General features: G+C 39.8%; 53 protein-coding genes and 4 pseudogenes (1 of these 57 running past the window's edge). 45 read left to right on the forward strand and 12 right to left on the reverse strand.

Annotation, left to right across the window (positions count from 1 at the left end):
• The first annotated feature begins 1,288 nt into the window (after positions 1–1,288).
• Together nhaA and N824_RS01345 are read left to right on the forward strand one after the other, a co-directional pair.
• Positions 1,289–2,617 (forward strand): Na+/H+ antiporter NhaA, encoded by a 1,329-nt coding sequence (nhaA, locus tag N824_RS01340; protein ID WP_048903356.1) that lies wholly within the window; start codon positions 1,289–1,291, stop codon positions 2,615–2,617.
• Positions 2,618–2,695: 78 nt separating this feature from the next.
• Positions 2,696–3,109, forward strand: a complete 414-nt coding sequence (locus tag N824_RS01345; RefSeq protein WP_048903357.1) for a hypothetical protein — start codon at positions 2,696–2,698, stop codon at positions 3,107–3,109.
• 553 nt (positions 3,110–3,662) lie between these two features.
• Here the strand turns inward: N824_RS01345 and N824_RS01350 are convergent.
• Both N824_RS01350 and N824_RS01355 read right to left on the reverse strand, forming a co-directional pair.
• On the reverse strand, positions 3,663–4,331 hold the full coding sequence (locus N824_RS01350) for a bifunctional 2-polyprenyl-6-hydroxyphenol methylase/3-demethylubiquinol 3-O-methyltransferase UbiG (protein ID WP_048903358.1): 669 nt from the start codon (positions 4,329–4,331) through the stop codon (positions 3,663–3,665).
• Positions 4,332–4,747: 416 nt separating this feature from the next.
• The gene (locus N824_RS01355) at positions 4,748–5,197 is read right to left on the reverse strand and encodes a hypothetical protein (RefSeq protein WP_048903359.1); all 450 of its coding nucleotides are present in this window, start codon (positions 5,195–5,197) and stop codon (positions 4,748–4,750) included.
• A 476-nt stretch (positions 5,198–5,673) separates the two neighbouring features.
• Between N824_RS01355 and N824_RS01360 the strand changes: the two genes are divergently transcribed.
• Positions 5,674–7,089 carry a sodium:alanine symporter family protein gene (locus N824_RS01360; RefSeq protein ID WP_048903360.1) on the forward strand — a complete coding sequence of 472 codons (1,416 nt, stop codon included), beginning with the start codon at positions 5,674–5,676 and terminating at the stop codon, positions 7,087–7,089.
• An 18-nt stretch (positions 7,090–7,107) separates the two neighbouring features.
• Here N824_RS01360 and N824_RS01365 read toward each other — a convergent pair whose 3' ends face one another.
• Entirely contained in the window at positions 7,108–8,064 is a 957-nt protein-coding gene (locus N824_RS01365; protein WP_048903361.1) for an SPFH domain-containing protein, read from the reverse strand.
• Positions 8,061–8,510, reverse strand: a complete 450-nt coding sequence (locus tag N824_RS01370; protein ID WP_161662246.1) for an NfeD family protein — start codon at positions 8,508–8,510, stop codon at positions 8,061–8,063. Before N824_RS01370 ends, N824_RS01365 begins: the two co-directional genes overlap by 4 nt.
• 127 nt (positions 8,511–8,637) lie before the next feature.
• Between N824_RS01370 and N824_RS01375 the strand changes: the two genes are divergently transcribed.
• The 5 genes from N824_RS01375 to N824_RS01390 all read left to right on the forward strand — a co-directional run bounded on the left by N824_RS01375 (position 8,638) and on the right by N824_RS01390 (position 10,770).
• Entirely contained in the window at positions 8,638–9,069 is a 432-nt protein-coding gene (locus tag N824_RS01375) for a hypothetical protein (protein ID WP_048903363.1), read from the forward strand.
• A 46-nt stretch (positions 9,070–9,115) separates the two neighbouring features.
• A complete protein-coding gene (locus N824_RS31125) occupies positions 9,116–9,268 on the forward strand; it encodes a hypothetical protein (protein ID WP_161662247.1) in 153 nt (50 codons plus the stop codon).
• A gap of 121 nt (positions 9,269–9,389) precedes the next feature.
• Positions 9,390–9,755 carry a hypothetical protein gene (locus N824_RS01380; RefSeq protein ID WP_048903364.1) on the forward strand — a complete coding sequence of 122 codons (366 nt, stop codon included), beginning with the start codon at positions 9,390–9,392 and terminating at the stop codon, positions 9,753–9,755.
• Between the two features lie 133 nt (positions 9,756–9,888).
• Complete coding sequence (locus N824_RS01385; protein WP_048903365.1) at positions 9,889–10,254, forward strand: response regulator transcription factor; 366 nt, start codon at positions 9,889–9,891, stop codon at positions 10,252–10,254.
• Between the two features lie 144 nt (positions 10,255–10,398).
• Entirely contained in the window at positions 10,399–10,770 is a 372-nt protein-coding gene (locus N824_RS01390; protein ID WP_152541960.1) for a hypothetical protein, read from the forward strand.
• 213 nt (positions 10,771–10,983) lie between these two features.
• On the opposite strand, the gene N824_RS01395 is transcribed toward N824_RS01390, so the two are convergent.
• On the reverse strand, positions 10,984–11,223 hold the full coding sequence (locus tag N824_RS01395) for a TfoX/Sxy family protein (protein WP_048903367.1): 240 nt from the start codon (positions 11,221–11,223) through the stop codon (positions 10,984–10,986).
• A gap of 127 nt (positions 11,224–11,350) precedes the next feature.
• Here N824_RS01395 and N824_RS01400 point away from each other — a divergent pair, with 127 nt between their 5' ends.
• The 7 genes from N824_RS01400 (at position 11,351) to N824_RS01430 (ending at position 15,429) form a co-directional block, all read left to right on the forward strand.
• The gene (locus N824_RS01400) at positions 11,351–11,737 is read left to right on the forward strand and encodes a VOC family protein (protein WP_048903368.1); all 387 of its coding nucleotides are present in this window, start codon (positions 11,351–11,353) and stop codon (positions 11,735–11,737) included.
• A gap of 337 nt (positions 11,738–12,074) precedes the next feature.
• Positions 12,075–12,263 (forward strand): cold-shock protein, encoded by a 189-nt coding sequence (locus N824_RS01405; protein WP_048903369.1) that lies wholly within the window; start codon positions 12,075–12,077, stop codon positions 12,261–12,263.
• Between the two features lie 393 nt (positions 12,264–12,656).
• The gene (locus tag N824_RS01410) at positions 12,657–12,872 is read left to right on the forward strand and encodes a hypothetical protein (RefSeq protein ID WP_048903370.1); all 216 of its coding nucleotides are present in this window, start codon (positions 12,657–12,659) and stop codon (positions 12,870–12,872) included.
• Positions 12,866–13,237 (forward strand): type II toxin-antitoxin system VapC family toxin, encoded by a 372-nt coding sequence (locus tag N824_RS01415; protein WP_048903371.1) that lies wholly within the window; start codon positions 12,866–12,868, stop codon positions 13,235–13,237. Before N824_RS01410 ends, N824_RS01415 begins: the two co-directional genes overlap by 7 nt.
• Positions 13,238–13,437: 200 nt before the next feature.
• Positions 13,438–13,779, forward strand: coding sequence for a hypothetical protein (locus N824_RS01420; RefSeq protein ID WP_048903372.1), 342 nt, complete (start codon positions 13,438–13,440; stop codon positions 13,777–13,779).
• 241 nt (positions 13,780–14,020) lie between these two features.
• Positions 14,021–14,428 carry a hypothetical protein gene (locus tag N824_RS01425; RefSeq protein ID WP_152541961.1) on the forward strand — a complete coding sequence of 136 codons (408 nt, stop codon included), beginning with the start codon at positions 14,021–14,023 and terminating at the stop codon, positions 14,426–14,428.
• A 476-nt stretch (positions 14,429–14,904) separates the two neighbouring features.
• Complete coding sequence (locus tag N824_RS01430; RefSeq protein WP_048903374.1) at positions 14,905–15,429, forward strand: biopolymer transporter ExbD; 525 nt, start codon at positions 14,905–14,907, stop codon at positions 15,427–15,429.
• 50 nt (positions 15,430–15,479) lie between these two features.
• Here N824_RS01430 and N824_RS01435 read toward each other — a convergent pair whose 3' ends face one another.
• On the reverse strand, positions 15,480–16,373 hold the full coding sequence (locus N824_RS01435) for an AraC family transcriptional regulator (protein WP_048903375.1): 894 nt from the start codon (positions 16,371–16,373) through the stop codon (positions 15,480–15,482).
• A 328-nt stretch (positions 16,374–16,701) separates the two neighbouring features.
• On the opposite strand from N824_RS01435, the gene N824_RS01440 reads away from it, so the two are divergent.
• From N824_RS01440 to N824_RS01470, 7 genes are all read left to right on the forward strand, one after another.
• Positions 16,702–19,887, forward strand: a complete 3,186-nt coding sequence (locus N824_RS01440) for a SusC/RagA family TonB-linked outer membrane protein (RefSeq protein ID WP_084498151.1) — start codon at positions 16,702–16,704, stop codon at positions 19,885–19,887.
• Positions 19,888–19,907: 20 nt separating this feature from the next.
• On the forward strand, positions 19,908–21,839 hold the full coding sequence (locus N824_RS01445) for a RagB/SusD family nutrient uptake outer membrane protein (protein WP_048903376.1): 1,932 nt from the start codon (positions 19,908–19,910) through the stop codon (positions 21,837–21,839).
• 24 nt (positions 21,840–21,863) lie between these two features.
• Entirely contained in the window at positions 21,864–22,562 is a 699-nt protein-coding gene (locus N824_RS01450) for a DUF3823 domain-containing protein (protein WP_048903377.1), read from the forward strand.
• Between the two features lie 112 nt (positions 22,563–22,674).
• A complete protein-coding gene (locus N824_RS01455) occupies positions 22,675–26,232 on the forward strand; it encodes a PVC-type heme-binding CxxCH protein (protein ID WP_048903378.1) in 3,558 nt (1,185 codons plus the stop codon).
• Between the two features lie 20 nt (positions 26,233–26,252).
• Positions 26,253–27,023: a ThuA domain-containing protein gene (locus N824_RS01460; RefSeq protein ID WP_084498152.1), complete on the forward strand. Its 771-nt coding sequence runs from the start codon at positions 26,253–26,255 to the stop codon at positions 27,021–27,023.
• A 48-nt stretch (positions 27,024–27,071) separates the two neighbouring features.
• Entirely contained in the window at positions 27,072–28,190 is a 1,119-nt protein-coding gene (locus tag N824_RS01465) for a Gfo/Idh/MocA family protein (RefSeq protein ID WP_048903379.1), read from the forward strand.
• Between the two features lie 22 nt (positions 28,191–28,212).
• Positions 28,213–29,061, forward strand: coding sequence for a sugar phosphate isomerase/epimerase (locus N824_RS01470; protein WP_048903380.1), 849 nt, complete (start codon positions 28,213–28,215; stop codon positions 29,059–29,061).
• A gap of 154 nt (positions 29,062–29,215) precedes the next feature.
• On the opposite strand, the gene N824_RS01475 is transcribed toward N824_RS01470, so the two are convergent.
• From N824_RS01475 to metK, 6 genes are all read right to left on the reverse strand, one after another.
• On the reverse strand, positions 29,216–30,718 hold the full coding sequence (locus N824_RS01475) for a RagB/SusD family nutrient uptake outer membrane protein (protein ID WP_048903381.1): 1,503 nt from the start codon (positions 30,716–30,718) through the stop codon (positions 29,216–29,218).
• A 29-nt stretch (positions 30,719–30,747) separates the two neighbouring features.
• Positions 30,748–32,193: a SusC/RagA family TonB-linked outer membrane protein gene (locus N824_RS32915; RefSeq protein ID WP_200869790.1), complete on the reverse strand. Its 1,446-nt coding sequence runs from the start codon at positions 32,191–32,193 to the stop codon at positions 30,748–30,750.
• 719 nt (positions 32,194–32,912) lie between these two features.
• Positions 32,913–33,812 (reverse strand): TonB-dependent receptor plug domain-containing protein, encoded by a 900-nt coding sequence (locus N824_RS32925; RefSeq protein ID WP_200869792.1) that lies wholly within the window; start codon positions 33,810–33,812, stop codon positions 32,913–32,915.
• A gap of 366 nt (positions 33,813–34,178) precedes the next feature.
• Positions 34,179–37,517 (reverse strand): VCBS repeat-containing protein, encoded by a 3,339-nt coding sequence (locus N824_RS01485; RefSeq protein WP_048903382.1) that lies wholly within the window; start codon positions 37,515–37,517, stop codon positions 34,179–34,181.
• Positions 37,518–37,699: 182 nt separating this feature from the next.
• Positions 37,700–38,047, reverse strand: coding sequence for a hypothetical protein (locus tag N824_RS01490; RefSeq protein WP_048903383.1), 348 nt, complete (start codon positions 38,045–38,047; stop codon positions 37,700–37,702).
• A gap of 144 nt (positions 38,048–38,191) precedes the next feature.
• Positions 38,192–39,442 carry a methionine adenosyltransferase gene (gene metK, locus N824_RS01495; RefSeq protein ID WP_048903384.1) on the reverse strand — a complete coding sequence of 417 codons (1,251 nt, stop codon included), beginning with the start codon at positions 39,440–39,442 and terminating at the stop codon, positions 38,192–38,194.
• 233 nt (positions 39,443–39,675) lie between these two features.
• On the opposite strand from metK, the gene N824_RS01500 reads away from it, so the two are divergent.
• From N824_RS01500 to nuoL, 23 genes and pseudogenes are all read left to right on the forward strand, one after another.
• Positions 39,676–40,566: a diacylglycerol kinase family protein gene (locus N824_RS01500; RefSeq protein ID WP_048903385.1), complete on the forward strand. Its 891-nt coding sequence runs from the start codon at positions 39,676–39,678 to the stop codon at positions 40,564–40,566.
• The gene (locus tag N824_RS01505) at positions 40,556–40,909 is read left to right on the forward strand and encodes a translation initiation factor (RefSeq protein ID WP_048903386.1); all 354 of its coding nucleotides are present in this window, start codon (positions 40,556–40,558) and stop codon (positions 40,907–40,909) included. The genes N824_RS01500 and N824_RS01505 overlap by 11 nt, the downstream gene beginning before the upstream one ends.
• A gap of 134 nt (positions 40,910–41,043) precedes the next feature.
• Positions 41,044–42,648 (forward strand): annotated as a pseudogene (gene pckA / locus N824_RS01510) (phosphoenolpyruvate carboxykinase (ATP)).
• Between the two features lie 306 nt (positions 42,649–42,954).
• Entirely contained in the window at positions 42,955–43,797 is an 843-nt protein-coding gene (locus N824_RS01515; protein ID WP_048903388.1) for a MotA/TolQ/ExbB proton channel family protein, read from the forward strand.
• 87 nt (positions 43,798–43,884) lie between these two features.
• Positions 43,885–44,502, forward strand: a complete 618-nt coding sequence (locus N824_RS01520; RefSeq protein WP_048903389.1) for a biopolymer transporter ExbD — start codon at positions 43,885–43,887, stop codon at positions 44,500–44,502.
• Positions 44,503–44,511: 9 nt separating this feature from the next.
• A pseudogene (locus N824_RS33965) lies at positions 44,512–44,793 on the forward strand (ExbD/TolR family protein).
• A 16-nt stretch (positions 44,794–44,809) separates the two neighbouring features.
• Positions 44,810–45,046 (forward strand): hypothetical protein, encoded by a 237-nt coding sequence (locus N824_RS33970; protein WP_235206960.1) that lies wholly within the window; start codon positions 44,810–44,812, stop codon positions 45,044–45,046.
• 28 nt (positions 45,047–45,074) lie between these two features.
• Positions 45,075–45,896, forward strand: a complete 822-nt coding sequence (locus N824_RS01530) for an energy transducer TonB (protein ID WP_048903390.1) — start codon at positions 45,075–45,077, stop codon at positions 45,894–45,896.
• 27 nt (positions 45,897–45,923) lie between these two features.
• Complete coding sequence (locus tag N824_RS01535; RefSeq protein ID WP_235206961.1) at positions 45,924–46,127, forward strand: hypothetical protein; 204 nt, start codon at positions 45,924–45,926, stop codon at positions 46,125–46,127.
• A 3-nt stretch (positions 46,128–46,130) separates the two neighbouring features.
• Positions 46,131–47,036 (forward strand): substrate-binding domain-containing protein, encoded by a 906-nt coding sequence (locus N824_RS01540; protein WP_048903392.1) that lies wholly within the window; start codon positions 46,131–46,133, stop codon positions 47,034–47,036.
• Positions 47,037–47,186: 150 nt separating this feature from the next.
• On the forward strand, positions 47,187–48,923 hold the full coding sequence (locus N824_RS01545) for a hypothetical protein (RefSeq protein WP_048903393.1): 1,737 nt from the start codon (positions 47,187–47,189) through the stop codon (positions 48,921–48,923).
• A gap of 78 nt (positions 48,924–49,001) precedes the next feature.
• The gene (locus N824_RS01550; RefSeq protein ID WP_048903394.1) at positions 49,002–49,373 is read left to right on the forward strand and encodes an NADH-quinone oxidoreductase subunit A; all 372 of its coding nucleotides are present in this window, start codon (positions 49,002–49,004) and stop codon (positions 49,371–49,373) included.
• Between the two features lie 107 nt (positions 49,374–49,480).
• Positions 49,481–50,023: an NADH-quinone oxidoreductase subunit B gene (locus N824_RS01555; RefSeq protein ID WP_048903395.1), complete on the forward strand. Its 543-nt coding sequence runs from the start codon at positions 49,481–49,483 to the stop codon at positions 50,021–50,023.
• Positions 50,023–50,526, forward strand: a pseudogene (locus tag N824_RS01560) (NADH-quinone oxidoreductase subunit C). Before N824_RS01555 ends, N824_RS01560 begins: the two are co-directional and overlap by 1 nt.
• A 6-nt stretch (positions 50,527–50,532) precedes the next feature.
• Entirely contained in the window at positions 50,533–51,741 is a 1,209-nt protein-coding gene (locus N824_RS01565; protein ID WP_048903397.1) for an NADH-quinone oxidoreductase subunit D, read from the forward strand.
• A complete protein-coding gene (nuoE, locus tag N824_RS01570; RefSeq protein WP_048903398.1) occupies positions 51,734–52,246 on the forward strand; it encodes an NAD(P)H-dependent oxidoreductase subunit E in 513 nt (170 codons plus the stop codon). The genes N824_RS01565 and nuoE overlap by 8 nt, the downstream gene beginning before the upstream one ends.
• Positions 52,246–53,614 (forward strand): annotated as a pseudogene (gene nuoF, locus N824_RS01575) (NADH-quinone oxidoreductase subunit NuoF). The gene nuoE and the pseudogene nuoF overlap by 1 nt, the downstream one beginning before the upstream one ends.
• A 5-nt stretch (positions 53,615–53,619) precedes the next feature.
• On the forward strand, positions 53,620–54,624 hold the full coding sequence (locus tag N824_RS01580) for a 2Fe-2S iron-sulfur cluster-binding protein (protein WP_048903399.1): 1,005 nt from the start codon (positions 53,620–53,622) through the stop codon (positions 54,622–54,624).
• Positions 54,624–55,661 carry an NADH-quinone oxidoreductase subunit NuoH gene (gene nuoH / locus N824_RS01585; RefSeq protein ID WP_048903400.1) on the forward strand — a complete coding sequence of 346 codons (1,038 nt, stop codon included), beginning with the start codon at positions 54,624–54,626 and terminating at the stop codon, positions 55,659–55,661. The genes N824_RS01580 and nuoH overlap by 1 nt, the downstream gene beginning before the upstream one ends.
• A gap of 36 nt (positions 55,662–55,697) precedes the next feature.
• Positions 55,698–56,195 carry an NADH-quinone oxidoreductase subunit I gene (locus N824_RS01590; protein ID WP_048903401.1) on the forward strand — a complete coding sequence of 166 codons (498 nt, stop codon included), beginning with the start codon at positions 55,698–55,700 and terminating at the stop codon, positions 56,193–56,195.
• A 27-nt stretch (positions 56,196–56,222) separates the two neighbouring features.
• The gene (locus tag N824_RS01595; RefSeq protein ID WP_048903402.1) at positions 56,223–56,720 is read left to right on the forward strand and encodes an NADH-quinone oxidoreductase subunit J; all 498 of its coding nucleotides are present in this window, start codon (positions 56,223–56,225) and stop codon (positions 56,718–56,720) included.
• An 8-nt stretch (positions 56,721–56,728) separates the two neighbouring features.
• The gene (nuoK, locus tag N824_RS01600; protein WP_216854440.1) at positions 56,729–57,049 is read left to right on the forward strand and encodes an NADH-quinone oxidoreductase subunit NuoK; all 321 of its coding nucleotides are present in this window, start codon (positions 56,729–56,731) and stop codon (positions 57,047–57,049) included.
• 22 nt (positions 57,050–57,071) lie between these two features.
• On the forward strand, positions 57,072–57,671 hold the 5' end (the start) of the coding sequence (gene nuoL, locus N824_RS01605) for an NADH-quinone oxidoreductase subunit L (protein ID WP_048903600.1). The gene runs 1,293 nt beyond the window's last position; 600 of the gene's 1,893 nt are visible here — the first part of the coding sequence; its start codon is at positions 57,072–57,074; its stop codon lies beyond the right edge, outside the window.

A 57,671-nucleotide genomic window follows, 5' to 3' on the forward strand; every position in this document is an offset into this window, starting at 1 on the left:
TCCCTACACGACGCTCTTCCGATCTTAGCTKGGAATGACGGCAATGACCTTACCGGGGCGGATTTTAAACATGGCAACATCGTGGCTAAAGGTTCTAAAGGCGTGTGGCTGGAGCCGCTGGGTCCCGGAAAGTATCCCATCAACAAATATGTGATGAAAGTGGAGCCCGTACCGACTACCAATCTGGTTTTAAACTGGGCATCTGCCCGGAGTGAGGCACATAACCTGGATAAGAACTTGTGTACGATCACGGTAAGGTCTAAAGACGGTTTCCCTTTCAACCTGGACGTCTCGCAGATCATTCACGTGCCGACAACCGAGGCGCCAAAGGTTATCGCCAGATTTGGCAACATGGTAAACCTTGTCTCGCAGGTATTGGAGCCTACCATAGGCAACTATTTTCGCAACTCGGCACAGGATAGTGACGTCATTGCATTTCTGAGTACACGCAAGGAACGCCAGGAGTCTGCAAAAGAACATATCCGCAAGGTGCTTGATGAGTATAACGTGAATGCGGTGGATACCCTGATTGGAGATATTGTTCCGCCGGAATCGCTCATGAAAACTTTAACCGACCGTAAGATCGCTGAGGAGCAGAAGGTAACTTACAATACGCAAAAGCAGGCGCAGGAAACCCGTCAGGGTATGGAGAAAGAAACGGCCATCGCCGACATGCAAAAGGACATGGTTAAAGCACAGCAAAGTGTAGAGATTGCTGAACGCACAGCGAGCGCAACGGTAAAAAAATCTGAGGGTGATGCGGCTGGTGTGAAACTTGCGGTAGGAGCGGAAGCGGAAGCGACTAAAATGAGGGCTCATGCAGAGGCTGAAGCCACAAAGGCAAGGGCACATGCAGACTCCGAGGCGATTAAATTGAGGGCATCCGCAGAGGCCGAAATGATTTCGCTAACGGGCAGCGCTGAGGCGGGTAAGATTTTGGCGGTCGGTAAATCAACAGCCGAGGCATACGAGCTGGCGGTTAAGGCCTTGGGAGGAGAGAACTTTACCAGGTATAAAATTACCGAAGAGTTATCAAAAGGGAAAGTCAAACTGATACCTGATGTGCTGATCGGAAGCAGCGGGCCTAATGGTGCCTCAGCTATGGACGGCTTGCTGGGGATCAAATTAATGGAACTGATGGATCCTGCCGGCCGCAGGGAAGTTATACCGTCGGCAGATCTTGCCGAGGCTAAACCGTAACTGGTGTAATTTTATTAGATCCCACTTTGAGCGATGTTTGAGTGGGTTCTATTAATAAAAAAGTATATTTGAATTTTGACGAAATCCTATGGAAAAATCAGCGATAGATAGAATAATGGCCCCGGTAAGCCGGTTTATACACTTAGAGTATACCAGTGGAATTGTCCTGCTGATTAGCGTTGTTGTAGCGATTATCTGGGCAAACTCCGGCTATCATGATTTTTACGAACACCTGTGGCACATTAATTTTTCTATTGGGTTTGACGGTTTCATATTGGCTCATCCGCTGCACATTTGGATCAATGATGGACTGATGGCGATCTTTTTTTTCGTGATCGGGCTGGAATTGAAACGTGAGTTTATGGATGGTGAACTGTCTTCGCTGAAAAAAGCTTCATTGCCCATGACTGCCGCGCTTGGCGGCATGCTGGTTCCTGCCTTGATTTATTACGCCATCAACAGTGGCACTGAAGCAGATCATGGCTGGGGAATCCCAATGGCTACAGATATTGCGTTTGCATTGGCGCTGCTTTCCATGGCCAGCAAGCATATCCCTGTTTCTATAAAAGTGTTTCTCTCCGCACTGGCTGTCGCTGACGATCTGGGAGCAGTACTGGTCATTGCATTTTTTTATACGGCTGATATTAATTTTGTCGCGCTAGGCATTGGTTTTGGGTTTTTGCTGCTCTTGATTGCTGGTAATGGTCTGGGAATCAGAAGCAGTATTTTTTACCTGATTATAGGCTTTGGCGTCTGGATTGGCTTCCTGCTTTCTGGGGTACACGCGACCATTGCGGGTGTGCTGGTTGCATTCACAATTCCTGCGGTCACTAAGATTGATGAGCAGATATATTCCACTAATCTTCGGAAGCTATCGTACGATTTTCAGGAAGATATACCCGAGAAAGGCAGCCTGATCACCCCGAACCAAAACAAGACCATTCAAAAGGTTAAAAGTTTGAGCATGGCCGCAGAAACGCCGTTGCAAACTATAGAGCATGCCTTGCACCCCTGGGTCGCCTTTGGCATTATGCCTTTGTTTGCCCTGGCGAATGCCGGGATCGTCATTGGAGCGGACTTTTTTAGCTCGATTATCAATCCGGTTTCAATTGGGGTTGCCGCAGGACTGATCATTGGTAAATTCGTGGGAATTTTAACATTCTGCTGGGTCATGGTGAAATTTGGTCTGGCCAGTTTACCAGAGGCGGCCAATTGGAAACATATTACCGGTGTTGCACTCCTTGCTGGAATTGGTTTTACCATGTCGTTGTTTATCAGTGGCCTTGCCTTCAAAAATCCGGCATTCATTGATCAGGCTAAGTATGGGATCTTGATTGCTTCGGTTATAGCCGGGGTACTGGGCACGATTGTACTTAAGAGCATCAGTAAGACAGCAGCCACGGCAGCTGAAGATTGATGTTAAGGAGAGGTAGCCGAGGTTAACACACAACCTTCGCGCTAAAATTGTTGCCTTTCATTTCCTATATTCGTACTAATGTATCAGCGTGATTATCTTTTAATTGAGGTCCAGAAATTTACTTTGATGCTGTCCCGCTTATTGGGTTTAAAAGCAGCAGGTAAGCTGGACGAATTTAACCTGGAAGTACAGGCGCTTTTACAGGATGAATTCGATAGTAACCTGGAACGTTTGCTCGGGTTTTCAGAAGAGGAGTTTACGGTATTTGTCCAGGATAGTGGTTTTAGTGCTGAGAAATTGAATGCCCTGGCGCAGATACTGTATTTGTTTGCACAGCCAATGACGCTTACCCCGGAGACATTAGTATTGGTTCGTAAAGTTCTGCTACTTTTTGACTACCTGGCTGAAAAACATCAGTATACCTCTTTCCAGAACGCAGAAATAGCCAATGTCATTTACCGGTTTTTAAGCAACCTCGGTATTTCTGGCTAGCTGTCGGTTTTGTTGCTAACCGGGCCACGTGGAATTGTTGTCAGGACAGTGGGCTAGCTCCCGATAGGGGCAGTATGTGATCTTAACAAGACGATCCTTTTGTATATAAATGAGCCTTTATTAAATGGGCAAAACGGTCTGAATGACAAAATTTAATGGTACTTTAGAGAATGTTACATTACCGCTTACCCTCAGTAATTGCAGCCCATTCAGTCAAGCAAGTCCTTCTGGCTAGGAAAAAAGCGAGGATGGACACTTTAGCAACTATTGAGAGAAAGCCGAGTTTGTACAGCCTGTTTCACCCTTCCATTTTTTGTCTCGTGATATGGGTGGTGGTCGTATTAGGAGGGCTAATGTGCATTTTAAGTATTTTTTGAGCAAGATGACGACCCAGGTAACCCCAATCCGTCAAAGATGGGACCTTGATTTCAACCCGAAAAGAGTTGTCTCAAATAGGGAGGTCTCTACCTCAATCAAATGGATTTAAAATCCTAGAAATCGTTTATACTGCCGAAAAAATGGCAGCTGAAAACGGTGGTGTTTAAAAAAATGGTCAGTAGTTCGCTGTCTCGTCATCAGGAGGTAACTGGGTTATTAACGGTTCTTCTTTGGTGCATTTGATCAGAAAGAAGGGCTGATTTTCCGTGATTTCGCTAATTTCAATTAACCCAAAATTACTGAACTCGGCATGAACAGATTCCCGGTCGTAGAAGTAGATGTTCACCCCGTCGATTATTTCGTACCGGTCCCGGCTAACATACTTGCCAGTCCGGTAGGTAGCCGCTTGTTTGGTGATGGCTGTAAAGATCATATGTCCGCCAGGGGATAATTGGTTATAGCAGTCGGCGATCAGCTTCTTTCTTTCGGCAGCATTCAGTAGGTGAATGAGGGCATAGCAAAATATTGCGTCATATGCAATATGATCAAAGGGCATATCTGTTACTGAACCGTGGTGAATCTGCATTTGATCGCCGTAATGTTTTCTCGCCATTTCGATCGCCGTTTGGGAGATTTCAATCCCGGTCACTGCAATGCCGTTTTGCCGGAAAATGTGTGCGTTCCGCCCGTAGCCGATTCCTGGTATTAACATGTTTTTTACCGATTTTTTAAGGAAAAAATCCTTTGCCAGCACCGCTGAATTCGCAGGTTGAAAGCCCCACATTTCCTGCTTTTGTTCGAATGCAGTCTCCCAAAATTCAGGTTTTTGCCGTTGATTAGTCATTGATCAGTATTTAGATTGCAAGATAAAGTTATTGTTAACTGGTATTAACTTGATCTGCTTCAGGTAATTTTTCGCGTTTAAACTATTGTATGGTTCTGCTACCTTCAGGGACTCATTCGGATTCACCGTTTATCTGCTGTCGGGCGCTCACTAATTCATGAATTAACCAGGCAGCGCCGTCCAGCATGCATTATTTTACGTGAGACCCCTTTGTTACTTTAACTGGTCTGGGTGGAAAACTCCGCACACTGAATTACATATCTTAACGCCCAGGTACCAGAAAAATAGGCTAAAAAAAGGTGCAGCAATGACATCCCAGCTGTAGTGTACGTGCTGGATCAATACCAGTGCGGCCATGACGGCGGAGGCTGTAAAAGCGATCAGTTTATCTTTTTTGCCGGGTAGGCACAACCCGATTAAAAACAAGGTGGAACATGACCGGAAAAGAAGAGATCTTTGGTGATATTTTCTGCGTGGTAGAATATGACGGTCAGCGGATCGACCAAATCGATCAAACCCTCGGGCGGGTCAAGAGATACGATGCTGATGGTAATCAGGCGGGTTAGGCAGAGAAAAATGTATGCCCAGGTAAGCCGTAAAAATAATTCCAGTGATTTGATCATTCTGGTAATTGCTAGTACTATTGTAGCATATAAAACAATAAAGATCCATAGAGAAACATTGATTGCGGGAATCAGTCGCAACAGGGGATCGCTGAGCAGTCTGCCCTCTCGTTGTTGTACAAAGCTAAAAAATACCGGAAAGCCGAGTACAATCAAAAGCAGGATTGTACCTGCCAGAAAGATACTTTTTCTAAAAATTGAACTGTTCCATCGGTTTGTCCACAGATGCCTGGTTGTGCTCATGAAGTGATTATATTGGTTTATCCCCGCCGCGTAAATATAGCATCGCAAAGATATTAAACTAACATTAAATGCGCATTAAGATAAAACGCCTTAACGGTCGTTTTGGCGTATGATGCATGGGAAGTGATTTTTCAAGCTGTGGACCGTGAAATTACAGGCCGGGCATTTGCGCTTCACTTCCTTTGCGGCTCTTGCCATTTGAACAGAAACGATGCCGTCGGGTACTGCATGGTGCCATAGCCGATGGTCACCAGTATGCTGCTCAGGAATTGGCCGGGGGGGGCATATCTCCCCTAGCCGAGCTACGGTTAAAGTGTATTTTTCGGATTTGATCCGGCAGATTAACTGATGGAATTCTTATAAATAAGTTTTACCGGGTTAAAATTTATAGTAAGAATCGCTAAGTAGTGTACGGAAGTTCTATTAATTTGCTTTTCTTTATACAAAACGGAAGAATACCAGAAATTTAATCAATAATGGAAGAAATACTTGCAAAAATCAACGATTTGATATGGAGTAATGCGTTAATTGTGCTATGTATGGGCACTGGAATCTACTTTTCTGTAGTAACCAGGTTCCTGCAGGTGAGGTACATCAAGGAAATGTGGCAATTGCTCTTTGATGGTAAGAGCTCAGACAAAGGAGTAAGTTCTTTCCAGGCTTTTGCAATAGCAATTTCAGGCCGGATTGGTACAGGTAATATTGCAGGTGTGGCTACTGCCATCGCAATGGGCGGACCGGGTGCTGTGTTTTGGATGTGGCTGATTGCTTTTTTGGGCAGCGCATCCGCATTTATTGAAGCTACATTGGGACAAATCTATAAACAGGTAAATAACGGAGAATACCGTGGAGGGCCGTCTTACTATATAGAAAAAGGATTGGGAATGAAGTGGTATGCGGTTTTGTTTGCGGTCGCAACTGTATTGAGTACCGCTTTATTTTTGCCCGGGGTACAAAGTAACAGTATTGCTTTGAGTATGCAGAATGCCTTTGCTATTCCTGTCTCTTATACTGGCGCAGCTGTTGTGCTGCTGCTGGCACTCATTATCTTTGGCGGAGTCAAAAGGATCGGTAAGGTAGCTGAAATTGTGGTGCCGTTCATGGCTGGTGGTTATATACTCATGGCTATTGTGATCATGGCGCTCAATATTACCGAGATTCCTTCAATGATTTCCCTGATCGTTAAATCCGCTTTTAAACTGGAGCCTGCCTTTGCAGGTGTTTTCGGGATGGCAGTGGCATGGGGTGTGAAGCGTGGTATTTATTCAAATGAAGCCGGACAGGGTACAGCCCCGCATGCGGCTGCGGCAGCAGAAGTGAGCCATCCGGTGAAACAGGGGTTGGTGCAAGCCTTTTCCGTTTATATAGACACGCTGTTTGTTTGTACAGCGACCGCTTTTATGATCCTGTTTACCGGCAAATATAATGTATTAAATCCGGAAGGGGGTTTTCTTGTTGAGAATCTGCCGGGCGCGAAAATTGGTGCTGAATATACCCAGCAAGCCATCAGTTCACATTTTCCGTCGCTGGGTGCTGGATTCGTGGCGGTGTCGCTGTTATTTTTTGCTTTTACAACGATCATGGCCTATTATTATATTGCCGAAACCAACTTGAGTTATCTGGATAAAAAAGGGAACAAATGGGCAGTAAATGTCCTTAGGCTCCTGCTGTTGTTTTCTACTTTTTATGGTTCCATCAAAACCGCTGAAGCAGCCTGGACCTTAGGCGACATCGGTGTGGGTATGATGGCCTGGCTGAACATTATTGCGATCCTGCTGCTGCGCAAGCCCGCAATGAGAGCATTGAAGGACTATCAGCAGCAACGTAAAGCAGGCAAGGATCCGGTTTTTAATGCCAAACAAGCCGGAATCGAAAATACATCCGAATGGTAAGCCGCTTTCGGCAGTACTTTATGCTTTTTTGATAATTTTTCCGGAAACAACACCAGATGAATTGGCCGTATTCAGTACTGAAGTCACGCTGGAAATAACACCCGCAATGTCGGACAGGTCAGCAGGTACGATCATCGTATTATTAACCTTGGCTAATTTTCCGAATTCGGTAAGATACTGTTCAGCAATACGAAGATTCACCGCATTCATGCCACCTTCCTGATTGATCGATTTTGCAATCTCCAAAATGCCTTTTGCTGTGGCTACCGCTACCATTTCAATTTCCGAAGCGGTACCACTTGCTTCATTAATTTTACGCATTTTCTCGCCTTCGGAACGGGCGATCATTTCCTGTTTGTCGCCTTCGGCACGGTTGATTTTTGCTTGTTTGTCACCTTCTGATTCTGCGATCAAAGCCCTTTTCTCACGCTCCGCCCGCATTTGCTTTTCCATGGCGTCCCGAATGCTTTGCGGGGGGGAAATATTCTTCACTTCATATCTGGAGACTTTAATGCCCCATGGTTCGCTGGCTTTATCGACTGCCTCTACGATGGTAGCGTTCACTGTTTCACGCTCTTCAAATGTTTTGTCTAGTTCCATTCTTCCAATGACACTTCGCATGGTGGTCTGAGAAATCTGGATTACCGCAAAACGGTAGTTGTCAATCCCGTAAGAGGCCTTTTGCGGATCCATAACCTGGAGGTATAAAATGCCGTCAACTTCTACCGCGATGTTGTCCTTAGTAATACAGATCTGGGAGGCGACATCTATTGCCTGTTCTTTCAGGTTCTGCTTGTATGCTATCTTGTCTATAAACGGGATCAAAATATGAAAACCTGCTTCCAGAGAGCGGCTATATTTACCCAGGCGTTCGACAATAAATACAGAGCGCTGTGGCACTATTTTAAACGTAGAAAAGAATGCAATCAGAACGAATGCAACTAAAATAATCAGGATGTAGGTTGATGGCGTCATATGCTTTTGATGGATTTAACAATTAATATAATACWTTCGGTGTGTGTAATGATCACGTTTTCGCCGGCAGCTATGAGATCCTCTGATTTGGCTTCCCAACTGGCTCCCCTAAACTCCACTTTCCCGCTCTTTCCAGGAGCAATTGCAGTCTCAGCCTTGGCTACCTTGCCGATGTATTCATCTTCTAGTTGCTTCGAATTTACACCAGAGTTGCCAATTTTCCGCTTTATCCAGTTTCTGAAAAACATTACGGTAATTAGGGAGCTTGCGATGAATAAAATAATTTGTGTATTTATTGAAATGTCTGTGAAATAGCAAACGAGAGCCACTATCCATGCGCCTATTCCAAAGAAAAAAAGAATGAATCCGGGGAGGGCAAATTCCAGAGCAAAAAGTACAAATCCGATACAGACCCAAACAAGTGTACTATTTAAAATCTCATTCATACCGTTTAATATATTGGTGGCAGGCATCTGCTTAGTTGCCTGTTGTTCCTAAATATAATGTTTTTAACCGATGAATCCGCAAACTTTTCATCTTGTAAGGGGTTCATTAATATAATAGTTATAGCTTATGCAACGACCTTTACCTAAAAGTCTTATCAATTTATGGAATGATTTGAAGCAGTATCTGCTGCTTCGGTTAGAAGTTTTCAAACTTACGGCAATAGAAAAAGCTGCTAAACTAATAGCTGATCTTATCAGCAATTTCATCGTGGTTTTCTTTGTCTTGCTGGCTTTCCTAGCGGTCTCTGTGACCCTTGCTTTTTACTTTTCAACTTTATTTGGCTCCTATGCCGCAGGATTCAGTTGTATAGCTGCTTTTTTTGTATTATTTGCTTTGCTCTTGCAATGGAAGAAGGCAATCTTCCGGGCATTCATTGCGGCTATTACCATTAAGAAGTATTTTGAGAAGCACCATGAAGCAGAACTAGAACAGAAAGAGCAGGAGAGGATGTGTGTCGAAAAAGATTCAGTTAGGCATCTAAAGCCCTGGCTAAAATGATCGCAGCATTTGCGAATAGATTACACAGTCAAAAATAAGACAGTACATGACCTGCAACGCGAAAATACTTAAAGGCACTCTTTCTACAGTCGCAGATTCTATCCTGAAGGACATCGAAGGCGAAACTGTATTAACAGCTATCCTAATCAAATTGTTGAATCCAGATAGTGACAATCAAAGCAACGATGATTTGCTCTGAAGTGGAGGTTAAATTATTTTTTCAGTAATCAAACGGACTGACGTAATTGCAACTTTCTTGTTACTGTTTAAGTCCTAAGCTTAAAAAACCACACTTTTGGAAGAAAGCAATAGATAGGGATATGCTTAAATTTTTAAGAATTCTTTTTTACATATCGGCATTACTATTTGTAAGTAAACCCTTTTTAGGCTTTTCTCTAATAGACCGTTCTCAAAAAGAGGACATAACTTGTGAGCTTCTGGTCAAACTGTTTAGTAAACGCAAGAGCGATTACATAGAGAGTAATCTGCTTGACTCTCCGGCGGCTCTTCGCGAAATTTCAGAGCCACTAAGTGTACCAGTCATCATTAAATCTGTACTTCTTTCAATAGGTTTAAGTTACTCCTTTTACAGGAATGCGGTGACAAAAGCCGTCCTTCGGCGGGTTCTGTTCCAGCTTCCGGGGAGTCAGGACGCCTATTTGTATAGCATGACTTTCCGTATATAGCCTGCTTTTTCCTCCTGTGGGACTTACTACTAAGGCCCTATTACATTTATTCTGCAATGGATAGATGCATTTATTAGTCTTTCAAATAAGTTTTTCCACTCGGGAGATGCTTAAAACACACTAATGCAATCAGATGGCAAGCAAAAAAATTATGATCGTTGAAGACGATGAAGCAATTATAGACATTTTGACTTTGATTTTGTATGATGCGGGTTACGACGTCGTCGCCTTAAAAACAAGTAAAGAAGCAGAAAATTATCTTACAGGTGATTTGGGCCTGATTTTGCTCGATCTGCGGCTAAGGGGTTCAGATAAGAGCGGTTCAGCTATTTGTGAATTGTTTAAGTCGAGATCAAATATGCAGCATATTCCAATACTGATTCTTTCAGCAGAGCGCGATATCGCCGAGATTGCAGGGAAATGCGGCGCTGATGATTTTATTCAAAAGCCGTTTGACATTGACCATTTGATAACAAAAGTTGAATACCATCTAAAATGAAGAATTTATCCCTGGTCTAAATATGTTGGCTATCGATATTGTATCAACTCTTTTAGGATTTTCCGCTGGATTGTTACTTGCCTTCAGTCGCAGTGGTGAATATTTTGCACCCGGACCACTAGGCGCTTTCAATGCTGCCCGTCGTTGAAATTTCATTACGCTGATTCGATATCGGAGGGGGCGACCCCGAAAATGATCAATACCGGTCCTAAGGACGTTTTGGGTAAAACCGGATTTGACGGACGCAGTTTTAAAAAAGTGCTTACTGAGCGTGTGAGTCATGTACGGGATTATGTTTTTGCCGAACACAACACCCGTGGCATTATCCAGAGAAGCGATGCCTATGCAAGCCGTTCTGCCAGGAGTACAAAATTCCTCTACATCCATAACCTCAATTACAGGAACGAATTTTCAAATACGGTCACGCACTCACCGATGTACTGGCAATGGCTTGAAAAGGATTCGCTGCGTGCTTCTTTTACCGGAACCGGCCTGAGGAAGAATTATATGATGTGATCCTTGATTCCTACTGTCTGATTGTCTGAAAAATCTGTTCGCCGAGGTAAAATACTCGGGTGTTAAACAGGACTTGCGGAAAAAAATCGATGACTTTATGCGACAGCAGGGTGATCATTTTTTCTTTGAGGATTTGGCCAGCGGGTTGAATTCCAGGCAGAGCGCAACCCAATAATCGAGACTTTTAAGTGTTTCCACTTCTATATCATCAACTTACACAAAATCCTTCATTGGCCTGCCATTATTGATCATTTGGGTACAATTACCATCTTCCAGTTTTTCGTTAGCCAAAGTTTCACCTATGCGGCAAAGCAGGCCTGTGCTGGTTACGCAGACAAACATCTTATCATCAACCATAAAACAGATCCCGCTGAACATTGCCTTTTCTGTGACATCATCCCGCTCTTCCAGAAGTTCCCGAACCCTCTCTGCTAGCCGCTGGTTATACGCCATAATTTATAGATTTATATTTCAAGCCAAAAAAGCATTCCCACTAGATTATAATATGGATTAATCAAAGCAATAATTATCTTTAAGTGGCTTAACTGAACAAAGCTAAGTATCATTTAAAAAATCAATTATGGAAAGCAATGCAAATGCACTGAACTGGTTTGAAATACCAGCCCAGGACCTGAAACGGGCACAGGATTTTTATGAGGGTATCTTTAATATGAAGATGGTACAACTCGGGCAAATGATGGACATGGAGATGGTTGGCTTTCCAATCGACATGATGAGCGGGAAGGTTGGCGGAGGCTTGGCTAAAAGTCAGTTTCATCAACCTTCAGAAAGCGGAACATTGGTCTACTTAAATGCGAACCCCAATATTCAGGCTGTGGTTGACCGGGTGGAGGCTTTCGGCGGTTCAGTACTGATGGAAAAAACACATATCAACGTAGATATTGGCTATATGGCCTTTTTTAAAGATACCGAAGGCAACCGTGTTGGCCTCCATGCCCAAAACTAAGGCTTAGCTACTTCCGATTATCGTAAAATAATTATAGTAATGCCGGACTATCGTACACCTGCGTTTTAGCCGGAGCAAGGTGTATTGTTTGTGGAAACGTTTGAGTGCCAGCCCCACATCAAATGGTTTTTTAGGAAAATCGATCAAATCTTCATGTATGTTCAAATAATTTTTTTAAATTCAATCGGTTTATTGACATGCCTGTGGCAGGCTGATGTCATTCCGGGGTTTCAGGTGGTGCTGGCCCCAATTTTTTTTACGGAATAAAAGTTTCGCTTCAGTATTATACATCACTGGTAGCAACTATACCCTAAATAACCATTAAAACATTAGACCTATGAAAACAGGTACCGTTAAATTCTTCAACACTGAAAAAGGATTCGGATTTATTACAGAAGACAATGGAACGGAGATCTTCGTTCATACCACTGGAGTGATCGGAAAGATCCGCGAAAATGACCAGGTAGAATACGAAGTTGAGCAGGGCAAAAAAGGCCTGAACGCAGTAAAGGTCCGGGCTATTTAACATTTCAATAGAATCGACAACACCCCTGTGCAGCTGTTTTATGTGAGTGAACGATACCTATAAAAATACCGGTGATATTGCTCTGATGGATACTATACTAAGTTTAATAACGACTCCTCGTAAATAAGTTACGAAACAGTAGATTTTATTCCTAAAATCGTATCTTTATCTCATAGCATTTGCAGCTATACTATAGTAAGAATTCGGGGAGTAATTCGGTGAGTTATCATCTTTTTACTTTGAAAATATAGGCTAGAAGACATTTAACGGGCTAGGTTCGAGTCCCGTCCGGTCCGCAAATTAAAGTTTTAGAACACCTGCAGTCGTAAGATTACAGGTGTTTTTTGTATTATATTCAGTTTGATTTATATAAATGTTCAGTATATTTGTTATATGGAAACACTAATTATAAATATTCCCGACAAAAAAAGTACTTTGGTAAAACAAATACTTAAAGGCTTAGGTGTAACCATTCAGGAAAATAATCAAACTAAGGAATCTGCTTACAGGAAAAAATTGCTTAAAGTATCAACTTGGGCAGCCGAAGATTTGAATAGTTTCGAAGACAGTAGAAAATCTTTTGAAAATCTGAGTCCCCAGCAATGGTAATTGATACAGGTATCTTTATTGAACATCTTAGGGCGAAAGATAAATTTAGAACATCTCTTTATCTGATTCCCGAAAATACCGAGCTATTTATTTCTTCTGTTTCCTTGTATGAGCTGTATATGGGGGGCACTACTAAAGAGAAGGAAAGTGATATTGTGCCCTTAACTGAAGACTTGGAAGTTTTACCATTTACAGATTCTGTTTCTATTAAAGCTGCTCAGATTTATCATGAATTAAGAACAAGCAATAAAATGATAGAATTTAGAGATATTTTTATTGCGGCTACTTGCCTGATATATAAATTGCCCATCCTGACACTTAATAAAAAGCATTTTAAAAGAATTAAAGGTCTGGAAATTCTTTAGATAATTTTATTGTTTTTATAATTTTCGGATCAATCCCAAAACTTGTGGAGCAGAGGTTAAAAATATAGTCTTGCATTTTTATACCATTTTATATTTATGTCATCAGCTGCTGCATCGTTGCTCAGATTATTTCTGCCAGATTTTATACTAGAAAATTTTGACTTCAAAGGGGTTATTGATTTTAATAATACTGATAATTGATGAAAACAATATGTGTCCCGAAAAACAAGGAAGCTTTAGATAGGTTAGACTATAACAAAACAGAATCAGGTGATTTATTTGAGATATCTTTAGACAATGACGTCTTTTTTGAACTGTGTAAGACAGGCTTTTTTCAAGTTATTAATAAATTAGCTCATTCTAATATTGATGATTTTGAAGACGATGCTATAATTGAAGAAGTTTATTTAAACAATGTCCTTAATAGTGGTATTTTCTGCAAGCAAAAATATAGTGTGGAAATTTTCAAGGTTGTTGAAATGATTGAAGAATTATTCATTAAAGCTTTAAAGTGCAATACTGGTATTTTCTTTTACTTTTAATCTGAACGTGATTAAGTTAATAGGATTACTGTTACAATTTGATGTTTTCTACACAGATGAAAGTAGTCAATTCCGTAAATTATAAAACATCGCGTAAGGGTGTTAGATTACGGCGCAAGGTTCTATGATCCGGTAATAGGAAGGTGGAATGTGGTGGATCCGCCGTCGGAGAAGATGMKMWKKYYCTNCACSWYRCWCTTMCGNATYTNWYAAWSCKATACGATTTATTGATCCTGATGGGATGATGCCTTTTGAGCCTACTCCGGAAGAAGCAGCAAGAATGGCGAAACATGTCTATGGGGATGATGTTGCGTTAACAGGTGGGTGGAAGCAAATCAAGCAGTATAATAGAGAAAGCGGTCTTAAATCTGCATTATATGAACGTGCGCTTTCTGGAGGTGAAAAAGAATATACCTATGCAACGGCTGGTACAGAAGATCTTCTTAAGGATGGGGTGGCAGATGCAAAGCAACTAGCTGGTATTTCTGTGCAATATAAGGAGTCCACGGAAATTGCAAAAGGATTAAAAGGTAAATTGGATGGTGCGGAGTTGAGCTTTACAGGACATTCGCTTGGCGAAGGGTTAGCTGAAGCAAATTCCATTGCTACCGGAGACAAGGCCATTACATTCAATGCTGCAGGTGTATAATTATTTCTCGGCCGTTTCCCAAAGGAATGACATAAAAGACATATAAAACCGTATGGATATGTTTCTATAGATTCGTCAGATCGCAAGATTACTTTTGTTGATGATTTTGAATATTAATGATGTGTCAATTTTTTAGCGAATAGTACAGTTGATTAGGTAAATAATTATAGAAGCCCATTACTATCCATTTTGACCATTTCTTTGAATAGCAAAATTGCTCATTATCAAGTTAAATAGCAAGAAGAATATCCAATAGCTATACAGTAGAATGTGGATAACTAGCTCCTTTTTTCTTAAAAAAAGTAATCAAAAAAGAAGAGCAGGTGTAACGCTAAGGAAACTCATGAAATACTTAAAATGTGAACCTGAATAGTTACCAAAAATCAAAATTTTGAAGATTGTGAACTTGAAATAAATATTTCTGTCTTCCTTATGAAAATTGATGTTTAACCACATCATAACTAAAAGACAGAACTATGGCAACCTTAAGCATTCCTCAAAATGGCCAGGCCTTAAAAGGAAAAAACAGAACCCGAAAAGCAGTTCCCTCAGTAGACCTTACCGCAATGGTGGATCTGGCATTTCTTTTAATCACCTTTTTCATGCTCACAACATCTTTATCTAAGTCGCAGGCCATGGATATAGCCAAGCCGGTTATTGATATCCCTGATCAGCCTTATCCTGCGTCAAGAACGCTAACGGTTCTTTTGGGTAAAGACAATAGCATTGTTTGGTATAAAGGTGAGATGGAGAATGCAACCCCACGTCGTGTAAGCTTTAAAATGATAGGCAGTGTTTTAGCTCAAAATAAAAAGGAAATAGCAAAGTTGCATGCGAATGATCCTGCCAAGTTTATGATTGTTATTATTAAACCCACCGAAGGATCTACATATAAGAACTTTGTCGACATATTGGATGAAATGAGTATTGCAGAGGTGAAATCTTACCTCATTGATGATGATAGTCTACTCAGTCAGGAACAGGGATTCATGAAAAGGTAGGTATCTTTATAGCAACCGGGTTCTATATGGACCTGGTTGCTGTAACAGAATTAAAAATACCGATAAGACTCGGCTGCTACTTTTTGGTATTCATTCCGGTATTGATTAGGTTGTTTTCCTATAACTTTTTTAAATTGTTTATTAAAGTTAGAGAGCGTTTGAAAGCCGCATTCGTAACCAATCTGATCAATATTCATCTTTCCTTCTTTGAGTAATTTGCAGGCAGATTCAATTCGGATCTCTTTAAGAAAATCTGAAAATGATTTATTCACACGCGCCCTGAAATATCTGCTAAAGGAGGTACGGGTCATATTGATTAAGGAGGCAACCTCCTCCGCACTAATGGTGTGTTTGAAATTCCTCATTACATGCCCATATACTTTGTTCATCCTGGTCGTCTCCGCTTCCGTATTAGACGAAATCAAATAATTATGGGTAACAAAGTGATAGTCGTTGGATTTAGCGAGTACGTTTAATATTTTAAGCAATTGAATAACGCCATCCATGCCATCTAGTTCGAGCAACTCACGCATCATTTTACTGACAACAATCTTCGTTTTACCAATAATTTCGAGCCCCCGTTCAGATTTTTGAAATAGCCTGTCGATTTGGCCCATTTCATCTTTTAACCGCAATGCTTCTCCAAAAAAATCTTTATGGAAGTATACCACAATAACTCTGGTCGATAGTTGACTGTCCTTTTCAAAATATTTGTTTTCATTTCTCCATACATGTGGAAGGTGCGGGCCAATAAGTACCATGTCCATGGCCTTAAATGAAGTAATGTTATTGCCTACAAAACGGCTTCCTTCACCTTCCAGCACGCAGTTTAATTGAAATTCAGGATGAGAATGAAACGTAGGATCAAAGTATGGGGCATAAATTTCTTTAACCACATACACTTTAGATTGCGAAATAGGCGATTTGGGTATAACGTGCGTCATTTTATTAAAATTATCTTAAATATTGGCTATATGAAATTTTTAGGATACAATATAGTCATTATTAGATAACAAGTGCCAATGATTCCAGCGCAATAAAATTTAAACTTGTATTAACCAAAACCAAATATAGACGATTGTAAAATAGAACGACGCGATTCCGGAATCCCGCAACTATCTAAAAAATCAGAACATGACGCCATAAGTAATTTATGGGCGCGGTAATTTTTATTAGTCATTAATTAAAGAAAGGAGATAAGCCATAGTAGTATGAGCATTAAACATGTCGATTTCAGTTATTTAACCTAAACTTAATCAAACTTAATATAAGATGAAAAAATTAATACTCAAGAGATTTGTTCTATTTGAGCAAGCTTTGCTAAGCAAACATTATCATGTTTTTCTTTTACTGTTCACCATTGTTTTATTGTCCCGGGAGTCTGTGCATGCACAACAAAAGACGATTACCGGCACCGTAACTTTTCAACAAAAACCACTAACCGGGGTGAGCGTTAAGTTAAAGGGAGCCAATACAGGTATGAGTACAAATGAACAGGGCAAGTACTCCGTTACCTTGCCGACAGGAAGAGGGGTATTGGTATTCACCTATATCGGATTTCTTACGAAAGAAGTCATCGTGGAGGGTAGCACTACAATTAATGTAGAATTGGAAGAGGATAAACAACAGTTAACCGAAGTTGTTGTAACGGGATATGGCACCCAAAAAAGAGAATCAATAACAGGAGCCATTTCAACCGTTACCAGTAAAGATCTGGAAAAAGTACACGGCGGCTCTCAAGTAAGTACAGGATTGGCTGGGAAGTTACCGGGTGTTACCTTTCGTATGCCTGATGGGCGACCAGGTGGTGGCGCTACCATTCAGGTAAGAAACATGGGGAATCCATTATTTGTAATTGATGGGATCCAGCAGGATAAACGACAGTTCGACAATCTTGCGCCAAGTGATATAGAAAGCATCACCGTTTTAAAGGATGCTTCTGCAGCTGTTTATGGTGTACGTGCTGCGAATGGAGTGGTAGTTGTAACCACAAAAAGAGGAAGCAGAGGGGAAAAGAATGTAATAAATATCGATACCTATGCGGGCTTTCAGAATTGGAGCAGGTTCCCTGATGTAGTGAATGATTCATACGAATGGTATTTAGGCAAAGCTGATGCGGAGATGAACAACGGAGGGACAACTACGGTTACCAAGGAAGAATTAGCCAAATACAAGGAAGGTACCGCTCCGGGTTATCAGAGTTTTAACTGGAAAGACTTTATTGTACAGAAAAATGCGCCACTGTATCAGCAAGCTATTAATGCTACAGGTGGTTCTGATAGAATAAACTATTATTTTTCTGGTACAAACATGTTCCAATATTCTGTATTAGGACGCGAGTTTACCTACGGGCGTAAAAACATCAATGCCAATATGGATGCCAATATTACAGATAGGTTAAAAGTTGGGATTGGGATAAATGGATGGAACGAAGTGAGAGATAATCCTGGAATACCCGGGGGTGATGACTATAATTTGCCAAGAGCTGCCATTTTGTGGAACAGGCCATGGGAACGTCCATATGCGAATGACAATCCCGATTATATAAATGATATTGGCCACAATGAATCCAACTGGGCTTATAACAATAAAAAATACGGTGGATATTCGAATGATAGAAGACGTTATGGATCAGCCAGGTTTAATGCCCAATATCAAATCCCATACATAAAGGGACTTGTTGCACAGGGATCTTATTCTTACGGACTCGAAGACCGCCTGCATGATGGTCACGAGTATACTTACAAAACGTATACCTATAATCCTACCGACGATACTTATAAAGCAACCGGAGGAAGTATCAATCCATGGCGGGAGCGTAGGACCCAGAAGATAGAAAAGAATAACTATCAGGTTGGATTAAACTACAACAATACTTTTGGTAAACATACAGTAGGAGGGCTTCTCATTTCTGAAAGATACGATGTAAGGGACAAAGAAGTATTTGTTCATGCTGTGCCAGCAACAAATGTGCTTCCGCTTATCTATTTTAACACTACTGATACTTACAATGACCGCGATGATCAGCAAGCCCGTATCGGATATATTGGAAAGATAAACTACAATTATGCGAATAAGTACTACCTGGAGTTTTCAGGCAGGAGGGACGCTTCGTGGAAATTTGCTCCGGATAAAAGGGTTGGGTTTTTCCCTTCTGTGTCTGGTGGATGGAGAATTACTGAAGAGAAATTCATGAAATCACTGTTAGGTGAAAACAGTAAGCTGAACGATTTGAAAATCCGTGCTTCTTACGGTGTACTGGGAGATGATGATAACGGAATATTACCAACGGATTATCTTGCCGGCTATAATTATAATCAGAATGGCTATGGCATTCTTGATGGAAACCCGGTTATAGGTTCAAGGGATAAAGGTAAGCCCATCCTAAATATTTCCTGGTTTAAAAGTAAGATCCTGGATATAGGTGCCGATTTTACCATGTTTAACAATAAATTGATTGGAAGTGTCGACTATTTTAAAAGATTGCGAACTGGGCTTAGAGGTACCAAATATGATATCGTTTTACCGAGCGAGATTGGCTTTAATCTAAGTGACGAAAATATAAATAAAGACGAGCAGGCCGGGGGTGAGATTTCACTTGCTTATAATGGGTCGGCTGGGGCAGTTACTTTTAGCGTTGGTGGAAATGTGGGATATGCGCGTAGTAAGTTCACCTCTTCTTACAAACCCATATTTTTTAACTCGTGGGATCAGTACCGCAATTCTGCGGAGGGTAGATACAAGAACCTTTTTTGGGCATATGATGTAGTAGGCCAGTTTCAATCACAGGAGGAAATAAATAACTATCCGATAAATGTTGACGGGCAGGGTAATAAAACCCTATTACCGGGCGACTTGATTTATAAGGACCTGAATGGTGATGGCAAAATTGATGGGTATGATGAGCGCCCGCTAGGTTATGGAAGAAGTGCTGACGGAACCAACCAGCCAATTATTAATGGTGGATTTAATTTTAGCGTTGCATGGAAGGGATTTGATTTTGCTGCTGATTTTTCAATAGGATCGATGTACAGCTATAATCAGGAAAACGAGATCAGAAGAGGGTTTTCATATAATTCAGGGGCATTAAATACCATTTTAACTGACCGGTGGAGAAGAGCTGACGCTTTTGATTTAAATAGTGAATGGATACCAGGTAAATACCCTGCATTAAGATTTAACGTCAATTCAGCCAGTTCCGTAAATAAAAATTCTATTTTTTGGTTGCATAATGTAACTGCCATTCGCGCCAGAACACTGGAGCTTGGTTATTCTTTACCTAAATCACTAATAGGAAAAATAAACATCCAAAAGGCACGCCTGTTTGTAAATGGCTATAACCTATTTTCTATTGATAACCTAAGCAAGTACAAGGTTGACTCGGAAGTTCAGGATACAAATGGTTTACAATACCCACAAAATTCATTTGTTAACATGGGCATTAACCTCACTTTATAACAGTTTTTAATTGAACTAACATGAAAAATAAATTTATAATAGCAATAGCCACCTTATTCGTTTTTAGTTTGGGGTGCAAAAGCGATTCAGATTATTTGGATATAAAGCCTACTCAGGTACTAAGCCCTGAACTGGCCTTTAGTGATCCTACACAGGTGCTATCTATCCTTGCAGACCTTTACAATCGCCAATACGATTACCCAAGGCTTACTGAATGGGTTACTTTTGGTGACTTTAATGAGTCATTTTATTCTGAAAATGGACAATATAACAATTACCATGGCAACAGTACCTGGGGCTTTAGGGGGTACAGAGGGCCCGATGTTGGCGGCAGGCCAACTTATTTCTGGACACCATGGGATTATACTTATATCCGCGAACTTAACCTGTTTATGGAGCGGTGTGCAACAGCTACTGCACTAGATGCGACAACTAAGGCATCTTATATTGCGGAAGCCAGGTTTTTAAGGGCAAGTTATTATTTAACCTTAACTCAGTATTATGGAGGCGTGCCTATTATTCTCAATTCATTGGAATTTGATGGAACTGATGTTACCTCTTTGCAATATCCAAGGGCCAAGGAATCGGAAATGTATGACTTTGTAATTAAGGAAGCAGAGGAATTAAAACTATTGCTTCCGGCAAATAGCAATACCAAAGCCCGTGCGACTAAAGGTGCTGCACTGGCCATGGAATCAAGAGCTGCCTTGTATGCTGCCTCAATTGCAAAATACGGTGCAACAACTCCTTCTGTTTCGCTCTCTGGTGGCGAGGTGGGTATCCCGGCAGGTATGGCAAATGCTTATTATACCACTGCCTTGAAAGCGGCTGAAGAAATCATCAGTGGATCAGCGGGAGCTTACTCACTATACAAAAAGCAACCTGGAAATCTTTCTGAAAACTTTGCTGCCATATTTTATGATAAAACACAAAATAATGAAGTGATATGGGTTGACGACTATGCCTTAAAATTCAAAAGACATGGATTTACGCAAGTAAATCAGCCTCGTTTTGGTGCTGAAGAAGAAGAAGGTGGCCGTATAAATCCATCGCTTAATTTGGTTCAGTCATTTGAAAAGTTAGATAATACATTCGCCCCTTTAGCTACCAATGACGCTACAGGTGATTATGTTTATTATACCAATCAGCAGGACATATTTGCCGGCAGGGATGCCCGCCTGGGTGGCACGGTAATCATCCCGGGCTCAAGCTTTAAAGCCAGACCAGTTGATATTTGGGCTGGAGTGCAATTAGCAAACGGTACGGTAATCAGTGGAGGCGAACGTGGTGCTCAAAAGGTATTACCTGGTAAAACGGTGCCGGAGCAGGTCGTTGGCTTTGATGGACCAATCAATGGAATTGGTAATACTGCTCAAACGGGTTTTTATATCCGGAAATATCAGGATCCCGCTATTGGTTCGGGCCAGCGTGGGGTAGGAAGTGCTGTTTGGTTGGTAAGATATCGTTATGCTGAAATCCTATTGAATGCAGCTGAGGCAGCCTTTGAACTAGGACAATCTTCAGTTGCTGCGGGATACATGAATCAGGTAAGGGCCAGGGCCGGATTAGTTGTTCCTTTAACCGGTGGCGATATCACTTTTGATCGGATTGTGCATGAGCGCAGGGTGGAATTTGCGTTTGAAGGACAATATTTCTTTGACCTTAAAAGGTTTAGAATTGCCCATCAGGTATTTGATGGGGTTGCTTTAAGTAAAACAGACCTTTTGAGTAATCTTTCAAAAGCTACAAAACGCAGTACCCAGCCTTACGCTTTGTTGCCATATAAATATTATGCTCCGGGATCACCAAACAATGGTAAGTGGATTTATAAAGTAGACTTATCAAACATTGTTACTGCAAGCGACAACTGGCAATTGGGTAATTATTATAGTGAGATTGAGCCCGATATCCTCACAAGAAACCCAAAACTAGTTAAACAACCGAATCAATAAGTATTATTTATAAATCTTATAGTTATGAAAATTAAATTTCATTATATATTGTTTTTCGCGCTCAGTACCATTATTCTGTCTTGTAAGAAGGATAATTTTGATGCGCCCAAAGCGGCTTTAACCGGACGTATAGTTTACAAAGGAGAGCCTCTGAATTTTGAGTACAATAAAGTGAGCTACGAGTTATATCAATCCGGCTTTGGTAAAACCGGTGCCATAGGTAGTACATTCACACCTGAAGGAGCGTTTTCACACCTGCTTTTTGATGGGCTTTACAAAATGGTTATTCCGATTGGACAAGGTCCCTTTGTTTGGAAACAAACTGCGGGCAAGCCCGATTCAGTTGCCATAACTTTAAAGGGAAACACCAATATGGATATTGAGGTAATGCCTTATTATATGATAAGGACACCTCAGCTTACTTATTCAAGCGGAAGTGTTACCGGAACATTTAAATTAGAACAAATTGTAAAGGATGCGAACGCTAAAGCAATAGAACGCGTAACGCTTTATATCAGCAAAACAAGATTTGCAGATTCCCAAACCAATGTTGCTACAACCAACTTAGCCGGGTCCGCAATTACCGACCTGAACAATGTTAGTTTAAGTGCTACTGTACCTACATTAATACCTACTCAAAATTATGTATTCGCCAGCATTGGAGTCAAATTTTCGGGTGTCGACGATATGATTTTTGCACCTGTAAAGAAATTAACTTTTTAATATTTTTTTAAGTTGAACCAGCTCCCTTTTCTTTTTGGGAGTTGGTTTGATAAAGTTTAAAAAGATGATTTTAGCTAAACCAGTATTTTTTAACTAAATAATCTTAACACACATGAGAAAAGCATTTTTTTTATTGCTGTTTAGCGCATTTTTATTCCAAAACTGTTCCCACAAAACACGAGTAAGTGGTGCTGTTCAGGGAATAACAAGTTCTGCTAAAGAAGCACCCCGAAGGGCAGAAATTTTATTCCTGGGGAACATCAGTACACATCACGACTCAGGTAAATATGCGCCCTGGCTGGCTATTGAACTTTTTAAAAGTGGTATTAATCTTACTTACACTACAGATCTGAAGGATCTGAATACAGAAAACCTAAGCAAATATGATGGGTTGATTATCTATGCTAACCACGATACAATATCTTCTTCACAAGAGCAGGCTTTGAAGGATTTTGTTGAAAATGGTAAAGGTCTGATTCCATTACATTCGGCTTCAGGTTGTTTTAAAAATTCTGAATGGTATGTAAAGGCAATTGGAGGTCAGTTTGCATCACATGGTAACGGATCATTTACTGCCCAAATCACAAATCCTTCGCATCAGGTAATGAAAAACATTACTGCATTTACCACTACAGATGAGACCTATGTTCATCAAAAACTCAATCCTGATATCGTTGTATTAACCGAACGTACCGAAGGGGCAAGAAAAGAGCCATACACCTGGGTACGAAATGAGGGAAAAGGAAGGGTTTTTTACACCGCCTACGGGCATGATGATGCAACCTGGAAGAATGGAAATTTCTTGAAATTGGTAAGGAACGGAGTTTTATGGGCTGTTGGCGATAAAATAGAAGATCAGATTGCAAGATTAAAAATTCCTGATATGAGCATTTATCCGGATACAATTGCTGATTTTACGGCAAGACACATCGTTCCTAAAATACAGGAAGGGTTAACTCCGGAAGAATCTTTGAAATTAATACAGGTTCCTGTTGATTTTGACATTAAACTTTTTGCTGCGGAACCGGATATCACCAACCCTATTGCAATGGCATGGGACGAAAAAGGAAGACTTTGGATAGTGGAATCTGTAGATTATCCAAATACTTTTATTGAAACAGATGGTGCGGCAAATGACCGGATAAAAATTTGTGAAGACACGGATGGAGATGGTAAAGCAGATAAGTTTACCGTTTTTGCAGATAGTTTAAATATTCCAACAAGTATTGTTTTTGCTAATGATGGGGTGATCATTTCGCAAGCACCAAACATGGTGTTTTTGAAAGATACCAATGGTGATGACAAGGCTGATGTTCATGAAATAGTATCAACCGGATGGGGTAAAAATGATACCCATGCAGGCCCTTCAAACTTGCTGTATGGCTTTGATAATAAAATTTGGGGGGTTGTGGGCTTCTCTGGTTTCAATGGGCAAATAGCGGGCGTGAATACCCGCTTTGGTCAGGGTGTTTATCGGTTCAAGCCGGATGGAAAAGATTTCGAATACCTGGCGCCAACAAGTAATAATACCTGGGGGTTGGGCTTCTCGGAAGATAACAATGTTTTTATATCTACCGCTAATAATACACACAGCGCATTTTATGCTATGCCTGCTTCATACACCAAAAGGACACTTCCTGGTTTAAATCTAAATGCGGTTCAGAAAATTGATGGCCACTATGATGTGCATGCGATGACCCCTAATCTTAGACAAGTAGATGTGGTTGGTGGGTTTACTGCAGCCGCTGGTCACCATTTATATACAGCCAGAAATTTCCCAAAAAATTACTGGAACCGCATTGCCTTTATATCTGAACCTACAGTGAAATTAATCCATAATGCAATCATTGAACCCGATGGAGCAGGATTTAAAGAAAAAGATGGATGGAATTTCCTGGCAAGCTCAGACGAATGGGTTGGTCCGGTGCAAGCAGAAGTTGGTCCGGATGGTGCAGTGTGGGTGGCCGATTGGTATAATTTTGTCATTCAGCACAACACATTTGTTCCCAGACAATCGCCTACGGAGTTTATTCTGCCGCTGACGTTAGCGGATCAAAAACTAGGACAGGGAAATGCATTGATCAGCAATTTAAGAGATCTTGATCGGGGTAGGATATATCGTGTGATATATAAAAAGGCTAAGCCATATACGCCAATTTCATTAGCTAAGAATGATACCCCCGGACTGCTTGCCGCATTAGAGAGCGACAACATGTTTTGGCGAATAACGGCTCAGCGTTTACTGGTAGAGAAAAAAGATCAGGGTGCTATTCCTGCTTTGTTAAAGCTAGTAAGCGATGAAAAAGCAGATGAAATTGGTCTTAATGGATCAGCTGTTAATGCGCTGTGGACATTAAGTGGAATGGGCGCTTTAGATGGTAAAAATGCTGAGGTCACAAAAGTCGTTGTTCAGGCTTTATCTAGTCCGGTGGCCGGAGTAAGAAAAGCAGCTATAGAAGTATTACCTAAAAGCAACCATACGGTACATCTAATGCAAAGCAGTGGTATTCTTAACGACCCTAATTTAAATACAAGAATGGCTGCAATTCTAACACTTGCCGCTTTGCCCGCATCACAAGAAACTGCGAAGATCATTTATGAAGCCAGTTTTAAAGCTGAAAATGAAAAAGATCATTGGCTCTCGCAAGCACTGTTTGCAGCAGCGTTGAAGAATAGAGAAGGTTTTTTGTCAGTTTCAAAAGAAGGCAGTAAAAAAGTTAGGGACTCAAGTCTCACCTGGCGCCTGGTAAATGCGGTTAGTCAGGAAGTTTATATGCTGGATAGGGGTAGCAGCACGCAGTTGTCACCTGATGTTGCCGGAAAGGAAATTCATTTCAAAGCCACTGTAACCAAGGCTAGAAACAGTGAATTCAATGGTGCTATTATGGCCCAGGGAAATAAAGATAATGGATATTGCTTATTTATTGAATCAGGGAATCTGAATATGGTGGTTAACCAAAACGGTAAATCATATAAAGCAGTAACAAAAGATTCAGTACCTAACAGATCTTTTGATGTGGTTGCCAGTTTGGAGACAGGTGGTATGATTACATTAGAAATAAATGGTAGAAAAGTAGCCACTGCCAGAGCTACAGGGCTCTTTAAAAATGCACTTAAGGGCGGTTTACGTTTTGTTGGAGATAAAGAAAGCGAAGCGCAACAACCTTTTTATAATGGAATGTTGCCACTAAAAGGGGAGACAAGAAATGCATCACTTGAATTAAAAAAAGCAGAACCTTCGGGAAGTAGAAAGGAGGTGGCCGCAACCACAATTAAAGATGATGGCTCTAAACCAACGCTGATTAAAATCAAAGTAGTAAAGGATTTGATGCAATTTGATAAAAATCTGTTTACAGTAAAGGCGGGGCAGAAACTCATTTTTGAATTGGAAAATCCGGATGGCATGCAACATAATATGCTCATTATTAAACCCGGCACTTTACAAAAGGTAGGGAAAGCTGCAGATGATATGCTTCGTGATCCACAGGCTGCTCAAAAGAATTATGTGCCTGTTATGCCCGAAGTTTTGCATGCCACTAAGCTTTTGAATACAGGAGATGTCGTAACTTTTGATTTTACCGTGCCGGATGCCACAGGAGACTATCCTTTTCTTTGTACATTTCCTGGTCACTGGAGAGGAATGAATGGTATTATGAGAGTAGTTAAATAATTTAAAATAAACTTTTTGATATGAAATGGAATGTAATTTTTTTGAGGTTATTACCCGCTAAACTGCCGGTATTGGCTTCGCTTTTTATCCTGGTATTATCGTTGAGTAGTTGTGGGGTACATTCTCCGGCCAATGCTCAGAAAAAAACCAAACCAATACGTACGCTGATGGTAGGTGGGGGCGCTTCTCATGATTTCGACAAATGGTATAAAGAAGTCGATACAAAAACCTTAGAGCAAGACGGGCTTGCCACAGTGACGTATACGAGTGATGTGAGCAGTATTCTTTCAAAGCTGCCGGATATTGATGTGCTGTTCTTAACGAACAACCAGCCAATGGAAGATCCTGAACTAAGGAAAGCCATTTTTGCTTTTGTTAACGCTGGTAAGGGGCTGGTGCTTGCCCATGCTGCCCTGTGGTACAATTGGAAGGACTGGCCTGAATATAATCTTCAGCTGGTAAGTGGTGGATCAAAGGGGCATGATAAATATGGCCCGTTTGAGGTGAATGTTGTAGATGCAAAACATCCTGTAACAAATGGTGTAGACCAGAAGTTTAGCTTAAAAGATGAACGCTACTATTATAAAGTAGATGCTAACGGTCCTGGAATAAAGATTCTGGCGAATTCTAGCGTGGAAGGATCTTCGGATATCTATCCTTCGGTATTTGTTGTCAATCATCCGAAAGCCCGTATTGTAGGGATTGCATTAGGTCATGATGCAGAATCGCACGATTTACCTGTTTATCATACGCTTATTCGGAATGCCATTAAATGGGTAAGCCACAAATAATATTGTTGAACTTTTTAATAACTGTTAATATCTAAATTAAATAATCACATGAGTCAAAAGAAAATTACCGTAATTATTGTAGGGATGGGTTTTGGTAAAGAGTTTATTCCAATCTATCAGAACCACCCTGATGTTAAAGCCGTAGGGATTTGCACCCGCAATCAGGACACTATTGATGAGCTTGCCACTAAATTTAATTTGGATAGGGATCTTTGCTTTACAAATTATGAGGATGTTCCTTTAAGAGAAGACGTTGATGCCATCCATATCGTAACTCCCGTTCCTGAACATGCTAAAATGACGCTTGCATCACTTAACGCCAATAAACATACCGCATGTACCATTCCTATGGCGATGACGGTTGAGGATTGTACTGCCATCGTTGAAGCTAAAAGAAAGGCCAACAAAGTGTACATGATGATGGAGACGGCATTGTATACCAGAGAGTTCCTTTATGGGTTGAAACTGGCAGAAAATGGTGATCTGGGTCGGATTCAGTTTGTTAGAGGTTCCCATATTCAGGACATGAGTATGGATGGATGGGGCGAATACTGGAAAGGCTATCCGCCAATGCTTAATGGAACGCATGCCATCTCTCCTTTGTTAAGAATCAATAACACCAAAGCGGAATCTGTTGTATGTCATGGCTCTGGAAGGTTAAGCGATGATCTGACCAGCAGATATGGTTCTCCGTTTGCCGTGGAAACCGCAACATTTAAGCTAAAAAACTCAGATGTAGTAGCGGAAGCCACACGTTCTTTATTTGACGTGGTACGCCAATACCGTGAAAGTTATGATGTATATGGTACAAAAATGTCATTCGAATGGGAGCAGTTGCAGGATGAGGAACACATCGTGTTTGATGGGGGTGAAAATGCGCGCAGGATCAGCGTGCCTGATACCGATGAACAGCTGATTCCTGAGATTGCGAATTTTACAAAAAGAGAAAAAATAGATGATCCGAATCATGTTTCATTTTTACAGGGGGCAGGTCACGGAGGTTCACATCCTCATTTGGTTCAGGAATTTGTTGCTGCTATAATGGAAGGTAGAGATTCAGCAGTTGACGCTGCTCTGGCAGCCAATTATACTTGCGCAGGTATCTGCGCGCATGAGTCTGCAATAAAGGGCGGTACGCGTATCAATATACCTGATTTCGAAATCTAAACAAAACTTTAATTTATCCCTTATGAAATTTGGAGTAAGTACATTCCTTTGGAAATCACCCTTTACTTCTCATTCCTTTGATCTTGTTCATAAGATCAAAGGAATGGGATTTGACATCATAGAAGTAGCCGTTGAACAACAAGAATTAATTGATTGGGTTAAATTAAAAGAGCTCATAAAAGAAACCGGATTACAGGTTACTGTTAGTGGTGCATTTGGTGCCGAACGTGATATTTCCAGCGAGGACCCACGAATAAGGGCACAAGGCCTAAAATACATTGCAGATTGTATTAAAATAGCAGCGAATTTAGGGAGTCCTATTTTTGGCGGTCCGGTATATTCGGCAGTTGGAAAAACCCGTTTTATAACTGAGCAGCAGAAAAAAAGAGAAAGAAGCTGGTGTGTTGAAAATCTGGTTAAAATTGGCAAAGTAGCAGCGGATTATGGGGTGGTGGTAGGTGTAGAGCCATTAAATCGGTTTGAAACAGATATGATCAATACTGCCGATCAGGCCATTTCCTTAGTTAGTGAGGTAGCGAGTCCCAATGTCAAAATACAATTAGACACTTTCCATTGCAATATTGAAGAAAAGAATATCCCTGATACGATAAGAAAACTGGGTAAGGATCTTTTGTGTCATATCCAGGCAAATGAAAGTGACAGGGGCACTCCCGGAACGGGTAATCTTGATTGGATTGGCATTAAAGAAGCATTGACTGAAATTGGTTACGAAAAAGCGATTGTGATAGAGACTTTTGGTGAGGTGTCCGAAGAGATCGCAAGAGCGGCCTCTATATGGCGGCCACTGGCAAATAGTTCAGATGAACTTGCCATAGAGGGTCTTGCTTTTTATAAAAAACTGTTTTCTTAAGGCAACACGATGTTAATTAATGATTCCATTGTATCGTCAGCGATTATTAAATAAAAACGTATCGTGTAAGAGGCAATTTTGTTAATGCTACAATATCAAAATACGATCAAGAAATTGCTCTTGATCGTATTTTAACATGGTAGTTTGCCATGAATTAATACCCTTCTGTGGGTGTCAAATTAGTGTTGTTCCTCAGCTCTCTGCTAGGGATCGGGAACAGTAGTTCTCTTTGAGTTAAAACCGGACCATAGGAGAATTTATGACCAACATAATTGTCAAATCCTTTGGTACTCACATTAAAGGCTTTACGGAGACGTGCCATGTCAAACCAGGTCACATTTTCAAAGCATAATTCATACCAGCGTTCGCGCCAAATCGCTTCTCGCAATTGATCTTTGGATAAGCCAGTTAATTTTGGCAATTGTGCTCTTGTTCTTATCAGATTAACTTCGTCATATATTTTCGTACTTGGGCCAGTTACCTCATTTGCTGCTTCAGCATATATCAGTAACACCTCGGCATATCTGAGCAGTGACCAATTAAGATCGCTATTGGCCGTGCTTGTGTGTGCTGCTACATCAAAAATTTTGTAAATAAAGTACCCTCCCAGGTCTACTACCAGATTTCTATTGTCCTGATTGGTAAACTTAGTGACAAAGAATTGACCTTCTTTTGCACGCAGATCTGCCGGATCATATGATTTTACAAAGTCGGCAGTGGCATAGATACCCCCGGTTTCAGCAGAGTATGCCGAAATATTTTTATTATAAGGGATAATCAATTCCTGCCAGTTTGCCGGAATGATCTGTGTCTTATACTGGATCATAAAAATATTCTCTTCCATATTTTTCTTAGCCGGATTGTGTAAGTCTCCATAAGTATTGAACAGTTTAAATTGTTTGGAGTCGATTACTTCTTCTGATTTTTTTGCTGCCAGATCGAAATATTCAGCTCCTTTCTGTAAAGGATAGCCAGCCATGGTAAGGTATACTTTGGCCAGTAATGATTTTACTGCTCCCAAGCTTACTCTTCCTGTAACATCAACCCATGCCAGGCCTGCTGCTTCTGCTGTTTTTAAATCTTCCACAATCAATTTGTAGACATCATCCGGAGCGGCCTGCTTTGGTCTCAATTGATCCGATTTCAAATCAACGGGCGCTGTTATCAGCGGGATATTACCGAACATTTGAACCAAATTGAAATAATACCAGGCGCGTAAAAAATGAGCCTCGCCAAGTAATTTCTTAGCTTCCGCCGCATCCATTGGTATGGATGGTATTTTTGCTATCGAAAGGTTGGCATTACCTATGCCCTTATAGTAATTTTGCCAATAATTTAATCCATAGCTGTTATCGGCAGTGTTTTGCAGGTCCTTTACAAAATAGCTGTCCACAGCCTGCCCTAAATCGGTAGCAGCCTGCCCGGTAGCAAATTCAGTCATTGTCCAGGGGCCGCCGCCAAAGCCGCTGCTCATCGGATCGCGCATGCTTGCATAGATCGCATTTACAGAACTTCTGGCATGCTCTGGTTTGGTAAAATAATTTTCTACTGTAAAATTGCTGGGATCCGATTCATCTAGAAATTTGGTACAGCTGGTAAACCCCAAAGTGTAAACCGTTAATACCAGGAATCCATATTTTTTTATTATTGTTTTCATTGTTCTTTCTTAAAAAGGTTTGTATTAAACTATAGCCCGATGTTAAGCCCAACCATAAATACCCTTGGTTTTGGGTAATCGTATAATGTTAAGCCCTGATCGAAGGGTGCTCCTGAGTTGGAAACTTCCGGATCATAACCTTTATACTTAGTGGCTACAAAAAAGTTCTGAACGGAACCGTATACCCTAAGTCGATTCAGTTTTAATGAAGCAGCGGTGGCAGATGGAAAAGTATATGCGAGTAATAAATTGCGCCCACGGATAAATGATCCGTCGGTTACTTTATGGCTATCATTGTTCGTAGTATAATAGGCATTAATTGGCCTGATTTGCGCAATTGAAGTGTTTTGATTGGTTTCAGTCCAGGCATTCAAGACGGTTTTGTAACTGTTGGCAATTCCCTGTCTGTCTTCCGCAGAATGGATGCTTCTATCCAGTACATCATTGCCATACATATACTGTAGGTCTACGGTTAACGACCATGCCTTATATTGGAAAGTATTTAAGAACGTTCCAAACCCATCAGGGATACCTTTTCCTATAATGGTCCTGTCCAGATCGTTTATTCTGCCATCGTTATTTAGGTCTTTGTATTTTACATCACCAGGGAGCATATTGTATTTCTTTGCTTCTGCAGCTTCATTGGTTCCCCAGGTTCCCAGGTGCACCCTGCCAAAGAAAGAACCCACAGGCTCACCTACTCTAATTACGCCATTACCTGAAAATATATCGCCACTGGCCAGGGCAAGAACTTTGTTCTTGTTCACAGAAATATTGAAGGTAGTACTCCAGGAGAAGTCATCTGTTTTGATGTTTGTGGAGTTTACACTAAATTCAATACCCTTGTTTTCCATGCTTCCAACATTAGAGAAGATGCTGGCATATCCGCTGCTGAGTGGTAAAGGAGCCTCTAGCAACATGCCATTAACCTTTCTGCGATACAAATCGAGTTCGAAATTTAACCTGTTGGAGAATAAGCCAACCTCGAGCCCGAAATCAATTTGTTTCGTTTTTTCCCATTGGAGAGTAGAATTGGCCATTCGGTTGGTGCCTATGCCGATATTTCGGGTTCCGTCGAAAATTACGTTATAATTACCCATACCGGCAAGTGCTCTATATGCTGGAATTTCTGAATTTCCGGTGGCACCATAACTTGCACGGATCTTCAGGTTTGAAATGCTTGGAATGTTCTTCATGAAATCTTCTTCGATCACTCTCCAGGCAAGTGCAGCCGAAGGGAAGAAGGCATACTGGTTTTCTGTTCCAAACTTAGAGGACCCATCTGCCCGACCTGTTAGTGTTATTAAATACTTGTTTTGCAAGCTATAGTTTATGCGGGCAAAATATGAATTCAGCCCGTAAGCCTGACCGTTGGAGGAAGGAGCCTGAGGGCTAGATCCTNGCWMMGAGGTTATTGTACAGGAAATAGGAGTCGTCGAAACCCTGAGTGTTAGCTTGATTTTCGAAACGATCAATATGCTGCCAGGATAAACCTGCCATAGCGCTTATCGAGTGTATTTTTGCAAATTGCTTGTTATAGGTTAAATAGTTCTCGAATTGCCATGAATTGTATCTGTTATTGTTTACCCGGGCTTCTCCATTGTCAGAAATGTATTGCATCCCCTTGGCTGCAAAATAATCTTCTCTCTGATTAATGATATTAGTTCCAACTGTTGATTTGAATTCCAATCCGGGAGCCAGGTTAATGGCAGCATACATATTACCGAGCAAAGTTTGGGTACGCAAAAAATATAACCTATCGGCAGCTACGCGAAGAGGGCTGTCGCCACCTTCCATTCCCGGATAGTCTCTGTTACTTGCCCATGATCCATCGGCATATTTTACTGGAATAATAGGTAAAGCCTCTAATACCTGACGCATCATGGTTATTCCTCCTCCGTCAAGCTGGTCAACCTGTTTGTCATTTTGATCTGTATAGCCCATTGTTCCACCTACCTTTAGCCAACTCTTTATCTGGCTATCGAACACAAAGCGGCCGGCATATCTTTTTTGCCATGAGCCACGTGCGAGCCCTTCCTGATTGCGATAGTTTAGAAAGGCACCAAAGCTGCTTTTTTCATTGCCATCGGTAAAGCCAAGCTGATGATTTTGTGTAAACGCTTTTTGAAATGCTTCATCCTGCCAATCTGTATCATACAATGGATTGCCTTGGGAATCGAACAATTTTGGATTATTACGCTTGGTTTTGGGATCTGTATATTTTGTTCCTGTTKCCSATCCTASNGGGATCATATTTTTTGGCGTTTGCATAGGCTAAATCCTCTACTGCTAAAAATTCTTTTGAATTGAGCACTTCAAGTTTTTTAGGCAGTACACCTAAACTAAAGTCTGATTCATAGGTTACGTTACCTCCATTGGAAGATCCACGTTTAGTCGTGACCATTATTACTCCATTGGCCCCACGTGCTCCGTAAATTGCTGTTGAGGAGGCATCTTTTAGTACTTCAATAGAAGCGATATCGCTAGGGTTTATGTAATCGATGGGGGAACTCCCATTTTTCAGATCTACAGCATTGAGTATGACCCCATCAATCACATACAAAGGATTATTGGATACACTCAATGAGCTTGCACCCCGGATACGGATGTTGGCCCTGCCGCCTGGTCTGCCAGAATTGGAGGATACATTCACGCCAGATACACGACCCGATAAGCTTTGATTAAGGGAAGAGGCCGGACGCTCCTGAAGCGTTTCTGCTTTTACTGTACCTACTGCTCCGGTTAGATCTGATTTTTTGGCGGTTCCGTACCCTACAACAACAACCTCGTCTAAACCTTGTAATTGTGGTACTAACTTAATTGACATATTTCCGGAAGTAACCTTTACCTCTTGAGTGGTATAGCCGACATAGGAAACAATTAAAATCGCCTCGTCGGTTAGCCCCTTTATACTGAAATTGCCCTCATTATCAGTTGTTGTAGACTGTCCTGTACTTTTTACTTTAATGCTGACTCCGGGAATTCCAACACCCTTTTCATCCAGGATTTTCCCTTTTGCATCGATGGGGGGAATGCGCAGGTAAGCAGGATTTTTTTTTAAATAGTTTGCATGTAGTTGCATCGTTGTTGCCATGAACAGAACTGTTAACAGGCAAATAATTTTTTGGCGCAAAGCCACACCCTTGGGTGTCAAAGTTAAAAACTGGTTCATATTTGGGATGATTTAGTTAACTAGCAGCTACCTTTTAAGTTATTTTTGTACCTGTTTCTTCTCCGATCTGGGATGCTTAATACACATCCAGATTTTTAAAAGAAATAGATTTTAATAAAAGATATGATGCTATTACTATGAAAGTATAGGAAAGTTCAGTTGGATTGTTAACGTATTTTTGCAAATCATTAAGCTATTTTGCCATATTGGCAAGATTTTGTTTTAGCTGAAGCAGGATAGATTTCCTTTGGGAAACAAAAGGCCATTCTAATTGAACGGCCTTTTGTGTTATTTCAGCTGATAAGCTTTCAGACTTTGCTGGCTAAGGCCAAAGAGTAATTTGTTGTTAATCGTTGTTACGCTTCGTACATCTCCCTTTATATTAAAACCTGATTGTTGTTGAGAGATGTAGGTAAAACCGCCGTTACCGTTGCCTTTAAGTAGCATGCCATAATTGGCGTCGTATTTTCCGAATCTGAGTCGCGCACGGCTAATGTTACCACATAACAGCAAATCTTTATTGCCATCCTTATCATAATCAATGGAGGTAATGGTAAATACAGGCGAAAATTGAGCCTCGATAGGCAAGCTCAACTGTTTAAACTTACCTTTCCCGTTATTAATAAAGGCTGTGGTTTTTAAACTATTAGCTTTTAGCCTTGATACGCCCTTTAATTCCTCCTTAGTAAATATTTCTTGCATTGATGCATCGGCATAACTTTTATAATCTGGAAAACGGGTGCGCATGATACTCATCTGGTCGAGCATTTCATCCCTGGTTACATACGGGTAACTTTTCCCTTGAATGTAAAAGCATAATATAGGGTCAACCGATCCATTGTCATCAAAATCTTTGTAATACATTTCCGCGGGTTCCTTTTCTGTGGCCTTGCATTGTGTATTCAATCCGGTATTTCCAATCACTATATCTGGAAATCCATCTTTGTTTAGATCATCAACCAGTAATTTATTCCACCATCCTGAAAAGGGTTTCTCAAAATAATCAGTGGTTTTATCAATCAATTTTCCATTAGTATTAATTAAAACGGTAACAGGCATCCATTCTCCTACAAGAATTAGGTCCTCTTTTTTATCGCCATTCAAATCTATCCATGCTGCATCTGTAATCATTCCTGCTTTTTGTAATTGGGGCGCTATGGTTTTAATCAGATCTTTGAAATTTCCCTTCCCATCGTTAATCAGTAAATAGCTGGCCGGTGTTTCCGGATAGCGGCCCGGGACTACTCTTCCTCCTATAAATAAGTCTGGATGGCCATCTTGATTAAAATCTGTGACGCGGACACAACTCTTGCTGCTTAGCATTTTAGGTAGGGCATTAGCTTGCCTGAAATTACCTTTGCCATCATTTAAGTATAGCCGATCTTGCAGTGATGGATCTTCTGGGGTATAGTTATCATACCCCCCGCTGCATACATAAAGATCCATAAAACCATCTTTGTTGGCATCAAAAAAAACGGCATCTGCGTCCTCACTTTTTATGCTGGAAGCAAAAGCTGCCTGAGGTTTTTTTACAAATTCGCCATTCTTTTTTTGAACAAAAAGTACACCTTGCTGACCCTGGGTTCCTCCAACATAAATATCCTCTAAACCGTCACCGTTTATATCTGCTTTGGATATGCATGGCCCGGAAAACGACATAGGATTTATTAATAATGGTTGTCGCTTGAAATCGTTAGTTGATTTTTTTTGCTGTTGGAAGGCGATCGGCGATTTAACCTCTTTGAATAAGGAAGGAACGGGTTGCGGAGTTTTATATTTTAGTTTTGCGTTCGCTTCTAATAAAGGTATTTGTTGGTTTGCTTTTACAGCTGAGATCACCTCTTGTTTTCCGCTTGCCCAAACTATTCGAAGAGAGTCAATAGCAGTAGCGTCCCCTAATCCAAAATGTAAAATTGGAGAAACGCTCGATTGATAGCCTCGAGACGGCATTTGTTCAAGATACTGTTGCTTGTTTTTATTGTAAATCCATATTTTAGCCCCAATACCCTGAGTATTTTGCCCAAGTCCCTGCAGTTTTACTTTTAAGAATTGATTTTTCGCTTTTTTATCTGATTTGTTTTCATAAATGAATGCAGGCAGGTTGATGTTGTTAACTGCCAGATCCAAATCCCCATCGTTATCTAAATCCGCATATGCTGCGCCATTGCTATTCGAAGGAGTGGTTAATCCCCATTCCATCGCTTTATTGGTAAATGAAAGGTTCCCGTTGTTTTTGTAAATGTAATTGTTAACATTGGATGCTGGCATTGCATGAATCAGATCTAACAGATTCGCTTTTATTTGAGTGGGGTCAGTGCTACGTAAGAAATCTCCTTTGAACTTCAGAAAGTCCATATTGGTATAATCCCGCATATAGCCATTAGATATAAAAAGATCTTTCCAACCGTCATTGTCGTAATCTGCAAACAGCGGTGCCCAACTCCAGTCTGTATTTGAAATGCCGGATAGCTGTCCTGTTTCACTAAATGTACCGTTCCCATTATTTAATTGAAGCATATTGCGCATATCCTGGTAGTGGAAGCCAAGACGCAGGCGTAAATCATAATATTCATAATTGTCAGGAGAAAAAAGTAGCTTCTGCCTGCGGTTGTCCTCTGGAAGCATATCTAAGGTAAAAATATCAGAAAGCCCGTCGTTGTTAATGTCTGCAATATCATTACCCATTGAATATAAAGACGTGTGGCCGATTTGGGATTGAATTTGATTTTTGAAAGTGCCATTCCCGTTATTTATGTACAAATAATCGGGAGCGGAATAGTCGTTTGAAATGTATATGTCGGGGTAGCCATCATTGTTCAGGTCACTTACTCCTGCACCTAAACCATAGGTAAAAGAGGAATTATATATGCCAGCCTGATCGGATACGTCTTTGAATTTTTTATTTTCATTTTTATATAGTTTAATCCTAATCGTTGGTGCAGGCTCTTTTAAGATTAGAGGGGCAGATAGGTCATCCAGCGTAGTAAATACTTTCGGATTATGGTTTAACAGGAGCATGTCAAGATCATTATCTCTGTCATAATCAAAAAAAACGGCCTGGGTGCTATATGCCGTATCTGCAAGCCCATACTCCGCGGCTTGGTCCTTGAATGTCGGGATTCCCTGATCGTTAATTCCATGATTTATCAACAAAGTATTTGATCTGTTCTTTGCCGGTAACCCACCAGAGTAACACTGATAAATGTCTAATCTACCATCGCCATTAACATCGGCCATGGTAACTCCTGTTTTCCAGGAAAGGCCGATTTCAGTTATGCCAGCTTTATCGGTAATATCCTCAAACTGCATGTTCCCTTTATTGAGATACAATTTGGCTTTTGTCATGTTCCCAGAGAAATAAATATCGTCGAGGCCATCATTATTTAAATCGCCAATTGCCACACCTCCGCCATTATAGAAGTATTGATAAGATATAATGTTTGCTCTTTCATTCTCAATGATTGTATTATTGAAATCGATATGTGTTTGATCCGGGGAGAGTAAAGAAAAGAGTTTATTTGTGCTAGCCTCAATGCTCGATTTTTTATCATTATTTACACAGGATGTAAATGAAAACAGGCTGAGAAGCGCTATGCTCAGGTGCAGTTTAGAGGTTAAAGAAGACATTTGGTTAAGAAGTTTGGTTTAATTCTTCTTGAAGATAACGACTTTATTTCAATGTATCGTTTTTTTTACAGAAAACATTAAAGAGGTACTACCCCGGCTTCTTATACAAAAAAAAGCATTCGATTAAAATGCTTTTTTTTGTTTCTGTTTTTCTTGCCTAGGCAGACCGTAGAGGTGTTTTGTTAACTAAATAACTCTTGCATATCCCTATCGGCAGTAGGTATTTTTTTTAAAAAATCATCGAATCCGGCATTTTCCTGGGAACTATACATTCCATAAGCATCAAGAATATAGCCGATCTGTTTGTCTTTGTCTTCTAACAAATAAAGTATGGAGTTATCACCAGGGTCAGAATCTCCTTCAAAGCGATAGGTTTTAATTATGGTAAGGTCTTCGGGGTTATAAATTTTATTAATGCCCACTCCTTGCATTTTGCCATGATCTGTCATCTTTATTTCGTTATCCAGGCCTTTAAGTCTTAATTTTTCTAAAACCTGACTAAGCGTATTCATTTCTATTGGGTGTTCCATAATAGGTCTTGTTTTTTGTAAGTAAAACAATGGCTTTTAGAAATGGTTTTCTTTTTTGTTGAAAGGGTATTATCGAATGCGCTGTAACGTAAAAAGGCCGACCAATCTTGGTCAGCCTTTTCGAATTCTAAATATTTCTTAAGCTTATAATGAAAAAGACGCTTTTACTTTATCTACAAAGTCTAATTTCTCCCAGGTAAATAATTCAACTGTAACTGTTCTTTCTTCGCCTCCAGGGCTTTTAAAAGTTTTGGTCACAGTTTCAGGTTTACGACCCATATGACCATATGCTGCGGTTTCACTATAAATCGGATTCCTTAACTTTAAGCGCTGCTCAATAAAGTAGGGACGCATATCAAACAGCTCTTCAACAATCTTGGCAATTTCGCCGTCTGTTTTATTTACTTTGCTTGTTCCGTAAGTGTTAATATAGATACCCATTGGTTTGGCAACTCCAATAGCATAACTTACCTGCACTAAAATTTCTTCAGCTACACCAGCAGCAACAAGGTTTTTCGCAATATGACGAGTTGCGTATGCTGCACTTCTATCTACTTTACTTGGATCTTTTCCGGAGAATGCACCACCGCCATGAGCTCCTTTTCCTCCATAGGTATCCACAATGATTTTACGCCCTGTTAAACCCGTATCGCCATGAGGACCTCCGATAACAAATTTTCCTGTAGGATTGATGTGATACTCTATCTTATCGTTAAACAGATGCGCATATTGCGGGTATTTTGCAATAATTCTTGGAATAAGAATGTCTACAAGGTCCTTTTTGATTTTAGCTAACATTGTAGCTTCTTCATCAAAATCATCATGCTGGGTAGATATTACAATAGCATCAATACGAACTGGTTTGTTGTTGTCTGAATATTCCAGCGTTACTTGTGATTTAGCATCAGGACGCAAATAAGTAATTTCGTTGTTTTCTCTTCTTAAGAGCGCTAATTCCTGTAAAAGTGTATGTGAAAGATCTAATGCTAAAGGCATGTAGTTTTCAGTTTCGTTGGTTGCATAGCCAAACATCATTCCCTGATCACCAGCGCCTTGTTCCTCTTTACTCGCTCTGTCTACACCTTGGTTTATATCTTGGGATTGTTCGTGAATCGCAGAAAGAATGCCACATGAGTTGGCTTCAAACATGTATTCACTTTTTGTATAACCAATTTTTCTGATTACATCACGAGCAATTTGTTGCACATCCAGATACGTTTGTGATTTTACCTCGCCTGCTAAAATAACCTGGCCCGTGGTCACCAAAGTTTCACAAGCAACTTTTGACTCTGAATCGAATGCCAAAAAGTTATCAATAAGTGCGTCTGAGATTTGATCTGCTACTTTATCCGGATGGCCTTCAGAAACTGATTCGGATGTAAATAAATACGACATTTTAAATAATTAAAAATTTAATTTAAACAATTATATAAAATGGAATCAGACCCTGCATAGCAGGCAGTAAAATGAAGTGTATGATATGGTTAGCACTTTTTTTTACGTGGTTGCAATCCCGCTATTGCTAAATAGCATCGCAAATCAGTCCACTTTAATGCTGCAAAATTAGCATATATATTTAAATAGTCAAAAAATATCAATTATTTTGTACTATCATTAATCAAAAGGTTTTGTCGAAATCAAACATTCTATTTATTATTAATCCCATATCAGGAGGGAAGGATAAGTTAAAGATACCTGCATTGATAGATGCACACCTGGACCGCGCTAAGTTTAGCCCGAATTTTAGCTTTACGGAATATGTTGGTCATGCCTCGGAAATAGCTGAGGAAGCTGCAAATAAGAATTTTGATGTCATTGTTGCCGTTGGCGGCGATGGTACGATAAATGAAATTGCAACTAAGGTAATGCAACAGCATAAAGTGTTGGGTATTATTCCGTTTGGCTCGGGAAACGGACTGGCAAGGTTCTTGAAAATACCCATGAATACTGTTGCTGCAATAAAGGTTATTAATAATTTTAACGTTGAACTAATCGATACGGCGAAATTTAATGATAAATCCTTTTTCAATATGGCAGGTATGGGCTTTGATGCACATATTAGCTCTGTTTTTGCCGGAAATAAATCAAGAGGATTAACCGGTTACCTCAAATTGGGGTTAACAGAAGTGTTAAACTATAAGCCTCAAATCTACCGCCTGAATATAGATGGAGTTGATTATGAACGTAAAGCGTTTGTGATCAGCATAGCCAATTCTTCTCAATATGGCAACAATGCACATATCGCACCCAAGGCATCGGTTATCGATGGACTTCTTGATGTTTGTGTGGTTAAAGAATTTCCGATGTACAAATTGCCCATATTGGCGTACGAAATGTTAAGTGCAAGAACTGACCGCTCCAAAATTGTAGAAATAATAAAAGGTAAAAACATAAGGATTACCCGCAGTCAGGACGATGCGATACATATTGATGGAGAACCTTTTTTTATGGGAAAAGAAATAGAGGTGTCTATTGTGCCGTTATCGTTAAATATAGTTATGCCTAGTTATGAAATCTAAAAAGAAAACGCTAAGTGATCTTGGAGGAATAATGTATTCCACAGACCCATCCTTCGTTTATCAGGAGGAAAACGACGGTTCTAATCATTCAATACCTAAAAACCAACAGGACTTAAGGGTCACTTTGGATCGAAAAAACAGAGGTGGAAAAGCAGTCACTTTAGTCACAGGATTTAGAGAAAGTGACGAAGAATTGGAGAATTTGGCTAAAATGTTGAAAACGAAATGTGGTGTAGGAGGGGGTGCAAAAGACGGCGAGATTATTATCCAGGGAGATTTTAGAGATAAAGTGCTTTTACTGCTACAAAAGGAAGGTTATAAAGTGAAAAAATCTGGCGGATAATTTGTTGTTTAAATTGCTGAATAACAGGTTGTTATTTATAAGTGTATAAGCGACAATAAGTTAATTTTTTTCTTTAAAAAAGCTGTTTTTACCTTTTTATCTGCATAACTTTGCCCGACTAACTTATTATTCTTATGAGCAAAGCATTTATGCTTAAGCCTGATTTGAGCTATCTGAATCTCGATTCGGATATGGCTTTATATCAGCTTAATGTCGCGCAATTGGTTGAGGAGGCCTTGAAAAATGGTGAAGGATCGTTGGCCGATACAGGCGCACTGGCAGTAGATACAGGGAAATTTACTGGCCGTTCTCCAAAAGACAGATTTATCGTATGTGACGAACTAACCCGCGATTCCGTTTGGTGGGGAGATATAAATTTCAAATTTGAACCGGAGAAATTTGATGCATTATATGAAAAAGTAACATCTTACCTCAGTAAAAAGAAATATTATGTAAGAGATTCATTTGCCTGTGCAGATGAGGCTTACAAAACGACCATTAGGGTAGTAACTGAAACGGCGTACCAAAATCTGTTTTCTAATAACCTGTTCTTAAGACCGGAAGACGGCGATATTCAAGAGCGACCAGAATGGACAATTATTGCCTGCCCCTCTTTTTTGGCAGACCCGGTAACAGATGGAACCAGACAACCTAACTTTTCAATCCTTAATTTTTCAAAAAAGATAATCCTTATAGGAGGGTCCGGATATACAGGGGAAATTAAAAAGGGGATCTTTTCAGTGTYWAMCYTWATKSNTCSTKWWSWRARACGCACATTATCAATGCATTGCTCAGCAAATGTTGGGAAAAAAGGAGATACAGCTATATTTTTTGGCTTATCAGGAACGGGTAAAACTACCCTTTCGGCAGATCCTGAACGCGGATTGATCGGAGATGATGAACATGGTTGGGGAAGTGAATCTGTATTTAATTTTGAAGGAGGCTGTTATGCGAAATGTGTGGATTTAACTATTGAAAAAGAACCACAAATTTTTAATGCAATAAAATTCGGTGCCTTGTTAGAGAATACCAATTACTTTGAGGGGAGCCGAACCGTTGACTTTACCAACATAGATAAAACGGAGAATACCAGGGTTGCATACCCAATAAATTATATTGATAATGCCATAGTCCCTTCAATTGCGCCTGAACCAAAAAATATTTTCTTTCTTACAGCAGATGCTTTTGGGGTTTTACCTCCAATTGCTAAATTAAATAGCGGACAGGCGATGTTTCATTTTATATCTGGATACACGGCAAAAGTTGCTGGCACAGAGGCAGATGTTACGGAGCCTCAATTGACCTTCTCTGCTTGTTTTGGTAAGGCCTTCCTGCCACTTCATCCTACAAGATATGCAGAACTCCTGGGAGAAAAAATGGAAAAAAATAAGGTAAATGTATGGCTGATTAATACTGGATGGAGTGGAGGGGCTTACGGAGAAGGTAAGCGAATGAAGTTGGCATATACACGTGCAATGATTTCTGCAGCTTTGAATGGAGACTTTGAAGATGTCGAATTTACCACTGACCCAGTTTTTGGATTACGGATTCCGTTGACCTGTCCAAATGTTCCATCGGAAATTTTGAATCCAAGAAATACCTGGACAAGCAAACAAAAGTATGATCATAAAGCCAATGAACTTTCTTTGGCGTTCATAAATAATTTCAAGCAATTTGAAGCCTTCGCAAACGAAGAAATGATTAGTTCACTACCAAAAATCACCGAAAACACAGTTTAAAGCTTTTTTTTTACCTAAAAATTTGCATTTCAGTTTTTTTTTAGTTTTAATTGCGAAAGATTGTCTCCGCAACGAGACAATCTTTTTTAATTATACAGTAATACGTTAGATATAACGGGAGTGCAAACGGGTAAAATTGACGGGACAAAACGAATTAGCAAGCTAACGATTATTTAATTTGGAATTAAAATCAAAGTTATAAATTTGTTACGGCAACAATTGTTTGTAATAGTCGTTGTGTGTATTACGGAATATTTAATCTAATTTTAAAAAACAAAGTACTAAAAACTAAAAAACTAAAAAAAAATGGCAAACGCACCAAAACCAACAACAGTTAAAAAAGAAGGCTCTTCTACAGCTTCAAATTTATTCGCAACTCTTACTATTCCAATTTGTATCATTATTGGTATATGTGTTTACAAATTTATTTTCGGAGATAGAGGGAATTTCATCGATGGGGCTGATCCAGATCTTCACGATACACTTCCAAAAGTAGGTAACTACATGGGTATGGCTTACAAAGGTGGAGTTATCGTACCTGTTCTATTGGGTATGTTTCTTATGGTAATTGTATTCTCTATCGAGCGTCTTATTGTAATTGGTAAAGCAACTGGAAAATCTAGCTTGGATTCATTCGTTAAAAAAATCCAAGGATTTTTAAATTCAAACAACATCGAAGCAGCCTTAAGTGAGTGTGATAAACAACAAGGTTCGGTTGCTAACGTAATTAAATCAGGATTGAAAAAATATCGTGAAATGGAAGTTGAAGCAAACATGGATACAGATCAAAAATGTTTAGCTATCCAAAAAGATATCGAAGAAGCTACTACTTTGGAAATGCCAATGTTAGAGCAAAACTTAACTGTAATCGCTACTTTGGTATCAGTAGGTACATTAACAGGACTATTAGGTACAGTAACAGGTATGATCAAGGCCTTCGGTGGTTTGGCTAACTCTGGTGCTCCGGATCAGGCTGCATTGGCAACTGGTATTTCTGAGGCCCTAATTAACACAGCTACTGGTATCGGTACTTCTACTTTTGCGATTATCATGTATAACATCCTTACTTCTAAAATTGATAAATTAACTTATGCAATTGATGAAGCAGGTTTCAGCATCATTCAAACTTACGCCAGTACACATAAATAAAAAATAATGTATTTTTTTTTACCGGCTTTATGGAAAACCGGAAGAATTAACATCATTAGTAAAAAGTAAGTTTATTTATTAAATATTATGGCAAGAGCAAAGGTTCAAAGAAAGAGTACTTCGATAGATATGACCGCCATGTGCGATGTATCTTTCCTGCTGCTTACTTTCTTTATATTAACAGCAACAGCGCGCCAGCCGGATCCTTTGGAAGTAACAATTCCAAGTTCTACCTACAAGATTAAAGTTCCAGATTTGGATATGGGGATTTTATCGATTGGTCAGGGTAAGGTTTTCTACGAAATCGTAGGAAAGGACGTAAAAATGGCAACGCTTGATAAAATAGGAGAGCAGTATAAAATTCAGTTTACTCCTGAAGAGAGAGAACGTTTCGGTGTTCTTGGATCATTCGGAGTTCCTGTAAGCAGCTTGAAAAAGTTTATCATGATGAATGGTGACGAGAGAGATAAGTTTGCGAAGGCCAACTTGGGTATCCCGGCTGATTCAACAAACAATGAATTGTCTGAGTGGTTGTTGCAATCCCGTAAGGCGGTTGCGGAGTTACACCAGACTTCAATGAGGATAAGTATCAAGGGAGATTCTGAAGAAAAATATCCAAACATTAAAAAGATTGTTGATATTCTTCAGAAGCAAAAAATTAACAAATTTAGTTTAATTACATCGGCCGAGGGCGATGCTAAATAAAATCATACTATGGCAGAATTAGATACCTCCGGCGGGGGTGGGAAAAAAGGTGGCAAAGTAAGAAGTAAGAAAGCAAATACCAAAGTAGATTTAACTGCCATGGTAGATTTAGCCTTCCTGCTGATCACCTTCTTCATGTTAACCACCTCGTTGTCAAAGCCGATTGCGATGGACATTGCAAAACCTGATCAAGAGGACAATGATGTGAAAAACGAGCTTCGTGCATCTCAGACCATGACAATTCTATTGGGTAAAAACAATAAGGTTGCTNSKTMCNATSKKAGMAGCTAAAAATGCCACACCTAGTGTGGAGACTTTTGCTGAAGTCAGAAAGTCAATATTGAAGAATAAAGACGAGGTAAGTAAAACTACTGGCCGACAAATAGTAATTGTAGTGAAACCAACAGAAGGTGCTACTTATAAGAACTTTGTTGATATAATGGACGAGTTAAATATCGCTAAAATCAAGACTGCTCCGGCAATCGATGATGTGAACATTCTTGATAACGAGAAAGCGTTTATGAAACAAGCTGGGATATTATAAATAATTATAAACATAAAAATATTAGGCTATGTTTGGTTCTAAAATAGATTTATTAAAAAGGGATTGGCTTGATGTTGTGTTTGCCAATAAGAACAAAAGCTACGGAGCTTACGAGCTTCGTCAGAGAAGTTCTGCGAATACAACAAAATCATTGCTAATAGCATCAACAGCATTTGTGTTGTTGTTCTTATCCCCTAAAATTATGGAGTTATTCAAAGGAAAAGCTCCAGAAGAGGAAATTGTTAAACAAACGGAAGTAGTGGTGCAGCCACCTCCTCCTGTAAACCCGGAAACACCTCCACCGCCACCGGTTGAGCCACCGCCGCCAAAACAGGATCAGGTTAAGTTCCCTCCTCCAATTGTAAAACCGGATGAGTTGGTACGTGATGAAGAGCCGGTTGAGATTGAAGACTTGAAAAAGGCTGACCCAGGTCAGAAAACCATTGCCGGTGACCCTGATGCGGATATCGTTATCGCAGGTCCTGCAGGTGATGGCCCTAAACAAGCAGCAGTAGTAGAGGATACCAAAGTTTATGACTTTGTGAGTCTTGAAACGCAGCCATCTTTCCCTGGTGGTATGGAGAAATTCTATGCTTATTTGAAAAAAGCGGTAAGATATCCTCCTATGGCTCAGGAAAACAACATTCAAGGTAAAGTGTTTTTATCATTCGTTGTTGAAAAGGATGGTAGCTTAACTGATATTAAAGTTGATAGAAAACTTGGTGGTGGTACAGATGAGGAAGCTGTTAGGGTACTAAAAGCAAGTCCAAGATGGATCCCAGGAGTTCAAAATGGTAAAAAGGTTCGTGTGAAATATAACATCCCAATCAGTTTTACCTTATCACAATAGAATACAATGTTTAATTTAAAAACATTTATGCAGAAATCGCCTCAACAGCGATTTCTGTTTATTTTAGGGCTAGTTATGTTTGCCTTTTACCTGGTTTTGGGCCTTACATTAATCGTATGGAAAGACATGCCGGTAACCATCGAACGGACTTATAGAGTTCTCCTTGGTGTGTTACTTATCGTTTATGCAGCAATAAGATTTACCCGGGTAATTAATCAAAAGGATAATTAAAAAATGAAGAATCTAAGCTTTGCGTTCATTTTTCTGGTGCTGCTCTCTTGTAAAAATAAAAAGCAGGCTGAGGTTGTTGAACAAACACGGACATCAGGTTCGGTTAAAATTCTTGTTGACGAATCTTTTTCATCGATTATCGCTGATCAGATCATGGTATTTAAATCGGATTATAAGCATGCGGAATTTGCAATCACTGCCGGTAACGAGAATAAAATAGTACCTGCTTTTTTAAATGACAGCATTAGAGTGATCATATTATCCAGGATGTTAACACCCCAGGAAGATAAGATATACCGAAACAGAAGCATCGTTCCAAAGACATCCAGGTTTGCCATAGATGGAATTTCATTACTTACTCAGAAGGACGATCTTGACTCAAATATCACTGTTGAGGAGGTGATAGCGATACTAAAAGGAACCTCAACCAGTGGAAAACAGCTTGTTTTTGATAATGCCTATTCCAGTACCCTACGGTATTTTAAGGAGCTGGCTCAAATTACAGAACTTCCGAAAAAGGGAGTTTATACTTTGAAGAACAATAATGACGTTATAAAGTACGTTGCTGAAAATAAGAATTTTATAGGAGTAGTCGGTGTAAATTGGTTAATAGCTAATAATTCCGATATGACTTCTTATATTGCAAAGGTGAAAACGATGGGGGTGAAGAATATTAAGGGGAAAAAGGGGGATGATGCATACTATCGTCCCGATCAGGCAAATCTAATTAGTGGTATTTATCCGGTTTTAAGAAACGTTTACATCATAAATTGTGAGGGACGTGATGGTTTAGGCACAGGTTTTGCAAACTGGTTATTAAGCCCGAGAGGTCAGTTGATCGTACTGAAATCTGGACTTGGTCCACATAAGATGATGTCACGGGATTTTAACTTGAAGAATACAAAGTAAATTTTATATTTGGAAAACGAAAGTAATGGGCAGGGTAAGATGATTATGATTTTAGAAATGCCTTTTAAATATTTGAAACTAAAAACAAAATAGCGAACCATGAAAGCTGCAAAGCCGGCTTCATAACAATTAATTGAAAATAGAGGAACTATGAAAATGACAAAGAAAGCAATAACCTTAGGTTTAGGTTTAGTAGTGATGGGTTCTGCCTCTTTTGCTCAGAGCATTACCGATGCAAAGAAGGCGATAGATGCCGAACAGTACCAAAAAGCGACTTCAATGCTTAAAGCATTGGTGTCGTCACAAAAAGGCAAAGGGGAGAATTACTTTAGTTTAGGTGATGTTTATTTAAGAAGGGATTATATTGATTCTGCTAGAGCTGCCTTTACTCAGGGTGTGACAGCTGATGCCAAAAATCCTTTAAATTATATAGGTTTAGGCCAGGCTGATCTTGCTTCAAATAATGCCGCGTCAGCTAAAACAAATTTTGATAAAGCAATTGAAGTTTCTTCGAAAAAAGACTTTACTCCATATTTGTATATAGGAAAGGCTTATTTGGAGGGAGAGAAACCAGATTTTGCTGCAGCACTACCTAACTTGCAAAAAGCGGAAGAGCTTGATGATAAAGATAAAGAAGCAGAAACATTTGTTGCTTTAGGTGATTACTATGCAGCACAAAGGAAGAACTCAGAGGCGCTTCAAAACTACATGAGAGCTTTGAGTATTAATCCGGCCCTTTACAGATCTACAGTTCAGATTGGAAGAATGTATAAAGAGTCAAGAGCATTCAGTGATGCAGAAGTGGAATTGAAAAATGTGATCGCTGCTGATCCAAATTATGGTCCTGCTTATCGTGAGTTAGCTGAGCTGTATATGCAATGGGGAAATCAGGAGCCAGCAAATTTCGATGCTAAGGCGGCTGAAGCATTAACAAATTATAAAAAGTATCTTGATTTAACTGATAAATCATACGATTCAAGATTACGTTATGCTACTTTCTTGTTTTATGCGAAAGACTTTAAAACGTTGGAACAAGAAACTTCAGAACTTGCTTCGGTAAATCCGAATGATCCTAAAAACTTGATCGTTTCAAGGTTGAGGGGATACTCTGCATATGAAAACAAAAACTATCCTCAGAGTTTACAATACATGAAAGACTTTTTTGCGAAGGTAAAAGATACCTCACGTATTATCTCCGATGACTATATGTACCTTGGTAAAGCCTTAATGAAAGATTCTACAGATAAGGCCAATGACAGTTTAGGTTTGGTAAATGTGATTAAAGCTGTTAACATGGACTCTACTAAAGTTGAGGCTTTAGCGGAACTTGCAAAGTCATATTATGATGCTAAAAACTATCCAAAAGCAATTGCTACATATGATGTGGTTAACCGTTTGAACCCAGAAGGTAAAGGGTCATTGTATAACTATTTCTATCACGCTATTGCATCTTATGTGTCTTATTATAAGGCTTATACTGCAAAAACTAATCCACCTAAAACTATTTTAGTGAAAGGAGATTCTTCGTTAGCGAAATTACTGAAGTTAGCTCCATCAACATATGATGCAATTTTGTACAGAGCTAGAATCAACGACTTTATGGATGATGAAGCGAACCCAACAGGATTAAAAATCCCTTTTTACCAACAATACTTAGATTCTGTTGAGGCTCACGTTGATAAACAAACTCCGGCAGTTAAAAAGAATATGGTAGAGGCCTATAATCAAATTGCAGGTTTTGCTTCATACAAAGAAGATAAAGTAAAAGCAAAATTATTCTGGGACAAAAGTTTAGCTATTGATCCTGCAAATACCACTGCATTAGAAGGTATCAAGTCGTTAACGGCTCCACCTCCAAAAGCTGCAGCTAAACCAAAGAAAAAGTAATAATTTTATAATAAAAGAAAAAGGCGGGGTTGTTATCCCGCCTTTTTCTTTTATTTTTGCCTAATAATTTATATTTAAATGGAAACTCAAAGCGTACCTGTAGATTTTTTACCAATTATATTTCAAGTAGTTGTTGCCTTAGGATTTGTGGTGGTTACTTTAATCGCGACACACTTTTTAGGCCCAAAAAGAAAAACAGCTGATAAGCTGGCAACATTTGAAGCAGGTGTAAAAGTTGTCGGTAATGCGCGTCAGCCATTTTCCATAAAGTATTTTCTTGTCGCTATTCTGTTTGTTCTGTTTGATGTGGAGGTGATATTCATGTACCCTTGGGCAGTTAATTTCAGAGCACTGGGGATGTCTGGGATGATAGAGATGTTCATCTTTATGGGAACCTTATTATTAGGCTTTATTTATGTCATAAAGAAGAAAGCATTGGATTGGAATTAGATTATTTAGATTGTTTCTAAATGCCCTCAACTTAATTCATTTGCTTTTAAAAAATTGTAGATTTGTGGTTCATTCTTTAAAGGAATGAACCTTTTTCGTTTTGTATCATGAGTAACATCAATATAGTAGACGCGCCTCCAGGCATAGAAGGATCTGGTTTTTTTGCAACTTCCTTAGATAAGGTTATCGGCCTGGCCCGTTCCCATTCATTATGGCCCTTACCATTTGCCACTTCTTGCTGTGGTATTGAGTTTATGGCGACCATGGGATCTCATTATGACTTTGGCAGATTCGGATCTGAGCGCTTAAGCTTTTCTCCCCGTCAGGCAGATTTATTAATGGTCATGGGAACAATTGCAAAGAAAATGAGTCCGGTTCTTAAACAGGTATATTTGCAGATGGCAGAACCCCGTTGGGTGATGGCCGTTGGAGCTTGTGCATCCAGTGGAGGTATATTTGATACTTATTCTGTTTTACAGGGAATAGATGAAATTATTCCGGTCGATGTATATGTGCCAGGATGTCCACCAAGACCAGAAGCTATTTTGGATGGTTTTGGTAAAATTCAGGAATTGGTTAGGAATGAATCTTCAAGAAGAAGAAATTCAGATCAATATAGAGAAATGTTGGCTTCATACGGAATTGAATAATGGCAGAGGTTACTAATCAGGAATTAATACAGCAGCTGACTGAAAAGTTCGGTGAAAAAATAGTTGGAATTAATGAGCCTTATGGCTTGCTTACTTTTGAAACCACAAAGGATGTTATTATTGATGTGCTGGCATTTCTTAAACAAAATANGCTAGCTANMTWTAMCYYYSYTRSCKWYATTACTGCAGTACATTATCCTGAGAAAAAGCATGGCATTGCTGTAGTTTACCATTTACACAGTATGGTTAACAAAATTAGGATTAGGGTTAAGGTTTTCATTGATGAGCATCATCCGGAGATCCCAACCGCTACCACCTTATGGAATGCAGCCAATTGGATGGAAAGAGAAACTTATGACTTGTTTGGAGTAAAGTTTGAAGGCCATCCGGATCTTAGAAGAATATTGAATATGGACGAATTAGGCGTTCATCCTATGTTGAAGCAATATCCTTTGGAAGATCCAAACAGAGTAGATAAAAAAGACGAATACTTTGGTAGATAAGAAAAAATGAATCAACCGGTATATACAGATAACGACCCGCAGAATGAATTGGTTACCTTAAACTTAGGTCCAACTCACCCTGCTACACATGGTGTTTTTCAGAATGTAATTCAATTGGATGGTGAACGCATCGTTAGCGGTGTATCTACTATTGGATACATTCACCGTGCTTTTGAAAAAATTGCGGAACATCGCCCATTCTATCAAATTACTCCTTTAACAGATCGGTTAAACTATTGCTCCTCTCCCATAAATAATATGGGATGGCACATGACTGTAGAGAAGTTATTGAATATTAAAATGCCAAAACGTGTTGATTACTTAAGGGTAATTATCATGGAGCTGGCACGTATTTCAGATCACATTATCTGTAATACCATTATTGCTCAGGATACAGGCGCAACGACCACATTCTTATATTTATTTCAATTCAGAGAACATATTTATGAGATCTATGAAGAGATTTGTGGCGCAAGATTAACTACTAATATTGGTCGTATTGGAGGCTTCGAAAGAGATTTTAATGAAATTGCCTTTGCTAAGATTAATAAGTTTTTAAAAGAATTCCCTGTAGCACTAAGAGAATTTGAAAGCTTACTTAACCGTAACCGTATTTTTATTGACCGTACAGCGAAAGTTGCAGCGGTATCAGCAGAACAGGCACTGGATTATGGATGGACTGGTCCTTTATTGCGTTCAGCTGGAGTTGACTATGACGTTCGTGTGAGTGATCCTTATTCGTCGTATGAAGATTTTGATTTTGAAGTTCCGGTAGGAACAAGTGGCGATATTTATGACCGTTATCTTGTTCGGAATGAAGAAATGTGGCAAAGTGTTAGGTTAATCGAGCAGGCTTTAGAAAAATTAAAGCACGAACCGGCTGGTATTTTCCATGCCGATGTACCTGAATTCTATTTGCCTGCTAAGGAAGAAGTTTATAACAACATGGAAGCTTTAATCTATCATTTTAAAATCGTGATGGGCGAAATTGATGCTCCTAAAGCTGAAGTATATCATTCAGTTGAAGGTGGTAATGGTGAGTTAGGCTTCTATTTAATTAATGATGGAGGAAGAACGCCATATCGTTTACACTTCAGAAGACCTAGTTTTATTAATTACCAAATGTTTGCACCAATGAGTAAAGGCATGCTGCTATCAGATGCCATTATCAACATGAGTAGTATGAACATTATTGCAGGAGAATTAGATGCTTAAAGTAGAACAACAACAACCTGTAGAGTTTTCATCAGCTTTAAAAGAAAAGTTTGATGAGATAATTAGCAGATATCCGAAGGGTAAACATAAATCTGCTTTATTGCCGATGCTTCATGAGGTTCAGGCTGAATTAGGCTGGTTAAGTCCGGATGCAATGGATAAAGTTGCTGCCTATCTTGACATCCAGAATATTGAGGTATATGAAGTGGCTTCATTTTACAGCATGTATTTTCTAAAACCTCAAGGTAAGTATGTTTTGGAAGTATGCAGAACGGGCCCTTGTTGTTTAGTGGGTGCTGAGAAGCTGATGAACCATATAGAACAAAATCTAGGCGTTAAAGAAGGGGAGGTTACATCTGATGGCTTGTTTAGCTGGAGAGGTGTAGAATGTTTAGCTGCCTGTGGGTATGGCCCGGTATTACAGATCGGTCCGGAATATACATTTTACGAAAACCTTAATGAACAAAAGGTTGACGAGTTGATACAAGATTTACGCAAGAAATAATGGCCCGTAAACTATTATTAGAACACATAAACGTACYWSSSATCNWTANCWCTTGATGTTTATCGCCAAAAGGGCGGTTATCGTGCCGTAGAAAAGGCTTTAAAAACTTTAACTCCTGATGAAGTAGTTGAAGAAGTTAAGAAGTCTGGATTACGTGGACGTGGTGGTGCAGGATTCCCTACGGGAATGAAATGGAGTTTTTTGGCGAAACCTGAAGGTGTAGCAAGATATTTAGTTTGTAATGCAGACGAGTCTGAGCCAGGAACTTTTAAAGATCGTTATCTGATGACCCATATTCCTCATGCACTTATTGAGGGAATGATTGTTTCAAGTTTTGCGCTGGGTGCTAATACGTCTTACATCTATGTAAGAGGCGAGATGATGCCCCAGATTAGAATACTGGAAAAAGCAATTGCAGAAGCAAAGCATGCTGGGTTTTTAGGGAAAAACATTTTAGGAACCGGCTATGATTTGGAACTATATGTTCAACCAGGAGGCGGCGCCTATATTTGTGGAGAAGAAACCGCATTATTGGAGTCTTTAGAGGGTAAAAGAGGAAATCCCAGGATTAAGCCTCCTTTTCCTGCAATTGCAGGGCTTTATGGATGTCCAACGGTTGTAAACAATGTGGAGTCTATTGCGGCTACAGTGCCTATCATTAACGATGGTGGCGATGAGTATGCCAAAATAGGAATTGGCAGAAGTACAGGTACCAAACTGATTTCAGCTTCTGGTAATTTAGTTAGACCAGGGGTATATGAGATCGATCTGGGATTACCTGTAGAGGAGTTTATTTATTCCGATGAATACTGCGGAGGTATTGCAAATGGTAAAAGATTAAAGGCTACCGTAGCCGGAGGATCATCTGTTCCTATCTTACCAGCAAATCTTACGCTCAAGTTAGCCAACGGCGAACCAAGATTAATGAGCTACGAATCCTTATCAGAAGGTGGTTTTGCTACCGGGTCAATGATGGGCTCTGGTGGTTTTATCGCATTTGATGAAGATCAGTGTATCGTTAGAAACACCTGGAACTTTGCTCGTTTTTATCATCATGAAAGCTGTGGCCAATGTTCTCCTTGTAGAGAAGGAACAGGCTGGATGGAAAAAGTACTGCACAGAATAGAGTATGGCCATGGTAAAATGAGTGATATTGACCTATTGGTTGATGTTTCTAAAAAGATTGAAGGAAACACTATTTGCCCTTTAGGTGATGCAGCAGCATGGCCGGTTGCAAGTGCAATCAGACATTTCAGAGATGAGTTTGAATGGCATGTTAAAGAGCCAATCAAATGTTTAGATACTAATTATGGTTTGGCAAATTATGCTGAGCCTATTGCGAAAGCAGAAGTTACGACAGGAAATTAACAATCATGAGTGATAAAGTTAAGGTAACCATAGACGGGATAACAGTAGAAGTAGCACCCGGCACAACTATTCTAAATGCTGCAAGGCAAATAGGTGGTGATATAGTGCCTCCTGCAATGTGCTATTATTCCAAATTAGAGGGTAGCGGAGGAAAATGCCGCACTTGTATTGTTAAAGTTAGCAAGGGGTCTGAGAAAGATCCTAGGCCAATGCCAAAATTGGTAGCATCATGCCGTACAACTGTTATGGATGGCATGGAAGTTCAAAATATCACTTCTCCGGAAGTTATTGAAGCGCGCAGCGGAGTGGTAGAAATGCTACTGATCAACCATCCTTTAGACTGTCCTGTTTGTGATCAGGCTGGAGAATGTGACCTTCAAAATCTGGGATATGAACATGGTTTACAAAAAACCAGATACGAATTTGAGCGTAGAACTTTTGAACGTATCGATATTGGAGATAAGATCCAGTTGCATATGAACAGGTGTATCTTATGCTATCGTTGCGTATTTACTGCCGACCAGATTACAAATAAACGTGTACATGGTATTTTAAATAGAGGTGATCACTCAGAAATCTCCACCTATATACAAACAGCTGTAGACAATGATTTTTCTGGGAACGTGATTGACGTATGCCCTGTTGGAGCATTAACAGATAAAACATTCAGATTTAAAAATCGTGTTTGGTTTACCAAGCCAATTGACGCACATAGAGATTGTCCTACATGCAGTGGTAAAGTTACTTTATGGTATAAGGGAGAAGATGTGCTAAGGGTTACAGCTCGTAAAGATATTTATGGTGAGGTGGAGGAATTTATCTGCAATACTTGTCGTTTCGATAAAAAGAAAACGGCAGATTGGGTAATTGAGCATCCAACTCATATTAGCGATACTTCGGTTATTGCTTCTAACCATTACGAAACCTTAAAGCCTTTGCCTGTCATTCAAAACAATCCTCAATTACAACAGGCAAATAAAGTAGAACTAGAAAAAACAACCAAATTCTAATGGATATAGCTTTTGTAATAGAAAAATTTGTACTGGTTGCCATCATATTTGGTATCAGTTTATTGATTGCTATGTACTCTACTTATGCTGAGCGGAAAGTTGCTGCCTTTTTACAGGACAGGCTTGGGCCAGACAGAGCAGGGCCTTTTGGAATACTTCAGCCATTGGCTGATGGGGTTAAGATGTTCATGAAGGAAGAGATCATTCCTTCAAACGCCAGTAAGTGGTTATTTATGGTAGGACCAGGATTGGCCATGCTTACTGCTTGTATTGGAACAGCAGTTATCCCATGGGGTAGCGATATAACAATTGGAGATCGTGTTATTCCATTGCAGGTAACTGATATCAATGTAGGTATTTTATACATCTTTGGTGTGGTTTCACTAGGTGTTTACGGAGTAATGATCGGTGGCTGGGCATCAAATAATAAATACTCATTGTTAAGTGCTATTCGTGCGGCATCGCAAAATATCAGTTATGAGATCGCAATGGGCCTATCTATTATCGCTTTGTTGCTTGTTACAGGAACGATGAGTCTTAAAGAGATTGTAGAGCAGCAACATGGCTGGCATTGGAATGTACTTTATCAACCATTAGGATTTCTGATTTTCATGGTTTGTGCCTTTGCAGAAACCAACAGGGCTCCTTTTGATTTACCGGAGTGTGAAACTGAGCTGATTGGTGGTTACCATACCGAGTACTCTTCGATGAAACTGGGCTTTTATCTATTTGCTGAATACATCAATATGTTTGTGTCATCAGCAGTGATGGCTACACTTTATTTCGGAGGATATAACTATCCGGGCATGGACTGGGTATTGTTGCATACAGGACCGGTTATTGGCCCTCTGATTGGAACGGTTGTATTCTTTATAAAAATATTCGCATTCATATTTTTCTTTATGTGGGTACGCTGGACAATCCCTCGTTTCCGCTATGATCAACTGATGCACCTTGGCTGGAAGGGGTTAATTCCTTTGGCTATAGCTAACATCATTATCACAGGAATTGTGATTGCAATAATTGAAAAGTTTTAACTACCCGCACTAGCGGATAAATAATAAGGAGGTTTAATGGAACCATTAACCAGTAAAAAGAAAGTATTAGAGCAGAAACCATTAACGTTTGCAGAACGAATGTATCTACCTGCAATAGCTAAAGGTTTGTCTGTTACAATTAGCCACCTATTTAAAAAAGAGGCTACAATAAGATATCCTGAAGTGGAAAGAGAGTTCTCCACGAACTTTAGAGGTATGCATTCTTTGAAAAGAGATGAGCAAGGAAGAGAGCGTTGTACTGCCTGTGGCTTGTGTGCCCTATCTTGTCCTGCTGAAGCAATCACAATGATAGCTGCAGAACGTAAACCTGAAGAAAAGGAACTCTATAGGGAAGAGAAGTATGCTGCAGTGTATGAAATTAATATGTTGCGCTGCATTTTCTGTGGTTTATGTGAAGAAGCTTGTCCGAAAGAGGCAATCTACTTAGATGGCCCAATCGTACCTGCTGATTACCTTCGTAAAGATTTTATTTACGGGAAAGACAAATTGGTAGAGCAACCATTGAATAAATAGTAATTTTAAACAGTTTAAACATAGATAATGGGTACTTCAGTATTCTATTTCGTAGCAACATTAAGCGTGATCTTTTCACTGATGGTTATTTTTTCAAAGAACCCGGTGCATAGTGTGCTTTATCTGATTGTTACATTCTTCACATTTACGGTTCACTACATTCTGTTAAACGCACAATTTTTGGCTGTTGTAAATTTCATTGTTTACATGGGGGCAATTATGGTTCTATTCCTTTTTGTGCTAATGTTACTGAACCTCAATAAGGATAACGAGCCGTTAAAATCGGGAGCAGTAAAAGTTGTCGGCGTTATAGCAGGATGCTGTCTTGTGGTCACTTTAGTTGGTTCTCTAAAGGCTACAGCAGTGTCAGATCCGGTGATTTTAAGAAATCCTAATTTGGGCTTACTGAAAAATCTGGGCAAGGAATTGTTCGGCCCTTTTATGTTGCCGTTTGAACTTTCATCAATCTTATTGCTTTCTGCGATGGTTGGTGCAGTATTGTTAACTAAAAAAGAAAAAGTATAGTGGAGAACATGACTCAACAATTGCAGGGAGTACCACTTAACCACTACATCTGGCTAAGTGCTATTATTTTCACCATTGGCGTTATTGGAGTATTAACCCGCAGAAACGCTATAGTTATATTTATGTCGGTTGAATTGATGCTGAATGCGGTTAATTTGCTGCTAACGGCTTTTTCCGTGCATAACAATGATCCATCCGGACAGGTTTTTGTGTTTTTCATAATGGCTTTAGCTGCTGCAGAGGTTGCAGTGGGCTTAAGTATTATTGTGATGGTGTATAGAAATACACAGTCAGTAGATATAAATGTGTTGAATCGCCTTAAGTGGTAATATTAAGTATAGATAAAAAATGATAATAGATTTAGTTTGGCTGGTTCCGTTGATTCCTCTGATTGGTTTTATAATCAATGGTTTGGGAAGAAACACATTATCTAAAAGCCTTATTGGTTTTATAGGAAGCAGTGTTATTTTTGTTTCTTTTGCGATCAGTGTTGGTATATTTCTGGCTTTAGGTGCAGACGCAAATAAATCTCACGAAATTTTTCTTTTTGATTGGATAAATGCAGGTGCGTTACATATTCCAGTATCTTTTCTGGTAGACCCTTTAAGTGCTATAATGCTACTTATCGTTACCGGAGTAGGTTTTCTGATCCACATCTACTCAATTGGATATATGCATAGCGATGAAGGCTTCGGTAAGTTTTTTAGCTACCTGAACCTGTTTATCTTTTTTATGCTTTTACTGGTATTGGGATCAAACTACATCGTAATGTTCATTGGATGGGAGGGGGTTGGCTTATGCTCTTACCTTCTAATCGGATTTTGGTATACAAACAGCAGCTATGCTTCTGCAGCTAAAAAGGCTTTTGTTATGAACCGTATAGGTGATCTGGGTTTTTTGCTGGGCGTATTCTTTATCTTCACTACTTTCGGAAGTGTTGAGTTTTCTAAG

Source organism: Pedobacter sp. V48 (genome assembly GCF_000523515.1).
Lineage (GTDB): Bacteria > Bacteroidota > Bacteroidia > Sphingobacteriales > Sphingobacteriaceae > Pedobacter.

Coding starts and splice junctions, on each gene's coding strand:
- nhaA (WP_048903356.1), top strand. CDS start 1,289: ATGGAAAAATCAGCGATAGATAGAATAATGGCCCCGGTAAGCCGGTTT.
- N824_RS01345 (WP_048903357.1), top strand. CDS start 2,696: ATGTATCAGCGTGATTATCTTTTAATTGAGGTCCAGAAATTTACTTTG.
- N824_RS01350 (WP_048903358.1), bottom strand. CDS start 4,331: ATGACTAATCAACGGCAAAAACCTGAATTTTGGGAGACTGCATTCGAA.
- N824_RS01355 (WP_048903359.1), bottom strand. CDS start 5,197: ATGAGCACAACCAGGCATCTGTGGACAAACCGATGGAACAGTTCAATT.
- N824_RS01360 (WP_048903360.1), top strand. CDS start 5,674: ATGGAAGAAATACTTGCAAAAATCAACGATTTGATATGGAGTAATGCG.
- N824_RS01365 (WP_048903361.1), bottom strand. CDS start 8,064: ATGACGCCATCAACCTACATCCTGATTATTTTAGTTGCATTCGTTCTG.
- N824_RS01375 (WP_048903363.1), top strand. CDS start 8,638: ATGCAACGACCTTTACCTAAAAGTCTTATCAATTTATGGAATGATTTG.
- N824_RS31125 (WP_161662247.1), top strand. CDS start 9,116: ATGACCTGCAACGCGAAAATACTTAAAGGCACTCTTTCTACAGTCGCA.
- N824_RS01380 (WP_048903364.1), top strand. CDS start 9,390: ATGCTTAAATTTTTAAGAATTCTTTTTTACATATCGGCATTACTATTT.
- N824_RS01385 (WP_048903365.1), top strand. CDS start 9,889: ATGGCAAGCAAAAAAATTATGATCGTTGAAGACGATGAAGCAATTATA.
- N824_RS01395 (WP_048903367.1), bottom strand. CDS start 11,223: ATGGCGTATAACCAGCGGCTAGCAGAGAGGGTTCGGGAACTTCTGGAA.
- N824_RS01400 (WP_048903368.1), top strand. CDS start 11,351: ATGGAAAGCAATGCAAATGCACTGAACTGGTTTGAAATACCAGCCCAG.
- N824_RS01405 (WP_048903369.1), top strand. CDS start 12,075: ATGAAAACAGGTACCGTTAAATTCTTCAACACTGAAAAAGGATTCGGA.
- N824_RS01410 (WP_048903370.1), top strand. CDS start 12,657: ATGGAAACACTAATTATAAATATTCCCGACAAAAAAAGTACTTTGGTA.
- N824_RS01415 (WP_048903371.1), top strand. CDS start 12,866: ATGGTAATTGATACAGGTATCTTTATTGAACATCTTAGGGCGAAAGAT.
- N824_RS01420 (WP_048903372.1), top strand. CDS start 13,438: ATGAAAACAATATGTGTCCCGAAAAACAAGGAAGCTTTAGATAGGTTA.
- N824_RS01425 (WP_152541961.1), top strand. CDS start 14,021: ATGATGCCTTTTGAGCCTACTCCGGAAGAAGCAGCAAGAATGGCGAAA.
- N824_RS01430 (WP_048903374.1), top strand. CDS start 14,905: ATGGCAACCTTAAGCATTCCTCAAAATGGCCAGGCCTTAAAAGGAAAA.
- N824_RS01435 (WP_048903375.1), bottom strand. CDS start 16,373: ATGACGCACGTTATACCCAAATCGCCTATTTCGCAATCTAAAGTGTAT.
- N824_RS01440 (WP_084498151.1), top strand. CDS start 16,702: ATGAAAAAATTAATACTCAAGAGATTTGTTCTATTTGAGCAAGCTTTG.
- N824_RS01445 (WP_048903376.1), top strand. CDS start 19,908: ATGAAAAATAAATTTATAATAGCAATAGCCACCTTATTCGTTTTTAGT.
- N824_RS01450 (WP_048903377.1), top strand. CDS start 21,864: ATGAAAATTAAATTTCATTATATATTGTTTTTCGCGCTCAGTACCATT.
- N824_RS01455 (WP_048903378.1), top strand. CDS start 22,675: ATGAGAAAAGCATTTTTTTTATTGCTGTTTAGCGCATTTTTATTCCAA.
- N824_RS01460 (WP_084498152.1), top strand. CDS start 26,253: ATGAAATGGAATGTAATTTTTTTGAGGTTATTACCCGCTAAACTGCCG.
- N824_RS01465 (WP_048903379.1), top strand. CDS start 27,072: ATGAGTCAAAAGAAAATTACCGTAATTATTGTAGGGATGGGTTTTGGT.
- N824_RS01470 (WP_048903380.1), top strand. CDS start 28,213: ATGAAATTTGGAGTAAGTACATTCCTTTGGAAATCACCCTTTACTTCT.
- N824_RS01475 (WP_048903381.1), bottom strand. CDS start 30,718: ATGAAAACAATAATAAAAAAATATGGATTCCTGGTATTAACGGTTTAC.
- N824_RS01485 (WP_048903382.1), bottom strand. CDS start 37,517: ATGTCTTCTTTAACCTCTAAACTGCACCTGAGCATAGCGCTTCTCAGC.
- N824_RS01490 (WP_048903383.1), bottom strand. CDS start 38,047: ATGGAACACCCAATAGAAATGAATACGCTTAGTCAGGTTTTAGAAAAA.
- metK (WP_048903384.1), bottom strand. CDS start 39,442: ATGTCGTATTTATTTACATCCGAATCAGTTTCTGAAGGCCATCCGGAT.
- N824_RS01505 (WP_048903386.1), top strand. CDS start 40,556: ATGAAATCTAAAAAGAAAACGCTAAGTGATCTTGGAGGAATAATGTAT.
- N824_RS01515 (WP_048903388.1), top strand. CDS start 42,955: ATGGCAAACGCACCAAAACCAACAACAGTTAAAAAAGAAGGCTCTTCT.
- N824_RS01520 (WP_048903389.1), top strand. CDS start 43,885: ATGGCAAGAGCAAAGGTTCAAAGAAAGAGTACTTCGATAGATATGACC.
- N824_RS01530 (WP_048903390.1), top strand. CDS start 45,075: ATGTTTGGTTCTAAAATAGATTTATTAAAAAGGGATTGGCTTGATGTT.
- N824_RS01535 (WP_235206961.1), top strand. CDS start 45,924: ATGCAGAAATCGCCTCAACAGCGATTTCTGTTTATTTTAGGGCTAGTT.
- N824_RS01540 (WP_048903392.1), top strand. CDS start 46,131: ATGAAGAATCTAAGCTTTGCGTTCATTTTTCTGGTGCTGCTCTCTTGT.
- N824_RS01545 (WP_048903393.1), top strand. CDS start 47,187: ATGAAAATGACAAAGAAAGCAATAACCTTAGGTTTAGGTTTAGTAGTG.
- N824_RS01550 (WP_048903394.1), top strand. CDS start 49,002: ATGGAAACTCAAAGCGTACCTGTAGATTTTTTACCAATTATATTTCAA.
- N824_RS01555 (WP_048903395.1), top strand. CDS start 49,481: ATGAGTAACATCAATATAGTAGACGCGCCTCCAGGCATAGAAGGATCT.
- N824_RS01565 (WP_048903397.1), top strand. CDS start 50,533: ATGAATCAACCGGTATATACAGATAACGACCCGCAGAATGAATTGGTT.
- nuoE (WP_048903398.1), top strand. CDS start 51,734: ATGCTTAAAGTAGAACAACAACAACCTGTAGAGTTTTCATCAGCTTTA.
- N824_RS01580 (WP_048903399.1), top strand. CDS start 53,620: ATGAGTGATAAAGTTAAGGTAACCATAGACGGGATAACAGTAGAAGTA.
- nuoH (WP_048903400.1), top strand. CDS start 54,624: ATGGATATAGCTTTTGTAATAGAAAAATTTGTACTGGTTGCCATCATA.
- N824_RS01590 (WP_048903401.1), top strand. CDS start 55,698: ATGGAACCATTAACCAGTAAAAAGAAAGTATTAGAGCAGAAACCATTA.
- N824_RS01595 (WP_048903402.1), top strand. CDS start 56,223: ATGGGTACTTCAGTATTCTATTTCGTAGCAACATTAAGCGTGATCTTT.
- nuoK (WP_216854440.1), top strand. CDS start 56,729: ATGACTCAACAATTGCAGGGAGTACCACTTAACCACTACATCTGGCTA.